Source organism: Shewanella sp. 38A_GOM-205m, assembly GCF_000518445.1.
Taxonomy (GTDB): domain Bacteria; phylum Pseudomonadota; class Gammaproteobacteria; order Enterobacterales; family Shewanellaceae; genus Shewanella; species Shewanella algae.
The window spans coordinates 1-57671 of sequence record NZ_JADP01000025.1 but is presented as its reverse complement, the minus strand read 5'-3'; the positions used below and the strand labels follow the sequence as shown (position 1 = coordinate 57671).

Genomic DNA, 57671 nt, shown 5'->3' with positions numbered 1-57671 from the left:
GGCGGTGGTTTCATGCTGGTACACCTGGCGAAGGAAAACAAGACCATAGCCATAGACTATCGGGAGATGGCGCCTTCCAAGGCCCACAGGGATATCTTCCTCGATGACAAGGGCAATGCGGTCAATAAACTCAGCCGCGAGCACGGCCTGGCGGTGGGTGTTCCCGGCACTGTGATGGGCATGGAGCTGGCCCTGTCCAAGTATGGCACCATGAAACGGGAACAAGTGATAGCCCCGGCGATCAAACTGGCGCGGGAAGGGATCAGCGTTACTTCAGATCTGGCCAACTCCCTCGATGGGGTTAAGCGCCGCATCTCCCAATGGCCAAGCTCTGCCGCCATCTTCTACAAGGCAGATGGCAGCAGCTTTGTACCGGGCGAAATCATCAAGCAGCCTGAGTTGGCTCACTCACTGGAGCTGATTGCCAAACAGGGCAGCAAAGGATTTTACCAAGGGGAAACCGCCGAGAAACTGGTGAGTGCCATTCAGGCCGCCGGCGGCATCATGACCCTTGAGGATCTCAACAACTATCAGGCCATAGAGCGCCAGCCGGTGCGCGGACACTATCGAGGCTATGAGGTGGTTTCCATGCCGCCGCCATCATCAGGTGGCATTCATATCATAGAGATCCTCAACATTCTCGAGCAGTACCCCATCCATGATCTGGGCCACAACACCGCCGCCACTTTGCATCTTATGGCCGAGGCCATGAGACGGGCCTATGCCGATCGCAGCGAGTATCTCGGCGATCCGGATTTCTATCCTGTGCCGGTCAAAGCCCTGTTGAGCCCGGATTATGCCAAGACATTGGCCAAGAGTATCGACACCAAGCACGCCACTCCTTCGAGCCAGGTCAAACCCGGCAAGCTGGCACCCTATGAAAGTGACCAGACAACTCACTACTCGGTCGTGGATAAATGGGGCAATGCGGTATCCAACACCTATACCCTCAACTTCAGTTATGGCTCTGGGCTGGTGGCCGATGGTACAGGGATTTTGCTGAACAATGAGATGGATGATTTCTCAGCCAAACCCGGCACCCCCAACGGTTATGGCCTGGTGGGCGGTGAAGCCAACTCGGTACAGGGCAACAAGCGGCCACTGAGCTCCATGAGCCCGACCATGATAATGAAAGACGGTCAGCCGTTTCTGGTTACCGGCAGCCCGGGTGGCGCCAGGATCATTACCACAGTGCTGCAGATCATCATGAATGTAATTGACCACGACCTTAATATCGCCGAAGCCAGCTTTGCGCCGCGGATGCATCACCAGTGGCTGCCGGATGAAATTCGGGTTGAGCGCAGCCTCAATGGTGACACCATATCACTGCTGGAAGCCATGGGCCACCAGGTCAAGGTCAAAAGTTCCATGGGCAGCACCCAGAGCATTATGGTGACCGAAGAAGGTAAATTTGGTGCATCTGACCCGCGCCGTGCCGGCAGTGAGGCGGCAGGCTACTGAGCCCAGTTACCAAAACCTAAGCTACTGAAAAAACTCCTTAGACAGGTTTCCTAAACAAAGTGGTGAGCGACGGGCATTAAATTCGGCTTAGCTCTCATTTAAAACAGTTCCATTTAGAACAGCTCCATTTAGAACAGCTCCATTGAAAACAGCTCCGCAGATGCCACTCTTGCGGAGCTGTTTTTTTACACTGAACCAAGGTTCACTTTTAACAAAACGGCGGCTTAACCTCCGCGCATTGGCGTGGGCTAAATACGCGCTAATTCAATCCAGAGCTTTCATTTCTGCTACCCGAGACGCAATTAACAAGCCATCAATAACTCTCTTATTTATAAGCATTTATCAATCCATTCAGGCGGCACATATCCTTGCTTCTGACAAGTAAAAACTCAGATAGCGGCACTTTTGGCGATTATGACGCCAGTATGTGTTCAAAATTAAACCACAGCTCAAAATTCAACCTATCACACTGTTTTTAATCAGGAATTTTATGTGAAGCCAATCAATTTATCTTTTATTTATCAAAGTTATCATCTGCACCCCTTTAAATGGAACTTTTGTATCTAAAAAGGTGAATGGGCGTCATCAAGGCGCTCAAATTATTTTGGGATAAAGAATGAAGAATACGACTTTGCTTGCAGCGTCAATAGCACTGGCACTGGCCGGTTGCGGCGGCAGCGACAACAATGACACCCCCACAGCCAAATCATTTTCGGTCACAGCCATTGATGGTTATCTGGTGAATGCCGACGTTTATGCCGGCGAAAACTGCCAAACCAAAGTGGCGACAACCGGCAAAGGCGGTATTGCCCGGATCGATGGCCAATATCAGGGACAAACACTGTGTGTTAAGGCCATTGCCGACAAGACCATGGATGAAAGCCGCGGCTTGGTGAAAAAAACCTTTGAGCTCAAGGCCCCGGCAAGCAAAGATGCCAACAGCCAGGTGATCAGCCCGCTGACAGACTTGGTTGTCAAGCATATGGACGCCAACCAAGGTGTATCCAAGGCGGATGCCGAAAAAGCTGTGTCGGCTCAATTTGCAGAACTTAAAGCCGAACCAGAGCTGCTGTTTGGTGACTATCTGGCCAAGAGTAGTGCCAACAAGGTCGCTCAAGCGCTGAACATTGTCGGCGAGACGCTGGTTAGCCATCAGGGCCTGGCTGAAGCGCATCTGCAACGCTTGGTTGAAGATGTGGCTGCCAAGGTAGAAGCCGGTGACAAACTCGACGACTACGAGCCGGTGATCACCCCAGAAGGCGGTGTAGAGTCCAACCACAGGCCTCATATTGCCTTGAGCCAGACTGAGCTGGACAAGCTGACCCAAATTGAAGTGGAACTGGGTCAGCCGATGACTGCCGTAGATTTGTCAGCCGCTTTTGCCGACAAGGACAACGACAGCTTCACTCTGAGCCTGATGGAGGAAGATGGCAACATAGCACTGGAAACCCTGGGCCTGGCATTCGATGCCAAAACAGGCGTACTCAGCGGCACACCTAAGGTAGCCGGTGAAATTGAGCTGCACGCTTACGCCACCGACAGCAAGGGCGCCCGCTCTTACCCACTGGAAATTGAGATTGAAGTCAGCAGTATCAACCATGCTCCTGTCATCAACCCGGCTGAAAAAGCCGAACTGGAAGCTGAACTGGCACGCATGTCGCTGACAGTAGGCAATCAAATCGATCAGGTGATTGACCTGGATGAGCTGTTTGGCGATCAGGATAAAGATCAACTGACCTTCAGCGCCATGACGGATATGCAAGGTATCGCCCTGAAAATTGAGCAAGGTGACTCATTGCGTTTGTCCGGCAAGCCTCTGGTTGCCGGCGACTTTGTGATCACTGTGACAGTCAATGACGGCAAACATGCAGCTGTGAAGACCGACCTCAAAGTCAAGGTTGCCGATAACGGTGTCGAACCAGAGCCCAAACATCCGCTGGAAGGCAAAACCTGGTTCACTACAGAATGGGGTTCTGCCGACGAGAACGACGACGGTGTGATGCAAGTATGGTGCGACACACTGGAGTTCAAAAACGGCTCTGTGCTGCGTAATGTCCGTACTCAAGACAACCTCAGCGAATGTTCCGCCACTGCAACCGTGGAAGTCTCCACTTATATCATTAATGAACTAGGCCAAATGGTGCTGGAGTACGGCGATGATGAAGGTGTTGAACATCAGGAAACCATCAAGCTGAACGACGCCATTGCCGGTGTCGGTGACAATGCCAAAGTGCTGCAACTATGGGACGGTCGCTATACCCTGTTCAGCAAAGCCGATGATGTAGAAAAACGTCTGGATATTGAGTCTGATGACGATGCCCAAGGTCGTATGTTTACAGCGGAGCTGCCGGCGGCCACGGAAGCAAGCTATCAGCTCGGTCACCTGACCATGCAGATGACAGCTGCGGATAATGGCGGCGCCAAGGTGGGGCTCTACTTCGATGTGCCCAACACCGACTTCAGCTGTGATGAGGTAAGGGAGTTTTACGACCTCAACCTCAGCTACGAAGGTATGGAATATCGCATTCCTGCCTATCTATTCCCCGGTGAAGAAAATGGTATCGAATACTGCCAGGCGCAATTCGATATCGAGCAACCTGTTGTCGGCAAGATCTACAGTGTTATAGGTCATGTTACCGAAGAGGATGCCGGTCTGGTGGAAGAGATTAAAGCCAATATCCAATGGACAGGGACAGGCAATAACGAGTGATACCGCTAAATAGAATCGGCGCCTTGACTGAATAGGGCTCTGATGCCGTGAACTCTACCAAGCCGGCGGGCAAGATGCTGACCGGCTTTTTTATCTCAAGTAAACCCGCTCTACCTTTCTTTAGTGGCTCGTAGCATGTAACGCCGCATATTTATTCCCCTTGGCAAAAACACAACTCCCGCCTGGCTTTGGCACTCACTTGGCATCACCCACAAACGTTGGGAAAGTCACAATCTTCAAACGGAATAGCAAACTGTTTATAACAGGTGGGAGTCCCCCGGAATCAGGCTATAGTTATTGTACATTTGTCTAATAGCCAATCCTTGATGGGGAAGTAAATGAATATTAGAGACTTAAGTGTCGTTAAAAAAATATGGGCGAGTTACCTGGTCGTCTTTGTGGTATTTGCTGCTGTAGCCATATTATTGGTACTGAGCCTGTCGGCATTGAACCAAAATATCAAGGTGCTGACCGACAAGAGCCTGCCTTCGGTGGCCATATTGAAAGGTATCCAGGTCGATATCACCAAGGTTCGAAAAGATGAGTTTTCACTGCTTCCCAATATAGATAACCCGCAAATAGGTGAATGGCTGCAAGGGCTGGATAAACTGAGAGCCGACGTTCAGGCGGGCATAGTCGCCTACGAAGCTTTGGATCTGAGCAGGCAAGAGCAGAACGCTTTTAAAGCCTTTAAAGACACCTGGAATCAATACATTCAGGAAACCCGTTCCTATAATGAGCTATTGAAAAAAGGTGATGCGACAACCGCCAATCAGGTGATCCTCTCCAGCTTTGATACCTATTCCCGCGCCTTGACGAGTCTCGACAATACCTTGGGGCTCAATGATGAATTAATCAATAAGATCAGTGATGACGTTCAGCATGAAGCCTCATTGACCCAGTACGGTGCTGCCATAGGTGCGCTCATCATCATAATGGTGATAGCCCTCTCCTCTACCTTGCTCTCGCGGGCAATTTGCCGCCCCATAGACAGGGCCCTGAAATTCGCCGCCAAGATAGCCAAGGGACAACTGAATAACGCCATAGATGAGCAGGCCCTGACCAAGGATGAGCTGGGAACACTACTGAAAGAGTTGGTCACCATGCAGGCTAACCTCCACTCTCTGGTGTCTGAGATCAGCGACTCCACCATCCAACTGACCGCAGCAGTGGAGGAAGTGAGTGCCATTTCGGCGCAAAATGCCTCGAGTATGCAAAACCAGCAATCAGAGCTCAGCTCTGTCGCATCGGCCATGACCCAAATGCAGGCAGCAGTCGCCGAAGTGGCCCAAAACACCGAAGCCGGGGCAACGTCGGCCTATTCGGCAACCGAAGTCGCCAAACAAGGCACTGCTACCCTGCAACGCACAGTGGCGGTTATCGAGCAAGTGTCCAAGAGCATTCAGCAATCCGATCTATTGGCAAGGGAGCTGGAATCAAGCTCAAACAACATCAATATGGTGGTCGACGTTATTCGCGGCATCGCGGAACAAACCAACCTCCTGGCACTGAATGCCGCCATAGAAGCGGCCAGAGCCGGTGAGCAAGGACGTGGATTTGCCGTGGTCGCGGACGAAGTGCGCTCTTTGGCGCAGCGCACTCAGGATTCAACCTCGCAAATTGTCGACATCGTCAATCAACTGCAGGAAAACAGCAGCAAAATCGGTCTTTCCAGCCAAGAATGTCAGACGGGTATCACCCAATGCGTAGAGCAGGTTAACGAAGCCGGAAACCAAATAACCGAAATAGAGCACTCGGTGGAAAACATCGCCCAAATGAGTACTCAAATTGCTACCGCCTGCAGTGAGCAAAATGCGGTATCGGAAGAGTTGAACCGCAGTGTCGACCATATCAATAACGTGTCGACCGAAATGGCCGAAGGGGCATCGCAAACGGCCATAGCGTGCCAGGAGATCAGCAACTTAACCCATAGCCTCAAAGCCAGGATGGAAGTATTCAAGCTCTGAGTCAACATTAACCCAGCTTCTGTGGCTTACGGCGAATCCCGCCAAGCCACAGAAGCTGGCTCACCATGGAAACAACCGATAAGCTGACTGGATAAAGAGTGTGGTCAGTTTGCCTTTATCAAGGCTAGAAAACCTCTGCCAAGGCTGACTTATCCAGTGGACAGGCTTTCAGATCATTAAACGCGGCATCGCCCTGTATCTGATGCCAGATTGACATCAGCATTCTGCTCATTGATAAGCATAGCGACCGACTGATATTGGATTGGCTCCTTGCTCTTCCCTGAGCTCTGCCACCTTGGTTGCCAAGAGCGGGACGTCCCAAGCTTCTATAAAAAAACGCCCCGGTGATTTACTGCCTTACCGGGGCGTTTGGTTGGAGGGTTGCGGCCTGAGGCCGCTTTTACAGTAAAGCAGCGCTGTTATTCGAAGCACTGTAACTCAAAGCACTGTTATTCAAAGTGCTGTTACTCAAAGGCTATTCGAAGAACAGCCATTCCAATCACTGTCAGTCGAAGAAGCGTCGTCCTTCTGCGGCCATGGTCTTGAGCAATTCACTCGGGGCGAATCTGTCGCCGAAGCGGCTCTGGAAGCGTTCCAGCTTGGCCAGCAACTGATCGGCGCCCATGGTGTCTATATAGTGGAAAGGCCCACCGAGGAAAGGCGGGAAGCCAATGCCGAAGATGGCGCCAATATCACCATCGCGGGCAGAGGCTATGATGCCCTCTTCCAGACACCGCACCGCTTCATTGAGCATCTGCACCACACAGCGCTCTGCCAGGTTGGCATTTTCGGCGCCAACACCCGGCGCTATCCCCAGCACCTGATAAACGCTCTTGTCCACTTCCTTCTTCTTGCCGGCTTTGGGACCGTAGAGATAGAAGCCCTTGGCGTTCTTGCGCCCCTTGCGGTCATCGGCGAGCAGCTTATCGAAGGCAGAGGGGGCAGCGAAACGCTCACCCAACTCTTTTTCGAGTATCGGCGAAATCTTGGCGCCCACATCAATACCCACTTCATCGAGCAGAGTGATAGGGCCGACCGGGAAACCAAACTTCACCAGCGCCTTATCCAGGCTCTCGACACTGTTGCCCTCGAGCAGCAGCTGCGCCGCTTCATTCATATAGAGCGCCAGAATACGGTTAACATAAAAACCGGCGCCATCTTTCACCACTATCGGCGTCTTGCCCTGTTTGCGGGCAAAGGCCACTGTGGTGGCTATCGTCTGGGGCGAGGTCTTGTCGTGAGCAATCACTTCCACCAGCGGCATCTTCTCTACCGGCGAGAAGTAATGCAAGCCGATGACGTTTTCCGGCCTGGCGGCGGCTTCGGCAATCTGACCTATGGGCAGAGACGAGGTGTTGGAAGCAAAAATAGTGTGTTCACCGCATTCGCGCTCGATATCCCGCACCATTTGATGCTTGAGGCTGAGATCCTCAAATACCGCCTCGACCACTATGTCGGCATCCTTTACCCCAACATAGTCTGTAGTCGTCGTCATCAAAGCCATCTGCTTATCGCGCACCGCCGGGGTCATATGCCGACGCTTGACGCCCTTATCCAGTAACTTATAGGCATAGCCCAGCGCATTGCTGAGTCCCTGCTCACTGATATCCTTGACCCGCACCGGAATTTTGGCCTTGGTGGTGGTCACTGAGGCGATACCGCCGCCCATCAGGCCTCCGCCGAGCACTACGGCCTTGTGAACCGGACTCGGCTCAGCACCTTCGGCGCCGGTTTCCTTTTTCATTTCTGTGGTGGCGAAGAAGATGGAGCGCAGCGCCGCCGACTCGGGTGTCATCACCAGCTCGCCGAAATGGCGCGCCTCTGTGGCCAAACCGGCCTCTATCCCCTGGCTCATCCCCACTCGCACACAGTCGATGATCTTGTCCGGCGCCGGATAGTTACCCTGGGTTTTTCTGGCAACCTGTTTACGGGCCTGATCAAAGATGATTTTCTGCCCAAAGCCGTTGCTTTCGAGCAGCTTGTTCATCATAGGTTTATTATTTTTGCCTTTACCGCGCTTGGCTTTGCCGGCCAATGCCAGTTCAACCGCCGCCTCCAGCAGAATCGACTTGGGCACCACATCGTCCACCAGCCCCATCTTCAGCGCCTGCTTGGGGCGAACCTGTTTACCGGTAAGCATCATATCCAGCGCTGTGGTGATCCCCACCAGGCGTGGCAGACGCTGGGTACCACCACCGCCCGGCAGCAGACCGAGCTGAACCTCCGGCACCCCCAACATGGTTTTCTTGTCGTCACTGCACACCCGCAGATGGCAAGCCAGTGCCAGCTCGAGGCCGCCACCGAGACAAGCGCCGTGAATGGCTGCAACCACGGGGATCTTCAGCCCTTCCAGTTCGGCAAACACCTTATGCCCTGAGCTCGACAGCTCGCGGGCATCGGCGGCGCTTTGACAGGCATCGAGCATGGAGATATCGGCGCCGGCCACGAAGGAGTCGGGCTTGCCTGAAATGATCACCAAGCCCTTGATACTGCTGTCCGCTTTGATTTCGCTCAGCAAGGCGCTAATCTCAGGGCCGAATTCGGCCTTGAGGGTATTCATGCTTTCGCCGGGTACATCCATGGAAAGAATGGCAATGCCATCGTCGCGGCGGCTGAGGCTAAAACTCTTGTTGCTGTTTTCCATCTGCAATTACTCCACTTCCACTATCATTGCCACACCCAGACCACCGGCCGCACAGGCAGTTGTCAGACCCGTACCGCCACCGCGGCGCTTCAGTTCATTACACACTTGGGTGATCAAGCGAGTACCCGTGGCCGCAAACGGATGGCCATAGGCCAGCGAGCCGCCGAGCACGTTGAACTTGCTCATATCGATTTCACCAATGGCGCGGTTCTGACCGAGTTTTTCCTCGGCAAACTTCTTCGAGGCAAACATCTTCATATTGGCCAAAGTCTGGGCGGCAAAGGCTTCGTGCATCTCTATCAGGGTCAGATCTTCGAGCTGCATACCGGCGCGTTTCAGCGCCAGTGGCGTAGCGTAGGATGGCCCCATCAGCATGTCTTGCCAAACATCTATGGCGCTGAAGGCATAGCTCTTGATATAGCCAATGGGGGTGTAACCCAGGGCCTTGGCTCGACCTTCACTCATCAGGATCACCGCCGAGGCGCCATCGGTCAACGGGGTACTGTTGGCGGCGGTGACACTGCCGTGCTTGCGGTCGAATACGGGTCTGAGTTTGGCATAAGACTCAAGCGAGGAGTTGTCGCGGATATTGTTGTCACGCTCGATAAAACTCTTGTAGGGCGGCACATGAGCCACCATGACTTCATCCTTGAGCTTGCCTTCATTCCAGCTCTGGCTCGCCAGGGTATGAGAGCGGTGGGCCAGCGCGTCCTGATCGGCACGGCTGATGCCGTGGCTCTTGGCCATCTGCTCGGCGGTTTGCCCCATGGACAGGCCGGTGGAATATTCGGCCACAGCTGGCGGCACAGGCAAGAGATCTTTAAACCCCAGACGGCGAACTATGTTCCACTTCTGTCCCAGGGTACGGGCTTTGTTGAGATCGACCAAGGCATGGGCCAACTTGCGGGATACCCCGATAGGCAGCACAGAGGAGGAATCCGAGCCCCCGGCTATGCCTATTTCGATATTGCCCGTCATGATCGACTCGGCAATATTGACAGTGGACTGAAAACTGGTGGCACAGGCACGGGTAACACTGTAGGCATCTGTGTGCAAATTCATGCCGGTACCCAGGACAATTTCACGGGCAATATTGGGCGCTGCCGGCATCTGTACGACCTGGCCGTAGACAAGCTGCTCAATCAGCTTGGGGTCCAATTCACTGCGACTGAGCAGCTCATTGACCACCATCTTGCCCATATCCAGCGCCGATACGCCGTGAAACGCCGTCGCCTGTTTGGCGAACGGGGTACGCAGACCGGCCACTATGGCAATCCGCTCGCCCCTGGCATTGGTTACCTGTTGTCTGTCACTCATTTGTCACCCTCTTTACAGTGGCGCACGCCGAAAACTGGCCCTGACGCTGCGCTTTATTGTTTTTCCATAAGAGACCCGTACTGCCCTAAACAGGTCTGACCATTAAAAATGTGATCTGATTCTAACTTCTTGTTGGCCGGTTTTAAACACCTGTTTGTTTTTTTAACACTAGCCAAGGGCGCAGGGAATTCTTTACCATAACCGCTGTCTATAGTTGGGCCTTAAAATAAAACGAGTAGCATCATGCCTTTGAGTCGATTTCATGCACTGCGGACCTATCTGGATCAAGTGATCATAGGTCAGCCAATTTTGACCGAAAACCTGCTTATCGCTCTGATAGCCGATGGCCACCTGTTAGTAGAAGGACCACCGGGGCTAGCCAAGACCCGAGCCGTTAAAGCTCTGTGTGATGGCATTGAGGGCGACTTTCATCGCATTCAGTTTACCCCGGACCTGCTGCCGGCCGATTTGACCGGCACCGACATCTATCGCGCCCAAACCGCGACCTTTGAGTTTGAGGCGGGGCCGATATTTCACAACCTTATTCTGGCGGATGAAATCAACCGCGCCCCGGCCAAGGTGCAGTCGGCCCTTTTGGAAGCCATGGCCGAAGGCCAGGTAACAGTGGGCAAACACTCCTACAAGTTACCGCCGCTGTTTTTAGTGATGGCGACCCAAAACCCGCTGGAAAACGAGGGCACCTACCCGTTGCCGGAAGCCCAGCTTGACCGCTTCCTGATGCACCTGAACCTGGATTACCCGGAGGCAGACACTGAACTTGAGATCCTGCGTTTGTCCCGCAGCGAAGCCAAGACCCACGGCATGGAGAAAGTCACTCCCATAGGCCAGCAGGAAGTGTTCCTCGCCCGGGAGCAAGCGCTGGAGCTGTATCTGGCCGAACCGCTGGAGCGTTATATTGTCGACTTGGTGATGGCGACCCGTCAGCCTCAGCGCTACAGCGACCAGCTTGCCAAGTGGCTGGAATACGGTGTCAGCCCGCGGGCGACCCAATCCATCGAGCGCTGTGCCCGCGCCCGCGCCTGGTTATATGAACGTGACTTTGTCTCCCCTGAAGATATTCAAGCCGTGGTGCCCAATGTACTGCGCCACCGTTTGCTGCTGAGTTATCAGGCGCAGGCCGAAGGGGTCAGCCGCGATCAGGTGATTGACCATGTGCTCAATCAGGTGGCCGTTCCCTGATGAAAGCCGCAACAACAGACTCTTCACTGCCACTGTTTGCCGACGGCCTCCACCTGTGTGAGGCCGAGCTGCTTGCCTGCCAGAATATCGCCCGCGCTCTGGGTGACAGGCAGGGGAAAGCCCGTGCGGCCATGGCCGGTCACAGAGCCAGCCTGGTCAAAGGCCGCGGCATGGAATTTGCCGAAGTGCGTCACTATCAACAGGGCGATGATGTCCGCACCATAGATTGGCGGGTCACAGCCCGCACCGGCAAGGCGCATACCAAGCTGTTTGTCGAGGAGCGTGAGCGCCCTATTCTGCTGTTGGTGGATATGAAACACAGCCTCTATTTCGGCTCCCAGCTGTTATTGCAGTCGGTACAGGTGGCGCATCTGGCGGCAACCTTGGGCTGGAATGCCATCATGCAGGGCGACCGTCTCGGCGCACTGGTGGTGGGCGATAGCGCCCACAGAGAACTTAAGCCAAGAGCTCGCAATCAGGGGATCCTGGCACTGATATCGGCGCTGGTGACGGTACACAAGTCGCAGCTCGAAGCGCTGGATAGCCCCCATGAAGATGGTCAGGCGTTAATGCTCCAGGCCTGTCAGCGTCTGGCACGACTGGCCAAACCCGGCTCCCTTATCTGGATAATCACAGACGGCAACGGTTTTGGCAGCGAATGTCAGCAGGCGCTGTCGGAACTCAAACGCCACTGCGAGCTGGCGGCCTTTGTGGTAACGGATCCCATGCGCCAAGGCACACTCGAGCTGCCGCGGCAGTTTGCCCTGCCCGTACGGGAGTCGGGCCGCAGCCTGATCTTGGATCGCAGCGGTTATGATGCCTGGCTCGGTCGTCAGCGCGCCAACCTGGCGCAGTTTGATACCCTGATGCAACAACTCAAGGTCCCGGTTCGCACTCTGGATGCAGGCCGGCGCCTCAATCAACAATTGACACTGTTAAGATGAATCCCAATCAAGCCAATCCGGCGCTGAGTGCGCTCAAGGATATTCAACTGCCGGCCGAGGTGCCCTTTTGGCCTCCGGCTCCCGGTATTTGGCTGCTGATGCTGCTGGCCTTGTTACTGCTTGGCGCCGCGGCATTCTTTGGCTATCGGCGCCTGAAGGCAGCCAAGGCTCACAAGGCGGTGGCTCAAGCCGCCATGACTGAACTGACACAGCTGCAGGACCAGGACCCGGAGCTGCTATCCAAGATGAGCGCATTGTTGAAACGCACCGCCATCAGCTATGGTGAGCGCGCCCAGGTGGCCGGACTCAGCGGCAAATCCTGGGCCGAGTACCTGGATAACGCACTGCCAGCCGAGCAGCGTGGTCGCTTCGCCTCTTTGCTCGAAAATCAATACCGCGGCCAACCGAGCACAGCCCCCACCGAGTTGCGGGCGCTCTGTGTTTGCTGGCTCAAGCGTGCCCCCAAACACTTTGCCAAGGGAGGCAAGCCAAGATGCTGACTCTCCATTGGCCCTGGTTACTGCTGCTTATTCCATTGCCGCTGCTGCTAGCCTATCGCCCCGCCGTCAACAGCGGCGGGCAACTGCAACTGCCCGGCGTCGATGCCCATGCCCACGAGCAGCAACAAAGCAAACGCAGAGCGCCCTTGAGTCTCTGGCTGCTGTGGTGCCTGTTGCTGCTGGCCATCGCCCGGCCACAGTGGCTCGGCGATCCCATAGAGCTGCCCACCGAGGGGCGGGATCTGATGCTGGCGGTGGATCTCTCCGGCAGTATGCAGATTGAAGACATGGTGCTCGATGGCAAGGCGGTAGACAGATTCACCCTGATCCAGAAAGTGGTCAGCGACTTTATCGAGCGCCGCGCCGGCGATCGTATCGGCCTGATATTGTTTGCCGATGCCGCCTACCTGCAGGCGCCACTGACTCAGGACAGACGCTCTGTGGCTCAGTATCTCAAGGAAGCCCAAATCGGCCTGGTGGGCAAACAGACCGCCATTGGCGATGCCATTGCCCTGGCGGTAAAACGCTTCGATAAGGTGAAAGACAGCAACCGGGTGTTGGTGCTCTTGACCGACGGCTCCAACAATGCCGGCAGCATAGTGCCGGATCAGGCCGCCGCGATTGCCGCCAAGCGCGGCATCACCATCTACACCATAGGTGTGGGCGCCGATGTGATGGAGCGTCGCACCCTGTTTGGCCGTGAGCGGGTCAACCCCTCGATGGATCTGGATGAAGCCCAGCTGCAACGGATAAGCGATGCCACCAAGGGGCGCTATTTCCGTGCCCGGAATACCGAAGAGCTGGAGCAGATCTATCAGGAAATCGACAAGCTGGAGCCCGTCAGCCGTGACGCCCTCAGTTACCGGCCGCAATCCGAGCTGTTTTACTGGCCGCTGGGGCTGGCGCTGGCACTGAGCGTACTGCTGCAGCTGCAGAGCCTGTTGCTCAGCGTCTGGCCAGGGCGTTGGGGGAGGAAATCATGAGTTTGCACTTTATCCGTCCCGAATGGCTGTGGGCCTTAGTACCGCTGGCATTGCTGTTAGTGCTGCAAAGTCGCCGTCAAGCGGGCCAATCTGACTGGGATCGTTATATTGCGCCTCATCTGGCGCCACTGCTGTTGACCCAAGGCAGCAAAAGCCGCCGAAACCGCCTGCCCTGGCTTGGTCTGGTCTGGTTAGTGGCAGTACTGGCCTTAAGCGGCCCGGCGCTTTACAAGAAACCCCTGCCGGTATTTGCCAGCAGCACAGGACGGGTGCTGGTGATGGATATGTCTTTGTCCATGTATGCCACAGACGCCGCCCCCAACCGTTTGACCCAGGCCAGGTTCCGCGCCACGGATCTGCTGGAGCAACTCAATGAAGGGGAAACCGCCCTGCTGGCCTACGCGGGTGACGCCTTTGTCATCAGCCCCTTGACCAGGGATCGCAACACCCTGCTCAATCTGTTGCCAACCCTGAGCCCGGCCATCATGCCAGTGCGCGGCTCCAATTTGGCCGCGGCGCTGGATAAAGCCAAGGAACTGCTCAGCCAGGGCGGCCACCTGCAGGGCGATATCATCTTGATGACAGATGGCGTCGGCAGCCGTCAGCTCAATGCCGCCAAACAGGCGATTGAGGGCAGTCACTACCGCTTGGGCATTCTGGCTATAGGTTCATCCCAGGGTGCACCGATAAGGCTGCCGGATGGGCAACTGCTCAAGGACAGCCGAAATGAAGTGGTAGTACCGGCCACCGACTTTGGTCTGCTCAGCGAGCTGGCAAGTGCCGGGAACGGCATTTTGGTGCCCTACAGCAACGACGGCAAGGATCTGCAAACGCTGCAGCAGTGGCTCGCCACCAGCTCGGATGCCACAGAAACAGATCTTGCCGGCGATACCTGGGTCGACCTTGGCCCCTATCTGGCATTCTTGCTGTTGTTGCCGCTGCTCTTAAGCTTTCGCAGCGGCCTGCCGGTGCTGTTGCTGCCATTGAGTCTTGGCCTGCTTGTCAGCCCACCGAGCCAGGCGAGCGGCTGGGATGACCTCTGGCAAACCCGGGATCAGCAGGGAATGCAGGCTTTCAAGCAAGAGGATTTTGCCACTGCCGCCGACAAGTTTGTTGACCCCGCCTGGCAAGGCAGCGCCCGCTACCGCGGCGGTGACTATCAAGGCGCGCTGCAAGCTTTCGAACAAGATGACAGTGCCACAGGCTTATACAACCAAGGCAATGCCCTGATGCAGCTTGGCCAATATGAAGAAGCCATCAAGCGCTACAGTAACGCCCTGACACAAGTGCCCGATATGCAGGATGCCATTGACAATAAGGCGTTGGCGGAATCCTTGCTAAAGCAGCGAGAGCAGCAACAAGATCAACAGAGCCAGGATAAGCAAGAGGATCAAAGCCAGCAGGATCAACAACAGAATTCTCAGTCCGGCAAGGATCAGAGTCAGGGCAGTCAGGACAGCGCCCAGGGTGACAACAGCCAGGGCCAAAACCAGGACAAAGAGCAAGGTCAAGACAGCCAAGCCGACCAGGGCTCAGATAAAGACGCTAACAAAGAGAATAGCGAGCCTTCCACTGCCGACTCGCAGCAAAATGATGCTGACAATCCCGCCGAGAAGGACGCCGAAAAGGACGCCAAAGGCGATCAGAACCCGCAAAATGCCGAGGATAACACTGGCGCAGGCTCTGAGCCTGAGATGCAGGCTTCTTTGCCGCAAGAGCAAGAGCCGCAAAATGAGTCAAGCACAGCTGCAAGTCAAAACGGTGCAGCTAAGCAGGATGGCTCTGAGTCTGATGCAGACAAGGCCAACTCGGCGAGCCTTGCCGAGCAACAAGAAGGGCCAAACGATGAGCAAAGTGATGAACAGATTAAGGCACAAGTTGCCGCCTCGTCACTCGAGGACACCGAGCCCCTGCCCCCTGAAATGGAGCGGGCGCTGAAGGCATTGGTGGATGACCCGGCCACTTTGCTGCGCAACAAGATGCAACTCGAGTATCAAAAACGCCGCCAGCGCGGCGAGACGCCCAAGGACAATGAACAGTGGTAACTAGACTTATTCCTCTATTGCTTCTGTGCCTGCTGCCGCTCAAGGCACTGGCACTGACACAGCTTCAGGCCTCGGTCGATCGCAATCCCGTGACCGAGAGCGAGTACTTTATGCTGTCCGTGGTGGCAGATGATGAACTCGAAGCCCAGGCACTGGACACCTCGGCCCTGTTGAAAGACTTTATCGTCGGCCGCACCAGCGTCAGTCGCAGTACCCAGATCATCAATTTTGATGCCCGCAAGGAAACCCGCTGGCAAGTGATGCTGGCCCCCAAAACCACCGGCCAGGTTACTATTCCGGCTCTGAGCATCGATGGCGTCAGCAGCGATGCCATCGAATTGAAGGTGATGCCGGCCGGTAGTCGCCCGGAGGCGCAAAAAAACCTGTTCCTGCGTACCAGTATCTCGGCCAAGGAGGCCTATGTCGGCCAACTACTCACCTACAAAGTAAAACTCTTTTTGGCCGTCGAGCTGCAGCGTGGGGTGTTGTCGGCCCCCTCCATCAGCGGCGCCCAGATAAAACAGCTCGGCGAGGATAAAGAAAGCAGTGAAATCGTCAACGGCCGCCGTTTTCGGGTGATAGAGCGCAGCTACGGCATCATAGCCGATGAGCCGGGCGAGCTGGCGATTTCCGGTGCCAACTTCTCTGGCGATGTGCTGGTCGATACCCCAAGACGGGGCATGTTCGCCTTTCAGGAAAGTCGCCCCATGCAGGCCCAGAGTGACAGCATGCTGGTCAGCATCAAGCCCATCCCGGCCGAATATCACGGCGACTGGCTGGTATCGGATCTGGTGATGCTCAAAGAGGAATGGGACGACAAGCAGACTTTTGAAGTGGGTCGCCCTATTACCCGCAACCTGACACTGCTGGCATCCAATGCCGATGAAACCAGCCTACCGGAGCTTAAACTGAGCTTGCCGGACAATCTCAAGAGCTATCCGGAAAAGGCGCAGCGCAAGACCTTTGTTCGCGACAATCAACTGGTATCGCAACTGACCCAGACCATTGCCATAGTGCCCTCGAAGCCGGGGAGCTATACCCTGCCGGAGATCAAGGTGCCTTGGTGGAATCCGCATTTGAAACAGCAGGAGTTCGCCCTACTGCCGGCGCGCACTATCCAGGTGGCCCCCGCCGCCGATATGCCGCAACCAACCATCAACCAACCTGCGCAGGAGCCCGGCAGCAGCGCAGGTTTCTGGCCTTGGTTGACGGCCCTGTTTGCGTCGCTGTGGCTGGCCACCTGTGTGTTGTGGCTAAAGGCGCGCAGGCAGCAAGCTCCGACCGCTCCGGCAACAGTGTTGCAAGCTCAAACAAGCCAAACCCAGCCGGGATTGAGCCAGGCTTGTCAGCAAGGGGACTTGAGCCAGGTGTTCAAGGCGTTGCAGCAGGAACTCAGTGATATCACAGGCCATAGCGTCACACTCGATGAACTGCCGAAACTGGCCCCTGAGTTGGCCGCCGTTGTCGCCAAGATTCAGGCCAGCCGCTATGGCAGACAAAGCGGCGATCCCGGTCAGCATTTCCCGGCGCTGCTGCAGGCCTTTGAGCGCTTCAAGAGTCAGTACTCCAACGCCGCCGGTACGGCCTCAGTGCTGGCGCCGCTAAACCCTTAATCGACTGCTTCAGCCATAGCGTCTATTCGCTATGGCTGAGTGCCCGTCTGGGTATAGCCTGCAGTTACCATTTCCCCTCTCAAGGCCTTTAACAGCAGACTTTTTCAACCAACTGTTTCCCTCCCTTTTCAACAGTGTGTTTACCCTTATCCCGATATTTCGGCCATCACTTTTACCGCCAAGCGTGCTGAAATCCAGGCTAAATCAGGCTTGCAACCGATTTTACACTCATGGTATTTGCCAGAATGCCCCCAAGGCCATTAAGCTTAGCGGCAACAAAAATAAAACAAGCATGGAAAATGTTCGATAGCTGGCGAAAGAAAAAGTCTGATGACGCGGTCATTTCTGACATGCTGAATAAACAAAGACGTTACGATAGCCTGGTCAGGGCGCTGCATACCGATATTTACCGCTACGCCTTCTGGCTTTGCGGCGACCGTCATGTGGCCGAAGATATCACCCAGGAAACTTTTCTCCGGGCTTGGCGCTCGCTGGATTCTTTGAAAGATGACAAGGCGGCCAAGGCTTGGTTAATCACGATTTTACGGCGGGAAAATGCCCGCCGCTTTGAGCGTAAACAGTTTGATTATGCCGATATCGGCGAAGAGCATTGGCAGGATCCCGGGTCCCAGAGCCAGGAAGATCATGCCGAGCACTATCTGCTCAGGCGTCAAATCGCCCAATTGGAACCCGAGTACCGGGAGCCTTTGTTATTACAGCTGATAGCCGGATTCAGTGGCGATGAAATTGCCCAATTGCTGGATCTAAACCGAAATACTGTCATGACCCGCTTGTTTCGGGCCAGGAATCAGTTAAAAGAAGCACTGGAACACTCCAAGGTCAGAGGTCAATCCAATGGATGAGCTGAAGTTTCGCCGCCAGGCCTATGGCGACCCCAATAATCAGGATCCCGAGTTTCTCGAGGCCCTCAGCCAGAGCGAGGACAATCAGGCGTTTATCGCCGAACTCAAGGCACTCGATGGCAAAATAAGTCAGGCGCTCAGAATTCCTGTGGCCGAAGATCTGAGCGAAAAACTGCTACTGAAACAGCAGCTGGCCGTGCATCACGCCCAACGCAAACGCACCGGCTGGATGCTGGCGATGGCGGCCTCCGTCGCTTTTGTTGCCGGAGTCAGTTTCAGTCTCTGGCGCCAGGGGCCGGTGGATTTAGGACAACACGCCCTCGCCCATGTCCGCCATGAAACCATTGCCATGACCAGTGATGCCGATATCTCTTATCAGGCGGTCAATGCCAAGCTCGCATCGCTCAAGGGGTTGGGCAGTGCCAGATTCAACAGCCAACCTGGACGGGTGTTTTACAGCACCTTCTGCGATTTTCAGGGAATTGAGAGTATTCACCTGGTATTGGCCGGTGAACAAGGCAAGGTAACAGTGTTTATTGTGCCCCCTGAGCACAGGGTGATGCTGGCCGAGGCCTTTGCCGACAGCGAATACCGGGGAGAGGCGATAAAAACCGACTCAGCTTACCTGGTGTTGGTAGCCGAATATCCTCAGGACCTGGACGCTGTTAAAGAAGAAATAAAACAGAGCTTTATCTAAGGTATCGAGGTTCTTTGCTTGCCAAAGCTCCCGGCGAACACTCGCCGGGACTGGTCAGATCTGCTTCACATAATCTGTCAACATTGGGCGCTTTGGCAAACTTTTGCTAGTATCCGCGCCAAACAACAACACAAAAGTGTAAACCAGCATGCATATTGAAACCCCGGTAATGATAACTTTTCTGGGCTATTTGGCTCTGATGATGGGGATAGGTCTTTGGGCCTACAAGGCGACCGATTCGGTCGATGACTATATTCTCGGCGGTCGCAAGATGGGCCCGGCCGTGACCGCTCTCAGTGTCGGCGCCTCCGACATGTCCGGTTGGCTGCTGCTGGGTTTGCCCGGCGCCGTCTATCTCGGCGGTCTGGGCGAAGCCTGGATGGGAATAGGCCTGTTACTGGGCGCCTGGCTTAACTGGCTTTTAGTGGCCAAACGCCTGCGGATCTATACCCAGATGGCTGACAATGCTCTGACGCTGCCGGACTTTTTTGAGAAGCGTTTCAACGACGAGGGTGGCCTCCTGAAACTGGTTTCCGCCGTCACCATATTACTGTTTTTCACCTTCTACGCCTCCTCCGGCATGGTGGGCGGCGCGGTGCTGTTCAGCAATGTCTTTGGACTCGAGTACCTGACGGCGCTGCTGATAGGTTCCGCGGTGATAGTGGCCTATACCTTTGTCGGCGGTTTTTTTGCCGTCAGCTGGACAGACTTCTTCCAGGGTTGCTTGATGTTGATAGCCCTGTTGATAGTCCCGGTCAGCATGTTTACCCATCCAGAGAGTCACAAGAGCCTGGATGCCCTGGACCCGGCTATGCTGTCGTTATGGAGCGATAAGCTGACCTTGATAGGTCTGCTGTCGGCTCTGGCCTGGGGGCTGGGTTACTTTGGACAGCCCCATATTCTGTCGCGCTTTATGGCGATTAACAGTGTCAAGGATCTGCCGGTTTCGCGCCGCATCGCCATGAGCTGGATGTTTATCTCCCTGATCGGCGCCCTGGCGACCGGCATTGCCGGCGCGCTCTATTTTGCCGACGAGCCGCTCAAGAATCCGGAAACTGTGTTTATCCATCTGACTCAGATCGCCTTTAACCCCTGGATTGGTGGTCTGCTTATCGCCGCTATCTTGTCGGCCATCATGAGCACCATAGACTCGCAATTGCTGGTGTGTTCCAGCGTGATCACCGAAGATTTCTACCGTAAGTGGCTCAGGCCCGAGGCTTCAAGCAAGGAGCTGATGTTGGTCGGTCGTACCGGCGTGTTGGCCATTGCCATTATCTCAGTGGTTGTTGCCCTGGATCGGGAAGCCAGCGTACTGGGTCTGGTGAGCTATGCCTGGGCCGGTTTCGGTGCCGCCTTCGGCCCTGTGGTGATCCTGTCGCTGTTTTGGCGTGGCTACAGCCGCAACGGCGCCATTGCCACCATCCTAGTTGGCGGCTTGACAGTAATCATCTGGAAACAATTGGAAAGCGGTATCTTCGCCCTCTATGAAATATTGCCTGGATTCATTCTGGCCACCCTGGCCGGGGTTGTAGTGAGCCGTTTGTCGCCGCCATCCGAGGCTACAAAGACACAATTCAGTCGCTTCGAACAGAGCCTCTAAGCTCGTAAATTCAGCTTTCAATTGCCCGCCCTGGCGTTTGGCGTACACTTGCACGCCAAACGCACCGCCAGTTTGTAATTTATTGTTTCACCCGATTTTACAGCTTAGCAACACACAGACTTGTCACCTTCAACCAGCCACTATTCAGCTATTGCAGCTTTTCCGGCTCGACCTGCATTTTGAAGTTCATCGCACGTTCGCAGCACATTCGCAGAAATTAACCAAAATATTACAAAATTTCACATCTGGTCGGAGTTGTTGGCGCTATAGGGCGTCCATAAGATGCACTGGACTAATAAGCGGGTGTCTGTGGGGTATTAGAGACTGACAGCCAACCTGCAAACATAAAAGAGAAGATAATAATGAAGTATTTCAACAAGACTCTTATCGCGGTTTCAGTAGCGCTGGTCAGTGGCCAGACCCTGGCAGCCGGTTTCCAGCTCAACAGCCAATCAGCCACAGGTATCGGCCGCGCCTTTGCCGGTGATGCCGTGATTGCAGATAACGCATCCGTGTTATCCCGTAACCCGGCCGCCATGGCACTGTTTGACAAAGCCGCTATATCGGTTGGTGTCACCACTGTTGACGTCCAGGTAGATATCAAAGACGTTAACTTCATGGGCGGCCAGGTGGATCTGGGTGGGATTGATGATGCCGGCAGTGTCAAATGGATCCCCAACATCTATTACATCCAGCCTTTGAATGATAAATGGGCTGTGGGCTTTGCTGCCTTTTCCAACTTCGGTACCGGCACAGACAGCGCCTCATTGGTCAATAGCAAAACAGTTGCGGCTCCCTATGATCTAATAGGTAATACCGAAGTAACCACCATCAACTTCAACACCAGTGTGTCTTACCGCATCAATGACATGCTGAGTTTGGGTGTCGGACTGGATTTGGTTTATGGCGAAGGCAACCTGGATCGCTATTACAATCAAATGCCATTGGTCGATGTGGATGCCGATGGTTGGGGTATTGGCGGTATTGTTGGTGCCACACTTGAGCTGAATGAGAACAACCGTTTTGGTCTGAGTTACCGTTACAGCCCCAATGTCGATGTGAGTGGCCATATTGCGACACTGACACCTTTGCCTGGCCAAACAAACAGTTTTGCTTCAACCCTGTTTGACGAGTTGGAAGTGCCTTTGGCAGACATATTCCAGTTGGCCGGTTTCCACCAGTTAACCGAAAACTTTGCTGTCCATTACACGGCTCAATACACCCGTTGGGGCAACTTCGATCAAATTACAGCCAAAGATGGTGTCAGCAGCATTTATGGTACAGGTACTGTGATTGCCAACAATGTCAATGTCCCTCTGAAGCAGTATCAGTGGAAAAACTCCTGGCTGATGAGTGTGGGCGGAACCTACGACATCAATGAGCAATTCACTGTTCGCGCCGGTTACATGTTCGACAATGGTGTTGTTGATGAAATCAGTTCAATCTCCATTCCTGATTCTGACCGTCAATGGTTCACTGCAGGCTTGAGCTACCACATCAACCAGCATCAAACCATCGACTTCGGTATGGCCTTTGTTAAAGGTGAAGAAGTGGAACTGGTAGAAAACAGTGCAGTAGTTGGTCCGGTTAACGCCATTACCAAATCAGAAGCTATGTACTACTCAGTGCAGTACAGCTATCAATTCTGAGCCAAGGCTCCAACGAGTTTAAGCTGACAAGGCCGCCCTTCTGGGCGGCTTTTTTGTTGATTAACAGCAAGTTGTTCAGGCAGCATTCAAGCTTACAGATGCATTCTCGGCAAGGCTTGGTTATCTTATGGATGGTGTAGATTGCGCTGCATCGGCTGGCTTATACAGGGCCGGATATAAGGCGTACTTCGTACCTCTCCTATGTCACAAAAGGATTTCGAAATGAGTAAAAATTATTCTCTGGCGGCCCTGTTGCTTGGGGGTTTTATTTGCGCCGGTTTACTGCTGCTTGGCACCAGTATTGGAAACAGCCTGCTGGCAATGAAAGGTATGGAGCGAACCGTGGCGGTCAAAGGTCTGGCTGAACGCGAGGTCAAGGCCAACGTCGCCATCTGGCCGATTCGCTTCAATGAGGTCGATAACGATCTCAACACCTTGTATCAGACGGTGCAGCAAAAAACAGATAAAGTGACGGCCTTTCTTGAACAGCAAGGTTTCAACAAGGATGAAATCTCTGTCTCTCTGCCTTCCATAGAAGACAGGCAAGCCCAGGGTTATGTCGATCCCAATGTTAAGTATCGCTACGCCGCCCGAGTGACAGTGTCGCTTTATACTCACCAGGTGGATCTGCTGCTTGAGAGCCGTAACAAGCTGCTGGCCCTGGCCAAAGAAGGCATAGCCATCGCCAGTCAGGACTATGACAGTCGCACCGAATTCCTGTTTACCGAACTCAACAGTATCAAGCCGGCCATGGTGCAGGAGGCTACCCAAAATGCCCGTGAAGTGGCCGAGAAGTTTGCCAAAGATTCAGACTCGGTACTTGGGAAGATCAAACAAGCCAGCCAGGGCACCTTCACCATTTCCGATCGCGACAGTAATACGCCTTACATCAAGAAGGTGCGAATCGTCTCTACCCTCACCTACTATCTCAACGACTGAACTTTTGAAGCGCAAACCTGAAACGGATTTTTCAATATAAACAGGTGGCCAAGGCCGCCTGTTTTCGTATCTGTATTTTGGCTGTGTATATTCTGGCCTGGGTATTCAAGGTCTAGTCAGTTACTCAAGCCACCTCTTATTTAATCATATTTTTCTAATAATAGTTGCAGGCGACCACCTTATTCATTAGAATTTTCTCATAAATGCTTTTTTGAGAACAGTTCCATGCCCAGAATAACGCCAGTATTGACCCTGTTACTGCCCGCGCTGCTGCTCATTCAACCCGTTAAGGCAGCCGAACCGGCCACAGTGACTGTCCGCCAGACAGAGCACTCCCAATTGCTGACCCTGGATGGCAGGCTCGAGGCGGTCAAGGCCGCAACCGTGTCGGCCCAAACCTCGGGACGGATCCTCAAGCTTTACTTTGATGTCAACGACCGAGTCCCCACCGGGGCGGCGCTGCTTGAGATCACCAGTGAAGAGCAAGGCGCGTCCCTGGCGGCGGCCGAGGCGGAATACGCCAGAGCCAGAGCCTTGGATACCGAAGCGCAGCTGACGCTTAAGCGCTATCAGGAACTGTTTCCCAAGGGCGCGATTTCCCGCGGCCAAATGGATCAGGCCATAGCCAATGCCAAGTCAGCCTCCCAAGCGGCCAGCGCGGCCAAGGCGAGGATCATTCAGGCAAAAGAATCACTGAAATACACAGTCGTCAGCGCGCCATATGCAGGCATAGTCACGGCCAGGCATGTGGAAGAGGGAGAAACAGTCGCTCCCGGTCAGCCGCTCCTGTCCGGTTTTGCCGACGATGAGATGCGGGTGGTGATGCAGCTGCCGCAGCGTTTTCTTCAGGCTGCTAAAGCCACAGACATGATGACGGTTATCCTAGCCGATGGCCGCAGTTTTGATGTCACTACCCCCAAGGTCTTTGGTTTCAGTGATGAGCAGAGCCGCGCCTTTCAGGTGAGACTGCCACTGCCGGCCAACACAGGCGATCTATTGCCCGGCAGTTTCGTTAAGGTGCGCTTTGCCATAGAAAAGCGCCAGGAGATAGTGCTGCCAAAAGAAGCACTTTACAGCGTCAATGAGCTGTCGGCCGTCTACCTCAAGCGCGGCGACAACTTTGTCCTGCAACAGGTACGCCTGGGTGATGTGCGTGACGATGGCGTGACCATACTGGCAGGACTCGAAGCCGGAGACATAGTCGCCGCCAACGCCTATCAGTTGCTGCTCGAGCAGCGCAAGGCCAAGTAAGGGGAACTCATGGCTAATCACAGCGAAAATAACACCGGCATCTCCGGTCGCATTGCTGCCAGTTTCCAGCTCAGTGCCATTACGCCACTTCTGGCCCTGCTGGGCTTGTTGCTGGGGATGTTTGCCATTCTGGTCACTCCCAAGGAGGAAGAACCTCAGATAGATGTGACCTTTGCCGATGTGTTTATCCCCTTCCCCGGCGCCACACCGACCGAAGTCGAGCAGTTGGTTACCCTACCGGCCGAAGAGGTGATCTCGCAGATAAAAGGCATAGATACCCTCTACTCCTTCTCGCAGCCCGATGGCGCGATGATCATCGTCATCTTTGAGGTGGGTGTGCCCCGCAACGAGGCAATAGTCAAACTCTACAATCAAATCTATTCCAACCTGGACAAGCTGCCCAGAGCCGCGGGTGTGGGCGATCCCTTGATAAAACCCATGGGCATAGACGATGTGCCCATTGTCAGCCTGACTCTCTGGTCAGAGGATCCCGGTGTCTCTGCTCAGCAACTGACTCATGTGGCCCATGGGCTCGAAACCGAGCTCAAGCGCATTCCCGGCACCCGAGATGTCGAGTCCATGGGGTCCCATGAGTTGGTGCTCAATGTACGCATCAATCCGGCCCAAATGAGTTTTTATGGTGTCAGCTTCGATGCCATCAACCAGGCGCTCGGCGCCAATAATGCGGTCTCCATGCCCGTGTCTCTGGTGCAAGATAACCAGGAGATCAAGGTGCAGACCGGCCAGTTCCTGCGTTCGCTGGAGGATGTGCAGCAACTGGTGGTCGCGGTGCACAATGACAGCCAGGGCAAGGCCGCCCCAGTGTTCCTCAGTGATATTGCCGATATCAGCCTCAAGGCCGATGTGCCCCTCTATGGCGCCTGGCATCAAAACGGTCACAGCGCCGAAGCAGAAGCTAAAGGCGTCTTCCCGGCAGTGACCATAGCCATAGGCAAACAACCGGGTGAAAACGCCGTGGATGTGGCCGATGCTATCCTTGCCAAGGTGGAAAAGAGCCGTAACCTGCTTATTCCGGACAATGTCAATGTCACTGTGTCGCGCAACTATGGCGTAACGGCGGCAGATAAGTCCAACACTCTGATCTTCAAGTTGATCTTTGCTACCGCCGCTGTGGTTATCCTGGTGGTGTTCACCATGGGAATGCGCGAGGCACTGGTGGTGGGTGTGGCGATTGTCATTACCCTGGCGATTACCCTTTTCGCCTCCTGGGCCTGGGGCTTTACCCTCAACCGAGTATCCCTGTTTGCACTGATCTTCTCCATAGGTATTTTGGTGGACGATGCCATAGTCGTGGTGGAGAACATCCACCGTCATATGGCCATGGGCAAACGCAGCCTGAGTGAGCTCATTCCCGCCGCCGTGGATGAAGTGGGTGGCCCCACCATTCTGGCGACCTTTACCGTTATTGCGGCATTGCTGCCGATGGCCTTTGTCTCTGGGCTGATGGGCCCCTATATGAGCCCTATTCCCATCAACGCCAGCATGGGCATGTTGATCTCCCTGGCGGTGGCCTTTGTGGTCACTCCCTGGCTCAGCCACAAACTGCTCAGACACAAGGGTGGCGAGGGGCACAGCGACAATGCCAGCCCTGTGATGCTCAGGCTGTTTACCCGGCTTATCAAGCCATTCCTCGAGAGCCGCAAGGCCCGAGTTGGCATGGCGGCTGGCGTGTTTGTGCTGATAGGCATGGCTGTTGCCCTGCCTGCCGGCCAGTTGGTGGTGCTCAAGATGTTGCCCTTCGACAACAAGAGCGAATTCCAGGTGATGGTGGATATGCCGGAAGGCACGCCGGTGGAGCAGACGGAAAAAGTCCTCAAGGCCTTGTCCGATTATCTGGTGACTGTACCCGAAGTGCAGCATCTGCAGCTCTATGCCGGCACCCATGCCCCGATCAACTTCAACGGCCTGGTCAGGCATTACTTTGTCCGCAACAGTCAGGAGCTTGGCGATATTCAGGTCAATCTCAGTGACAAGAAACACAGGGACAGAGACAGCCACAGCATAGCCCTGGCGGTGCGCGGCCCGCTGCAGCAAATCGCCCAAGGCTTCAACGCCAATGTCAAAGTGGTGGAAGTGCCCCCCGGCCCACCTGTGTGGTCGCCGATTGTGGCCGAGGTCTATGGCCCCAGCCAGGATATTCGCCAGCAGGCGGCCAGAGAGCTGCAGTCCCTGTTCCAGGCGACCGAGGATGTGGTGGATATCGATATCTTCCTGCCGGCGGCACAACAGAAATGGCAGGTGCTTATCGATCGCAGCAAGGCCAGTCTGCTGGGCGTGCCCTACGCCAACATAGTGGATCTGGTGGCCACCGCTGTCGGCGGCAAGGATATCAATGTACTGCACAAACCGATGCAGAAACGCCCTGTGCCGATCCGACTGGAACTGCCGGAGGCCGACAAACTGGATCTGACCTCAGTGCTCAACCTGCGCCTCGACAGCCTCCATGGCGGCACTGTGCCCGTGGCCGAATTGGTGACAATCCGCAAGGGGCAGATAGACGCGCCCATCATTCACAAGAACATGATCCCGATGATCATGGTGATTGCCGACATGGCCGGGCCGCTCGACAGCCCACTGTACGGTATGTTTGAAATGGCGGCGGATATTGACTCAGAAGGTGGCCTTGGCTTCAACCAGCATTATTTCAGCCAACCCGATGGTCTGGATGCCATCAGCGTACTCTGGGATGGCGAGTGGAAGATCACCTATGAAACCTTCCGTGATATGGGCCTGGCCTATGGGGTCGGCATGATTGCCATCTATCTCCTGGTGGTGGCCCACTTCCGTTCCTATCTGGTACCGCTGATCATTATGGCGCCTATCCCCTTGACCATTATCGGGGTCATGCCGGGACACGCCTTACTCGGCGCCCAGTTCACCGCCACCTCCATGATAGGCATGATAGCGCTGGCGGGGATCATAGTACGTAACTCCATACTCCTGGTGGACTTTATCAACCAGGAAACCGCTGCCGGAGTGCCATTTGAACAGGCGGTCATTCACTCAGGCGCCGTGCGGGCCAAACCTATTATGCTCACCGCCCTGGCGGCCATGATAGGCGCCATGTTTATTCTGGATGACCCGATCTTCAACGGTCTGGCCATCAGTCTTATCTTCGGGATCCTGATCTCCACCCTGCTGACGCTGGTGGTGATCCCGGTACTTTACTATGCCCTGATGCGCAAGCGCATCGACTCAGTGATCAACCAGGCCCAGGCGGCCAAAGGAGCTTAAAATGTCTGTAGAACGTGCCACTATGGCCTTTGCCGGATTTATGGTGATGTTGTCATTACTGTTAACCGCCACTGTCCATCACAATTTTGTATGGCTAACTCTGTTTGTTGGCGCTAACCTGTTTCAGAGTGCTTTTACCGGCTTTTGTCCTGCCAGCATGCTGATGCGTAAATTCGGTATGAAAACGGAGGCTGAACAGGCCAAGGCCCACTGAATAAGGAATGCAAGTGAAGATAATAACCCGTACCCAGCGCCAATTCCTGTGGCTGACCACTCTGCTGTTTGCTGTACTGCTGAGCCTCAGCGCTCGCGCCGAGCAGATGGTTCCCGAGGTGGCACTGACCAAGGTCGCCCAAGGTGCCATGCTGGTGGATGTCAGAACCCCGGAGGAATACGCAGAGGGACATCTGCCAGAGGCGGTTAATATCCCCTTTGAACAGATAGCCGAAGCCTTTGCCAAACAGGGCATTGCCAAGGACACCCCTGTGGTTGTCTACTGCCGTAGCGGTCGCCGCTCAGGTATTGCCAAAGAGTCGCTGGAAAAAGCCGGTTATCAGGAAGTCTACAATGGTGGCGGCTATGATAGCCTCAAGGCCAGCGCCGGCAACTAGCTGACCAGATAACCATTAAGTACTGCGCCACTCATGCAACCGGGCCCACTCAAGTGGGCCTTTTTACGAAATAAGCAGCACAAATAATTAACAAAAAACCAAAAACCAAGATGACGTGCAAGTGTCAAATTTGCACACTCAGTCAAAAAGTCGCCTTTACCCCATACTAAAGTCTCCTTTTCGCAACGATTATTCTTCAGAATAATTACTTATGCCAAATTAGAATAAGAAACATCATTAAAGTTATAAATCAATCAATTATATCTTTCACGTATCTCAGGGTTCAATCAAACTTCACATCGAGTGTTATTCAAACCCGGCAAAATTTCATGCACCCACCACTGATACATTTAGTAACAGCAAACGCTTAAGGTGAATTTTTATTCACAAAAAGTGAAATACAACCAAACTGAAATAGAACGCCATGCTGTTAACATTTGTTTTACATGACTTTTTCATAGCGGTAGATTGCAAATGGGTCATTTCAGTGAATGCTGAAGTGCCCGAGGACAATAAACCAAGATCTGTTACACGGAAGACAAGTATGAAAAAAATAACAAATAAACAGCTGGCCCTGAGTCTGTCCATGCTGGCCCTGGCAGTCTCTGCCGGTGTTCATGGCGCACCTTTCAAGCCTCAAGCCAATGATCTGTCACAGCAGTCGCCCCTGCCCAAGCGCTATATCGTTAAGTTCAAGGACAACAACGGCCTGCAAACCATGAGTGGCCAAAGCGAACTGAATCAGGTATTCGGCCAGCACAGAGCGCTTAACGGCGTTAAGGCTCGCGAAATGAAGCGCATTGGTCGCAGCCACAGCTACAGCGTCAAGTTGGATAACCCCGGACTCAAGGCGCTGCGTGCCCGCACCGATGTGGAGTATGTCGAAGAAGATATGCCCCGCCGCTTGTTGAGTGAAACCACGCCCTGGGGTCAAACCTATGTCGGCGCGACTCAGTTGGCCGATAACCTCAGTGGTAATCGCACCATATGTATCATAGACTCCGGCTATGATCGTGCTCACCAGGATCTCAGTGGCAACAATGTCACAGGTACCAACAACTCGGGCACCGGAAACTGGTTCGAGCCGGGCAATAACAATGCCCACGGAACCCACGTTGCCGGCACCATAGCCGCCATCGCCAACAATGAAGGCGTGGTTGGGGTGATGCCGAATCAGAACGCCAATATCCATGTGATTAAGGTATTCAACGAGTCAGGTTGGGGTTACTCCTCTTCACTGGTATCCGCCGTAGATACCTGTGTCGACAATGGCGCCAATGTGGTCACCATGAGCCTGGGTGGCTCAGGATCCAGCACCACTGAGCGCAATGCCATGACCAACCACTTTAACAATGGCGTGCTCTTGATTGCTGCGGCCGGTAACGATGGCAACAACACTCATAGTTACCCGGCTTCCTATGATGCGGTAATGTCGGTGGCCTCGGTCGACAGCAACAAAGACCATTCGGCCTTCTCCCAGTACACCAATCAGGTCGAAATCTCCGGCCCGGGTGAAGCAATCCTCTCAACCGTGACTCGCGGCGAAGGACGTCTGGCTGATATTGTCATTGCCGGTCAGTCGTTGTTTGCCGAAGGGGTGGTGCCTCACAACCGCTTTGTACCATCGGGAAGCAACTATGTGCCCTCGCCCATCAGCGCCAGTGCCAGCGGCGAACTGGCCGAGTGTGACACCAGCGGCGGCAACTACAACTGCGGCAACATGACAGGCAAAGTCTGTTTGGTGCAGCGTCTGGAAAACCAAGGTGCCGGTTATCCCGAGATCAATGCGGTTCGCGCCTGTAACAACGCCGGTGCGGCAGCGACTATTGTCTACTCCAACAGCGATCTGCCCGGACTGCAAAACCCCTTCCTGGTGGACTCAAACACTGAATTGACCAAGGCATCTGTGTCTGTAGACCGTGAAACCGGTCTGGCGCTGCGTAACCAAATCGGTCAGCAGGCCAGTGTATCCAACACCACCGGCGAAGATTATGAGTACTACAACGGTACTTCCATGGCGACGCCACACGTATCCGGCGTCGCAACTCTGGTATGGAGCTATCACACTGAGTGTAGTGCCGCCCAGGTGCGTCAGGCACTGAAAGCCACCGCCGAAGATCTGGATGTCCCCGGTCGTGACGATCGCACCGGCTATGGTCTGGTCAATGCCGTGGCTGCCAAGGAATATCTGGATGCCTCCTGTAATGGCCCGAGCGATCCCGGCACACCAAGCGATGGTCAGTTGGAAAACGGTGTGGCAGTCAACAACCTTAGTGGTGCCAAAGACGATGAACTGCACTTCTTCCTCGATGTGCCTGCCGGCGCTTCCAACCTCAGCTTCAACCTGAGTGGCGGCACAGGTGATGCCGACCTTTACATGCAGTACGGCGCGGCTCCAACCACCAGCAGCTTTGATTGTCGCCCCTGGAAAGGCGGCAACACTGAAAGCTGTTCGGTCAACAGCCCTCAAGCCGGTACTTACTATGTGATGGTTCGCGGTTACAGCAGCTTCAGCGGTGCCAGCCTGGTGGCTAGCTACACAGGCTCAAGCAGCACCAATCCAGGTGGCGGCGCAGCGAGCTACACCAATGGTGATAATGCCAATATTCCCGACAACAACAGCACAGGCATTACCAGCCCCATCAGTGTCAGCCGCAGCGGTGATTCGGGTGTGGTCACTGTAGATGTCAGCATAGTGCACCCTTACATTGGCGATCTGCAGGTTGAACTGCACAGCCCCAATGGCCAGATTGCCGTGCTGCACGACAACACAGGCAAAGGCACCGACAATATCAACCAGAGCTATTCGGTCGATATGACAGGTGTCGAGTCCAGTGGTACCTGGCTGCTCAAGGCCGTTGACTCCGGTCGCCGTGACGTAGGCTACATCGACAGCTGGTCACTGCACTTTAAATAATCTCTCTTTCAAGGGGCCGCTACGGCCCCTTTTTCCTCTCTCGATGGTTTCCCCTTGGCTGAAGAGCTGCCGGACAGTTTGACGCGACTTTTTCAACCTTTTTGCAAGGCATTTGAAAAGCTTCTCGGTTATACTGGCGCCGCTTTTATAACACCAGCTACCAAGGCCCATTCATGACAGCTTCCAATTCCCCTCAAGCCAACAAAGATCCCCTGCACGGCTTGACCCTCAAGGCGATACTCACAGAGATGGTGGAGCAGTACGGCTTTGATGGCCTGGCACAAAGGATAAAAGTGCGCTGCTTCAGCCATGATCCCAGCATTAAATCGAGCCTGACCTTTTTGCGAAAGACCCAATGGGCCAGGGAAAAACTGGAACGCCTCTATCTGACCAGCAAGGGCTTGCCCATTCCGCCTCACCTGCTGGGCAGTTCAACCCCGGCCACAAGGCAAAAGCCAGCCAAACAAACCTGTGCCGACAAGCCTCAAACCAATGCCCATATCTGGGGTAAAAAGAGCGACTAGGCAGATACTGATACAGCACGCAACCCGCTATATTTTTAACCAATTTTGCCTTAAAGCTGCTAAAGTTCTTCCCCTTGCAGCCGATAAGTCGTTATCGACTATCAGCACGAACAGATGCCGCCAGGGAGTTTAATGATGAACATTGCAGGCTTAGGTCAAATCGCCACTCAGGGAACCGGTCCCCGCAACCTGAGTGAAGTCACAGTGGCCGACAAAGACGCAGCCAAGGAAAGCGCTGCCACAAGTTCGGACAGCCAGGATAAAGTGAATATCTCTTCTGCCGGTCGCAAAGCGCTGGCGGATGATATAGGTGGTCAGCTGTATAGGAACAATTCGGAGCAAACCTCAGAAGCGCAGAAAGCCGCCGAGGAAGATACCTCGGATATGTCTGAAATTGACAAGAAGATTAAAGAGCTGCAGGACAAGCTCAAGGAGTTGCAGCAGCAGCTACAGCAACTGAATGGTGATGATTCTGAAGCGGCCGAGATAGAGCGTAAGTTGCTGCAGGATCAGATTGCCGCCGTCAGTGGTCAGTTGGTCGCCCTGCTCAACGAGAAAGCCCGCCAGGACAAGAACGCCGCCACTGAGGGCTGATGCGGCTCAGATGGGCATGCTGAACACCAGGCGCCAGATCTCCAGCCCATCACCACTACGGTAACTGATCCCCAATCTGTCTATGCCAAGCACTGGCTTGGCAAGGGCCAGGGTGGCGCCCAGCTCAACACTGCCGGACACCAAAGTATCCTGGTTGAGATCGCCGGCAAACTGTAACTGGTCAAAATACCAATAACCCAAAGCAAACACCCTGGGCTGCATCTGTAACCCCTGCCAGGACCAGTGATAAGGCAAGCCGATATCCACTCCGGTTTGCAATACGGAAAAGCTCTGGCTGATGCTGAACGCCCGTTCACTGTAGGCGGCAAATTTCAGTCGGGTCACCCACAGAGAATCTGCCTGCCACAGCTCAAAATGACGCAAGCCACTGATGCCGGCTGCCATGATGGCGACATTACCGCCTTGGTCAAAATTACTGCCAAAACCGAGATCGCCATAGGCCTCCATGCGCCAGTTTTCATCCAGACGCCAACGCTTTTCAAAGCCTGGGGTCACGGTCAAGGTACCAACACTGGAAGGCAATTCGAACTCACCGGCATCTTCAAGGCTGTAGTTGAAAAAGCCTACAGATATGGGCAGGCGCAGCAAGAACTCCGAGTCCTCACTCTGCTCCAGCGTAAAGTCCAGCGGTAAGCTGATGACGGTAGCATCCTGTTCGGACGCGCGATAAACTCCGCTGCCCAGATAGCTGCCAAAGGCATAGTGGGAGTTGTCCGGCGGCCGGGCGTGGCCGGGGGACTCTTGGGCAAAGATTGGGGCTGCAAGCAGCAAAAGCCCCAGGGAAGACACACTCAATAAACCAACTTGGGTTGCTGCTTTCCCCGGTGACTTCATCTTTGCCGACTCAGTCCTGATGACCTTCGGTGAAATGATACTCAGACATCATATGGCCAAGCTCAGTAGACTTGGTTTTGAGGTAGGCTTCGTTGTAACGGTTTTTGCCCACCTGCAGCGGCACCCGCTCGACAACTTCCATGCCGACATCTTTCATCGCCTGCACCTTGCGCGGATTATTGGTCATCAACCTAACCTTGTGAACGCCAATTTTTTCCAGCATGGGCGCAATCATATCGTACTTGCGCATATCGGCCGGAAAGCCCAGACGCTCGTTGGCTTCCACTGTATTGGCGCCATCGTCCTGCAACTCGTAGGCTCGAATTTTGTTCAACAGCCCTATGCCACGACCTTCCTGACGCAGGTAGAGAATAAAGCCCTGACCGGCTTCGGCGACATTTTGCATCGCGGTCTGCAGTTGAAAGCCGCAGTCGCAGCGCAGGCTGAACAGGGCATCTCCGGTGAGACATTCCGAATGGATCCGTCCCAGCATGGGTTTATCGGCTTGGAGCTCACCAAAAGTCAGCGCCACGTGCTCTTTACCGGTTTCGGTATCCTCGAAACCATGCATGGCAAACACCCCCCAAGGGGTTGGCAATTTGGCGGTGGCGATAAATTTAATAGACATGAATTAACCTTAACGACTGCTCTCATTCCCTGAGACGGTTAACATCCCTCAAAATCAAGATAATAGTGAAGCGTGCTCAGTACTCAGGCCGGTCATTTTATGCGTTTTTACCACCGACCGGAATACCCAAGTAAATTCATTGGTTATTATCTGCTGTCACGGCGGCAGTTAAAATGCCTTGGGTGCAAACCCGGTAACGGCAGTAATACCCATTTCTCTGCCCAGCGCTGTCATGGGATGCACAACGACCAAACCCCGGACAGACTTCTTGAGTTTGCCCATGTCGGCCTGTTCGGCTTTGGTGAGTTCGCGGCTAAAAGGCAGATCGCGAATAGACTGTCCCTGCTTGCCAAGCTGCCGACTCTGCTGGCCCTTGATGGCTGCAATCCGCTTGTTGACGGCGGCGATTTCCCGCTGAAACTGGGCAATGATAGGACCATCGCCACGTTGCTCTGCGGCGGCCAATTTACGGCGATACTGATCCAGCTTATCGTTGAGCTGTTGCAGCTCCTGCTTCAAATTCATTCTGTTACCTTACAAAATCCCGGCACCCTGAGAATGGACGGCCTGGTTGCCGTAAATGTGCCGGACAGAAGTATAACAGCAACTCAAGCCCAGGTGACGGGGTTTTTTAGCAGGGAAAAGCAATTGTGTTAACCAGTTTTCACTTTTGTACTTACTGAGGGTCGTTGAGCAGATGTATCACCTGGTTGGCCGAGCCACGAAACTTCAGCGACGGATCCGCTTGCTCCTGCACGAATTTGCCATCCACCAACACATGAATAAGCCCGAGCAATTCCCGCTGCGCCGGACTGAGTTCATCGAGACGATAACCAGTCCAGAGCCAGACATCCTTTCCAGGGCATTCGTCCCGCACCCGCAGCAACAAGGCCTTGATGGCGTCAAGATTGCCCGGAAACAGTGGGTCGCCACCTGAAAGTGACAGGCCCCTTCTCGGGATCCGGCTGTCATTGAGATCGGCAATGATCCTGTCAGACATCGCCTGGTCGAAAGGATGCCCGGAGCGGGGATCCCAGGTTGACTGGTTATAACAACCCCGGCACTGATGTTCACAACCGGAGACAAACAGGGTTACCCGGGTGCCCGGTCCATTGACCACATCCACGGGGTAATACTGATGATAGTTCATAGCGATATCCACAAGGCGCCCCGAGAGGCGCCTATAAAACAGTTTGTCGTTAAAGGTGCTTAACCCGACGTTTGACCTCTTCCTGCTTGCCATGGTTGAAGGGTCTGGCATCCGGGCTACCGAGATAACCGCAAACCCTGCGGGTCACAGACACCCGACTGGGCTCATGGTTGCCACACTTGGGGCAGGTAAAGCCCTTGCTGGTACAGATAAACTCACCGGTAAAGCCACAGTCGTAACACTCATCTATCGGTGTGTTGGTTCCATAGTAAGGCACCCGGCAGTAGCTGTAGTCCCAGACATTCTCAAGCGCTTCCAGGTTGTGCTGCATATTCGGGTATTCGCCGTAACAGATGAAACCACCATTGGCGAGCTCGGGATATGGCTGTTCGAAGTCGAGTTTGTCGTAAGGGTTCACCTTCTTCTCCACATCCAGGTGGAAGCTGTTGGTGTAATAGCCCTTGTCGGTAACACCATCAACCAGGCCAAAGCTCTTGGCATCCAGCTTGGCAAAACGGCTGCACAGGCTCTCGCTCGGTGTACTGTAGAGGCTGAAACCATAACCGGTTTCCTCTTTCCAGCGCACTGTAGCCGCCTTGAGGTGAGCCACTATGGCAACCGCTTTCTGCCTCAATGTTTCATCGTCAAACACATGGGTGTCTGTACCATAAAGCGCATTGATTGTCTCATGCAGGCCTATATAGCCCAGAGAGATGGAAGCTCGGCCGTTTTTGAAGATTTCGGCAATGTTGTCATCACCGCGCAAGCGCACTCCGCAAGCCCCTTCCATATAGAGAATGGGCGCCACTCTGGCCTTGACGTTGGCCAGACGTTCGATGCGGGTATCCAGCGCCTTGCGGGCCATCTCCAGCCTTTGATCCAAAATGCGATAAAACTCGGCTTCATCACCCTTGGCTTCCAGCGCCACCCTCGGCAAGTTCAGGCTGACTACGCCTAAGTTGTTGCGACCTTCATGCAGCAGCTCGCCGTTTTCCTCATAGGTGCCAAGGAAACTGCGACAACCCATAGGAGTCTTGAATGAGCCAGTAACCTTGACCACCTGCTCATAGTTGAGAATATCCGGATACATGCGGATGCTGGCACACTCGAGCGCCAACTGCTTGATGTCGTAGTTGCAGTCGCCGGCCTTATGGTTGATACCATCACGAATGGCAAACACCAACTTGGGGAAAACCGCTGTCTTGCGGTTCTTGCCAAGGCCTTCCATGCGGATCCGCAAAATAGACTCTTGGATCAGCCTCGACTCCCAGCTGGTACCCAAACCGAAACCGAAGGTAACAAAAGGCGTCTGACCATTGGCGGTATGCAGGGTATTGACCTCATATTCCAGCGACTGGAAGGCGTCGTGACACTCTTTCTTGGTCTGCTCTGTGGCAAACGCCTTGGCATCGGTAATCCCCCACTTGAGCGCAGTTTGATAATGCTTGTCGTAGCTCTTGGCCACAAAAGGGGCCAACACTTCATCTATGCGGTTGATTGTGGTGCCGCCATAAATATGGCTGGCGACCTGGGCGATGATCTGCGCGGTAACTGCGGTCGCAGTCGAGATGGATTTTGGTGTCTCAATCTCGGCATTGCCCATCTTAAACCCTTGGGTCAACATGCCACCGAGATCGATCAGCATACAGTTGAACATAGGGAAGAAAGGCGAATAGTCGAGATCGTGATAGTGGATCTCACCGGCCTCATGGGCGGCAACCACATCCTTGGGCAGGATATGATGTTTGGCATAATGTTTGGCGACAATACCGGCTAGGAGATCCCTCTGGGTGGGGATCACCTTGGAGTCTTTATTGGCATTTTCGTTGAGCAGGGTCGCGTTGCTCTGCTCGACCAGGCCGCGGATCTCCAGATTCAGTCGGCTGCTGGATTCACGGCAGATATCTCTGTCGTGACGATATTCAATGTAGCTACGGGCCACTTGTTTGTACGGCCCTTCCATCAACAGGTTTTCGACCCTGTCCTGCAACTCCTGGATATTGACCTCAGCCTTGTCGGTTACCGCCTGGGTGACCAGCGCTGCGACTGTGGCCGCATAGTCCACATCTTCTATACCGCAGTGGCTAGAGGCTGCCAGCACCGCATCCCTTATCCTTGTTTCATCGAACTGAGTACGGCACCCGTCCCGCTTAATCACTACCGGCATTTCTCTAATCTCCATGTTGTTTATTTAACACCATATATAGTGGTGTTTTATTAACCAAGCACAATATGTAGAGAATTAAGCGACAAATCGCTCTTCAATACCATGATCTGGATCATGGTATTGAAGAGGATGAACAACACTATGGGATTAGTGCCGACGAGCACAACTTGTGGAGATTTTTCCCTTGACCGAGACCCAAACGGCCGCTAGTCAGTACCTCTTTGCCAAGGCCAGATAACTATTGATTTGCCCACTGCCCTGCTGCTGGCTGCCTATGGCTGCTGCGGTGCGCATCAGAGCGCTGACACCACTGAGCCGGGATAACAGTTGAGGATCTTGCAGTGCGGAATAGGCCTTACCCGCTAGCTTGTTGCTGTTGTTCTCTGCGCTCTCGGCAGTTTGGTTTTCTCCCTTGAGCACGGCGTCCAACTGAGCTGCTACCTTGTTGGCCGCCAAAGAGCTCGATGGGGTATACATCATCCCCATATTGCCCATCAGGCTGTCCGCCCCCTTGAGTGCGTTGAGCAAAGGGCTTTGACTGGCCTGTTGTCTGAGCATACCAATCTGGCCTTGAATAAACTCCTTGAGGCTGGCGTTATCTTTGGTATCAACTCCCATCAGGCCGCTGCCCTGCAATCTGGCCATCTGGCTTTCAGACAACAGCCCTTCGTCGCCTAGGCGCGCCAGAAGCTTGGGTAAATCGGCACTGCTGAACTGACCTGAGCCGAAAAACTCCTTGGCCAACTCCTGCACCCGCGCGGCTCTTTTACCATCGTTGGAAAGGGATATGCTGTCCTGCCCTATGTTTGCCGAGGCAGAGCCCTGGCTCTTGTTGTCATTGACAGTTTCAGTGTCGACAACCGAGAGGCCGCTGCCGCTGGTAAGACGATTGTTGACGCCATAGGCATCGACCCCGGACAATCTGGGATCCACAGAGGAATGGATAGGCTGCATGTCAGTTTTCCGTCATATCGACGCCCAAGCGGTTGTTTTTAAGACAAGATTGTCATAAAAATTGTCAAAAAATCGCCCTTGAAGCGCCTTGATGCTGATGATGTGCTGACTATGCAGGAAGTGTGCCCATACCAAGCACTAACAAAAAAGCGCCTGTTTCAGAGACGCCCCAACGCCGCATCAATCAGATGCGAGGCCTGCTGCACCGCCTTCTCACCGGCGGCAATGGCTTCACTGGCACGGTGAAACTCCATAGTGCCTATGTCAGACACCTTTGGCACGATACAGATATCCGGTGGATCCCCCATCAAGCGCGCGCGCTTGTGGCGCTGCTCCAGAATATCCATCGACTGTGACATCACAGCCAACATGCCGGGTTCGGCCTTATTGCCGAGGGAGAACTTGTCGGTCAGGCCGGAAATATAATCCTTGCCCTTGGCCAACAGATCCATAAAACCGTTCTCGGAGGAATGCTCCACCACTTTGTTCTGTAATGAGTGCTCTTCACTATTGAGTGCCACCGGCAGTACCTGCAACTGTTCGCGCCTGTGACCATGCAGATCGACACCTATCACCAAACTGGCCCCCATGGCTCTGGCCACAGACACGGGAATGGGATTCACCACTGCGCCATCCACCAACCAACGATGGCCCTGACGCACCGGCGACATGATCCCTGGCATGGAGCAGGAAGCCCTGACGGCCTGGCGCAAGTCGCCCTGACGGAACCAGATCTCCTGCCCTGAGTAGAGGTCGGTCGACACCGCTGTAAAGGGATATTTGAGCTCCTCAATCAAGAGATCACCGATGCGATCTTGAATGGCACTGAATACCTTATCACCACTGATGAGTCCACCCTTACCCCAACTAATATCCATCAACCCCAACACATCCCAGCTGGAAAAACTGCGCACCCAGTCTTCCAGCTCTTCGAGGCGTTCATTGGCATAGGCAGCACCGACCAGGGCACCTATGGATGAACCTGCCACCTTGGCCGGATGCACCCCCATGGCTGCCAGACCTTTGAGCACTCCTATGTGGGCCCATCCTTTGGCGGCGCCACTTCCGAGGGCGATACCGATACAAGGGTTATGACTCTGCGCCATCCTTTCTCCTTAAAAAACTCCAAGCTATGCCATTCAGCCAAAGCAGCATACACCCGAAGCCTGAGCGGCTCCAGATTTTATCCGGCAGGCTTTCAGCCATGAGCTTGCGACCTTTTTAAGCAAAAGTCGCCGCTGTTTCGACACTCCTTTGACTAAATACATGCCCAGCGCCACAAAAGCCGTTATAATATGCGGTCGTTTTTATTGAGGAGTTTACCTTTGCATTTTTCCGATTTTTCGCTGGATCAGCGTCTGCTGCAAACCCTTAAGCATATGGGTATCGACGAGCCTACCGAAATTCAGCGTGAAGCGATTCCCGTAGCACTGGCCGGGAAAGACCTGATGGCCTCATCCAAGACGGGCTCGGGAAAGACCTTGGCCTTTTTGCTGCCGGCAATGCAAAGGGTGATCTCCACCAAGGCGCTCAGCAAGCGCGATCCCAGGGTACTGATACTCCTGCCGACCCGTGAGCTGGCCAACCAGGTCTACGCCCAGCTGCGTCTGTTGGTTGCCAATACCCAATATAGAGCCATCAGTGTGCTTGGCGGGGAAAACTTCAACGATCAGGCCAAGGCGCTGGCGCGGGATCCACACTTTATCGTCGCCACCCCGGGACGGATTGCTGACCACCTGTCACAACGCCATCTGTATCTGGAAGGGCTGGAACTGCTTATTCTTGACGAAGCCGACCGCATGCTGGATCTCGGCTTTGCCCCGCAACTCAAGGCAATCAACGACGCTGCCAACCATAGACGGCGTCAAACACTGATGTTCTCGGCCACTCTGGAACATGAAGAGGTCAATGACATCGCCGCCACCTTGCTCAATGATCCACTGCACGTAGCCATTGGCGCCGCCAATGCCGAGCATCAGGACATACACCAGCGTATTTTCCTCTGTGACCATCTGGATCATAAAGAGGCGCTGCTGACTGAGCTGCTAAAGCGCGAGCAACAGCGCCAGGTGATCATCTTCACCGCCACCCGCCAGGATACCGACAGATTAGCCGAGAAGCTCAAGCAAGAAGGCTACAGCGCCGTGGCGCTCAGTGGTGAACTGCGCCAAAGCGCCCGCAACCAGATAATGGATCAGTTCAGCCGTGGCCAGCAGCAAATTCTGGTGACAACCGACGTCGCCTCCCGCGGTCTGGATCTGGTGAATGTGTCCTTGGTGGTCAACTTCGACATGCCCAAATTCGCCGAAGAATATGTCCACCGTATCGGCCGTACCGGCCGCGCCGGTGCCAAGGGCGACGCCCTGTCTCTGGTGGGTCCCAAGGACTGGTTCAACTTCAAGAAGCTGCAGAGCTTTCTCGGTCGCCGCTTCGAGCTCAGTACCCTTGAGGGGCTAGAACCCAAATTCAGTGGCCTGGCCGATCCCAAGCGCCAGAGCAGCAAACCCAAGAACGCCAAGGCCGGCAAGCCCAAGGGCCGCAGCAAGACAGCGGCTAAACCGGGCAAGACCAAGTCCGGCAGAGACAAGCGCTTTATTACCGGGGTGGATGTGGGCGATGCCCCCATGAGGCGTAAACCCGCTCCAGTAGATAACGGCGATGAAAGCGGCTCAGAGTCATAAGATTAACATTAGCCGCCGGTGCGGCATGCTGAACCAAAAGGAATACCATGAAAGTTTGTGCTGTTGAATTAAAAGGCGGCGAAGCCGTCATCTGTTTGCTGAGCGCCCAGGGTGACGTATTCAACGTCCCCGATTGCCGCCGTCACTCATTTACCTTGAGCAATCCTGCCAGCCAGGAAGCGATTAGGGAGTTCCAATTCGCCTTCAATAAGTTAATGGAAGACTATCAGGTCGAACACATAGTGATTATCGAACGCGAATACAAGGGTAAGTTGGCCGGCAGCTCTGCCAGTTTCAAGTTCGAGGCAGCCATTCAACTGGGTAAGTTGCCGGTAACAATGCTGACACCTCAAAGCATTAAAGAGCAGCTGAAACGCAATCCACCGCAAGTGGACTTCAGCGGCCTGGAGCTGAAAAAGTTCCAGCAAAACGCCTTTGACGCCGCGTACGCCTTCCAGCAGATGCGGATCTACAAGAAGGTCTGAGCCCTTGAGCGGTTTTGATTATCTGGCCCACTACAGCGACGAGATAAAGCAGCAGGTTCAGCAGCTCAGCCAAGCGGGCAAGCTGGGAGAATACCTGCGAAAACGCCATCCCGAGCTACACCAGATCCGCAGTGATAAAGCGCTTTGGGACTATACCCAGGCGCTGAAGCAAACTTATCTGCGTCAATCAAACCCGCTTGCCAAAGTGTGTTTCGACGACAAGATCAGCCTCAGCCATCAGGCGCTGGGGCTGCATACCTACGCCGCCCGTAAGCAAGGGCACAAACTCAAGACCAAGAACGAAATCCGTATCTCCTCCCGCCTGAAACGGGCACCCGAAGCCTTTTTGCGAATGTTGGTGGTGCATGAGTTGGCACATTTGAGGGAGAAAGAGCACAACAAGGCCTTCTACAAACTGTGCACCTATATGGAGCCTGACTACCATCAGTTGGAGTTTGAGCTCAGGATCTACCTCAGCTTGCTGGACGCCAACCAAGACCCCTACCCAATGTAAATGTTAGAGCTGCATTCAAAAGCCACCTCGTTATAAAAGTGCGGCTCCTGGTCTTCCTGTAATATATCCACTTACTATCCAGCCGTTATTCGAAGCGGTTCCCGCCAAGGCCTACCCTCAAAAGACCCAAGCGTTATAAACTCAACCGCATATTGACTGATAATGGTTTTCACTTAAAATCAGCTTTAGTTTTTGGTATCTGCTTTTCAAACAGCCTTTCCAAAAGTTATCGTCAGTGCCCTTCTGACAGCTTCTTTTGACCGGCCTTGGCACAGATGAAGATACCGGCAAGAAGTGGAGTGGTTTATGCCCAAGATAAGCAAGCATGTTTCCAAGATATGCCATAAACAGGCCAATAAAGCGCTGAAAAAGACGCTGCCAGCACTTGGCAAGTCGAGCCGCAAACGCCTTGGCAAAGACTTGGTTAGCGCATTAGAGCAGCAACTGCCCACAGAACTCTCCCGGCAAAAGAAACTCAAGAAGCCACAAAAGAAACTGCTCAAGGCGGAACTAAAAAACCGTGCCGGCAGTTGGATTGCCGCCAATCAACCTTCTCTTGGGCAGCTTCACAGTCTAAAACCCCAGACCGGCAGCATGAGCTTTGCGCTGCGCCCCTTTAAGAAATCCCCCTGTGGCGGCTGCCCGGCACTCAAGGGCAAACTGTGCCGCTGCGCCCTTAAGTATCAGCAGCGGCTACAGCAGGCAGGCTAACACCCGCCTTCAGCCTCAAGAACAGTCCCGGCCTGCAGGGTTCACTGTCAGTCGTCACTGATCAGATCGTCAAAACGTTTGTAGCCATGGAGGGAATCAAAGTCTTTCTCCTCCTTGGCCGCCTCACTGAGTGAGGCACTGAAGCCCACAGCCAATTCCAGATCGGAAATCGCTTGCTCTTCCGAGCCCATGCGGGTAAAGGCGCAGGCCCGCTGATAAAGTGCATTGGCGTTCTTGGGATCCACTTCCAACACCCGGTTACAGATGCTCAAGGCCCAGTGATACTCGCCCATTTCCATGGCGGCATCTGCCTTGTAGGTTAAAGCCTCGAGATCGCCCGGACGTATTTTGAGGATATCGTTGTAGATCTCGATTCGCTGCTCCGGTGTCTGCGAATGTTGAGCACGGATCCACAGGTTGTGGATCTCGTTGATCCGTTCAATTTCCTTGTTGTTTTCAGTAATGATCCGGCTCTTGCGTTTCAGCTCACGTTCCATTTCCTGAAACTTTTTCTCATACTGGGCAGCAATCGCCTCCAGCTTCTCGTTGGCCATCTCCTGGGTTTTGTCTCGAATATCCTTGAGTGACTGCCAACCTACCAGAGCAATCAGTGACACCGCGGCAGCGATAAGATAGAAGAAGTAGGTCACAGTCACATTGGCATAGTTCATCGACTTGTCGGCCACCGCCAACTCTCGGTCGGTAATATCGACCGTGACCCGCTTTTCCAGCGACTGCATGTCTTGCCGTATCGACTTGAGCTCATCGAGCACATAGCGCTCCATCAAGGGCTTGTCGTAAATACTCTGCTCAGAATAGGGTTTTGGGGGCTCTTCGGCCGCCGTAACCGGCAACGCCAGGCTCATTAACATTAATACCAGTGCATGCCATAACTTCATTTTTCCTCCTGTTGCACTCAGGTTTTCTCCACACCCTAACAAATGGGCCTGGATGGGTAAAATTTGCTTATAAAAAAGCCAGCACCGTTGAGCGCTGGCTACTGCAAAACCAATAAGCGGATTTAACCGAGATCCATCATCATCTTGCGGGTACTGACCAATTGGCTGAACTCACGCATCTGCTCTTTGGAGAGTTGGCTGGCCATGGGGATATCCGCCTTCATTGGGTTGACCGGCCGACCATTAACATGAAATTCATAATGCAGATGCGGCCCGGTCGAGCGCCCGGTATTACCGGAAAGCGCAATAACCTGGCCACGGCTGACTCTCTGCCCCTTGTGCACCAAAGGTTTGGACAAGTGCAGATACCGGGTACGGTATTTGTTGCCGTGCTCTATCACTATATATTTACCGGCGAATCTGTGATTGGTTACCAGTGTCACCACACCGTCGCCCGGCGCCACTACCCTGGTGCCTATAGGCACGGCAAAGTCGGTACCGTTATGGGGTGAAACCCGCCCTGTGACCGGGTGACGGCGATTGGGGTTGAATGATGAGCTGATACGGTAACGTTTCTCCAGCGGGATCCGCTGAAATGCCCGCGCCAGGCTCTGACCTTTCTCATCATAGAAGTTGCCATCCGTGCTCTGAAAGGCGGTGATTTCATTGCGGCCGTTTTGGATCCGTAATCCCAGCACCTGACTGACACCGGTCGACTCCCCTTCTATGTACTGATCATTCATCAGTACTGAAAAGTGGTCACCGGCACGCAGATCCCGGGCAAAATTGAGCTTTTCCTTCAGCAGGCTCTCAATTTTTTGAATTTCGGCGGCGCTCAGGCCGACCCGCTGCGCCGAACGATAGAAAGACCCCTGGATTTCACCGCTGACAATCCGGTTTTGCCAGAAACCTTCGATGTTGATCTCTTCCACCCCATAACCGCCATCGTCGAAGCGCTTGAACAGCACCTGATGTGCGGCGTTGAAGTAGAGTTCCAGCTGGGTAAGATTGCCCTGCTCATCGAGCCAGAAACGGATCCTGTTACCCGGTTGCAGGGTATCGAGTGCCAAGATATCCAAATCGGCTTCCAACACCTTGTACATGGTTTGCTGGCCGACACCTGCCTTTTGGAACAATACGCTGAGGGTGTCACCACTTTGGATAACACGCTCAAAATCCGGGCCGGCGACTTCAACAACCGAAGGCTCAGTGCCGACTTGAGGCAGCAGAGCTTCAATATCAAGATGCAAGGGAATACGTTGTGGGGTGACTTCGTGAGCTCCGGGCCAAAGCAGTGCCGCACCCACCAACAAACCTGAGCTGAGCAGCAGCTTCTTGTGAAAAGCGGGTAAGGCCTGCAAACGCATAGGGATCATACTCAACCAGGATATTCTATCTGTCTGCAACTGTTGCCTCACCGAGTTCAAACTGAAAAACCAATAGCTGGATCCCCTGTTTTCAAGGGGCCAGCTGCAAACTTATATCAAAAAAAGTCCCTGAGACAAGTATTATTCGCCAAAACCCCATGATTACTGGGTGAATTTCGGAATTGACCGACAAAATTGCCCCATTTGCATCAAACTGTAACCAGGCGAATACTGCTGCCCAGTGCATGCTTGTTGATATCAATACGGCAGCTTATCTGCTCTTTCATCTCGGATACATGGGAGATAACCCCTATCATGCGGCCACTGGATTGCAGATCCATCAGGGTGCGAACCGCCAGCTCCAATGAGTCCTGATCCAGGCTGCCAAAGCCTTCATCGATAAACAGGGTATCAAGCTTGATACCACCGGCATAAGCCTGCACCACATCAGAGAGCCCCAGCGCCAGCGACAAGGCCGCCATAAAGCTCTCACCACCACTGAGTGTGGCCACCGGACGCACCTTGGAGCTGTAAGCATCCTCCACCTCAAGCTCCAGACCGGAGGCCTTATTGCCCTTGGCCCTGTCCTCTTTACGCAGCAAGCGGTAGCGGCCTTTGCTCATCAGCGCCAAACGGCGACTGGCCTCGAGCAGCACATCATCGAGCAAGACACTGAGCACAAAGCGCTGCAGACTCACCTTGCTATGACTGTTGCCATTGGCCACATCACTCAGAGTGCCGATAAGGGCGTATTCCTGCTCCAGCGCCTGAGCGGCTAGCGCTTCTTTATTGAGCTGGGCTTCTGTACCTTTAAGGCTCTGCATTCGGTTGTTGAGCGTCTGCCAGGCATCCTCCGCCTCGGAGAGTTGCTGCTGCTGTTGCTGCCAGAGGTTTTCAAGCTGCCCAAGCTCAGGCAGGCTTTGTCCGGCGAGCCGCTCATCCATGGCTTTGAGCAGCGCCTGCTGCTCCGAGCGCTGAGTGCGCCAGGCCTCTATCTTCTCAGCCAATGCCTGCATCTGTGCTTCATCCAGCTGCGCCTGTTCCAACGCCTGACGGCCGGCAAATCCAGATTGTTTCAGGGCATCATCAAGCGTTTGTTGTGCTTTGATGGCAAACTGCTCGGCCCGGGCGTTGTCTTCACGGCTCGATGCCAATGCCTGCATCAGTGCCTTATGCTGGCTGACGGCCTCGGTATACTGTTGATTGATATCTTGTTGCTGCTGTTTGAGCTGTTGCCACTCACTCTGCTTTTGCTCAAGTTGCCGCGCCATCAGTTCAAGCGCCGCCTCCGCTGCCAAAGAATGATATTCATTGGGCAGAGCAGCAAGCGCCGCGTCTTTACGGGCTCCCGCAAGACTCAACTGCGCTCTTAGCTGCTGCAACTGCTGTAATTGAGTCTCGCTGTGTTTGAGTCGCTGCTCCACTTGCTGCTTGGCCTGCTGCAATTGTTGCCTGCAGTTATTGAGGCGGGTTTGAGCCGCTTCGGCTTGTTGCAATTCATTGAGCAGCTGCCTGCGCCGGGACTCAAGCCTGTCTATTTCCGTAGTGAGATCGGCTTTGACATAGGAGTCGGCATCCATAGCAGCGTCAGCCTTAACCTCTGTCGTAACATCAGTCTTAACATCAGTCTTAACATCAGCCGTAACATCAACCATAACATCCGCTGCAGCACAGGCCTGTAGCTCAGCGCTCAAGCGCTGCAGTTCGAGCTGCAACTCCTCGGTTTGCCGCTTGATATGACGATAATCGCTGCGGGCCGCCTCATGCCTTGCCGAGGCTTGCTGCTCGGCGTCTCTCGCCCGGTTGAGCTCGGCTTCACCCGGAATATCCTGCGCCATCTCGGCCGGTGCCGGATGATCCAAACCGCCGCATACGGGGCAAGGCTGCCCCGGCTGCAACTTAGCCGCCAGAATAGCCGCCTGCCCTGTATGCCAGGCCAGTTGCAACCTTTGATGTTCCATTTCGGCGCTCTGTCTTTCGGCCTTGCATTGATGACCATGGGCCTCGGCCTGCTGCAGGCTGACTCGGGCTTGCTGCCATTTTTGCTTAATGTGCCCGAGCTGCTCCGTCTTCTCCAGGCGAACATTCAGCGCCGCCAGAGCCTGATACAGCAGCCCTTGGCGCTCGGCGCTTGAGAATAGTTCGTTCTCCTCTGAATTGAGTCTTTGCTGTTTCTGCTGCCATTGTTCCAGTTCAGTGCGACTCTGCTGCTCTGCCCGCACAAGGCGCCCAAGCTCCACTAGGCCAAGCTCATGCTCCTCGGTCAGTTGCTTAAGCTCGTTAATAGCCGGCTGCAGCTTGTCGAGTTGTTCAAGCTCCCGTCGCAGCTTATTAGCGTGCTCATCCAACTCGGCGAGTGTAGCCTTATCATCTGTGGCCTGTTTCAGACGCTGCTCAGCGCTCTGCAACTGCTTGGCATAGTCAGCCTCCTTGGCTTTAGCCTGCTGCCACTCCTGCTGGCGAAACTGCAACTCTTTAAGGCTTGGCAGCAACTTTTCAGCCTTGCGGGCATTCTCCAACGTCTGCTGATGCAGCTCGATTTCAGCGCGCCGCTGCTCAAGCGCATCAAGCTGGGTTTGCAGCAGCTTGCGGCGCTCAAACTCGGCGGTTAACGCCTTGGCGTTATCGAGCGTCTTGGCACTCTGGGTCAAGGCATCGCTGGCTTTTTGTTTGTTACTTGTCGCTTCGGTCAAAGAGGGGGTCAGAGCGGCAATTTCTGCACTCAACTGCTCGAGACTCTCGACACCGGCAGTTTCCAAAATCCCGGCGCGGCGTGATTGCAAGTCTCTGGCCTTTGCCTTGATTTCCAGCGCCTGCTGTTTGAGGCGCTCTTCAATGCGGCGGTAGATATGGGTTTGAAACAGCTGGCTGAAGATCTTTTCCCGCTCTTTGGAGTCCGCCAGCAAAAGCTCGCGGAACTTACCCTGGGGCAGCACCATCACCTGGCGAAACTGATCCACATCCAGGCCAGTCAACTCTTCGATACAGGCGTTGGCATCCGTGACCTTACTGGCCACCAGCAACTCTTCGGTGCCATCGGGCAACAGCCGCTTGAGTTCCGCCTCGCTCTTTTGCAGGGTAAAACCCTCGCCGCGGCTTTTAGCTCTTTGCTGCTCGGGGCAGCGGCGAATGCTGTAGCGTTTTTGCCCCAATTCAAAACTGAAATACACTTCGGTGAGCAGGCCGTCATCGGCATTATCGCAGCGCATCTGGCTGCCTTCCCGCTCGTTACCTGTGGTTTTGCCGTACAGGGCAAAACAGATAGCATCCAGAATCGTGGTCTTGCCCGCCCCTGTGGGGCCATTGATCAGAAACAGCGGCTTGTCGCCCAGCTCGGTAAAGTCGATGCGCTGACAATCGGCGAAGGGGCCGAAGGCGCGCATTTCCAAAATCAGCGGTCTCATTGTTCCTGCTCCCTGTGCAACTCTTCAATCAAACGGCTCATGGTCTGCTGCTGCGCCTCTGTCATGGCCTCACCCTGTACCTGACTGAAAAAATCGCTGAACATGTCGAGCTCGCCTTTTTTGATTCTGTCGCGGCCAATCTCCTGCCCCTGTTGCCGGGACATCAGGCCCGTGCGCTCCAGATGCAGCACATTGGGATAGACGCCGCGCAGCTTGCCCATGGGATCCAGCAGCGCCTGGGTATCGAGCAAGCGCACCATCAGGTAGTCCTCTCGCCCGGGATCTTTTTCGCGCTGTTGCAGCAGTTCATCGAGCAGGCCTTCAATCACCCTCACATCCCGCCTGGGTTTTAGCGGTAGCAGAGTGATTTTTGGGGTATGTCCTGCGTTCAGCTCCACCAGAGTCACGGATTTTTTCTGTTTGTGTTCACTGAAGGAATATTTCAACGGCGAGCCCGAATAGCGCACGTGCTCGGCGCCCTTGTATTGTGGGCCATGCAGATGCCCGAGCGCCGCGTAGTCAAAGCCGCAAAAGAGTGCAGGGTCGATTTTATCGGCGCCGCCGATACTCAAGGGCCGCTCGGATTCAGACTCACTGCCGCCATCGAGGAAACAGTGGGCCACCACTACCTTGGGCAGGCCTTGGCTATCGTGCGCCTGAACCTGCTCCAGCAAGCAGGCCATCGCCTGCTGGTGGCTGCTGGCATCCACCTCCAGCACATGCCTTACCTGCGCCGGCTCGGCATAGGGAATGGGATAGAAACAGGCATCGCCGTCACGGCCTTTGAGGATAAGCGGCTTAACTTGCGCTTGCAGCGGGCCGCTAATATAAAGGCCACTGGCGGCCATTTGTCGCGCCGCAAATCCGAGCCGCTCCTGACCGTCGTGATTGCCGGCTATCATGAGCACAGGAATTTGATGCTCATTGAGCAGGATATTGAGGAACTTATCCAGCAGGGCAACCGCGCTGGCAGGCGGGATCGAGCGGTCGTATATGTCACCGGCAACCACCAGGGCATCAACCTGATGCTCAGCGGCAAGCGCCACTATCTGTTCAAGCATATGAGCTTGCTCATCCAGCAGCGACTCGTTGTGCAGTTGCCGACCGATATGCCAGTCCGAGGTATGGATAAATTTCATTGGGCGCTAAGATTACAGGCGGATACGTGAGCCTTATGGTATGCAAAATCAATGCAATAGTATATGCGCCGGCCGAGGTTCTACGGCCGAGTGCTTACCACTCAGCCGACTGCCTTATTTGGGTTTAAAAACTCCACTGATATTGATCGGCCAGCAGCTTGAGGCTCATGACCAGCGACATGACCACCACCAGCGGCTTGATGATCTTGCTGCCCTTGGTGATCACCAGACGTGAGCCCAGAGTCGCCCCGGCTGCCTGCCCTGCCAGCATCACCAATCCCAGCAGCCACACCACCTTGCCGCCGAGGGCAAAAAAGATGAGCGAAGCAATATTGGTGGAAAAATTCAGTACCTTGGCATGAGCCGTCGCCTTGGCCAGGCCGAAGCCCGCCAAAGACACAAACGCCAGGGCAAAGAAGCTGCCGGTGCCCGGGCCGAAAAAGCCATCATACAGACCCACCCCGAGTGCGGCGGTAAAGGCAAATACCCCTGGGGTCAGAACCCTGGCGCGGTCATCTTCAGTGATTTTCTTTGAAAACAAGAAGTAACAACCAATAGCCAGGATAAGAAACGGCAGCACCAACTCCAGCACACTGGCATCTATCAGTTGAACCAGAACCGTACCGACTGAGGCGCCGACAAAGGCGCAGCCAATTGCCAGTTTCATCTCCCCCAGCTTCACCATCCCCTTACGCACAAAGTAGAGACTGGCGAAGAAACTGCCGCCACAGGCCTGTAGCTTGTTGGTGCCGAGCGCCGCCGCCGGAGGCAGACCGGCCCACATAAGCGCCGGAATAGTCAACAGACCACCGCCACCGGCGATAGAGTCAATAAAGCCCGCTAACAGGGCGACAAAAAACAGAACCGTAGCCAATTGCAGAGTGAGTTCAAATGCCATTTTTTATGTTGTCGAATACAGAGTTGAAGGATTGCTATTAGACGCAGTTTGCCCCCAAAAGGCAAAGGAGTTATTCTCGCCCATGTGTGAGATTTTCTCACATAAAAAACAGCGGAGAAAACATGCTTCAGGAATTACCTCCTCTCAATGCCCTGCGTTCATTCGAGGCAGCGGCAAGGCTGCAAAGCATCACTCTGGCGGCGCAGGAGTTGTATGTGACCCACGGTGCCATCAGCAAACAGGTGCGCCTACTCGAGAACTTCCTGGGATTCAGCCTGTTTGTGCGTCAACACAGGCAACTGGCGCTCACAGATGAGGGGAGACAATACCTGCCGCAGGTGCAGGCAGCACTGCAGACCCTGGCCAATGCCACCGCCGAGCTGAAACGTCAAAGTCTCAAGGCGCAGACCCTGGCCATCAATGTGTTACCCAGCCTGACCATCAACTGGTTGATCCCGAGAATGGAGGAGTTCAAGTCACGCTTTCCACAGCTGTATGTGGATCTCACTATAGGTGACTTCGCTGTCGACTTTGCCAATGGTCGCTACGACATTGCCATTCGCTCCGCCACCAGTGAGCCTCAGGGGATGAATGTGATCAAACTGATGGATGAAGAGCTGTGTCTGGTATGCTCGCCGCTGCTGGCCCCTGAATTGAAACGGCCCGAGGACATCAACCAGGTGACGCTGCTGAAGCACACCACCCGTCCTGAGCTTTGGCCTTACTGGGCCAGGCAACTGGGGATAACATTGACCACAGAGCAGAAGTTTGGCGTCGAGCATTTCTATATGCTGAGTCAGGCCGCCGCCAGCGGCATGGGGGCGGCGCTGATCCCGCGTTTCTTTATCGAAGATCAGCTCAAGGCCGGCACTCTGGTGATCCCCTTTGAAGCGCCCTTTGTCAGCCCCTACAGCTATTATCTGTTAACCCCCAAGTCCAGCAGCCTGCCACGTAAATCGGCGCTGTTTATCGATTGGCTGCTGTCTGAGTTTGCGCCCTACCGCTTGAAGCCAAACAGTGGCAAGTAGTCGGCATTATCCGCCAGACTGACCTCAAAGCACAGCACCTTGTGGCACATGGCAAACAAAGACTCTCCCAACCAACGGGGATCGAAGGCATCAAGAGCCCTGAGCATACCCGCAGGGCCTGCATCGCCCTTGAGCTCTATAGGGGTCAACACATCAATAAAACTGGCCACCAAACCATAGAGATCCCGTTCGGCATCCCCTTCAAGGGCCCAGAGATCCGGGTCAGCATATTGAGCAGCATAGTGTCTGGCCGCTATGTCCTGACCCAGGCCAAAGTTTAAAAGCACGGCGCTGTCGCCATTGCAAACAATATTCTTCGGGCAGATGGCACGATGGAAGATATCCAATCTGTGGAGATACTGCAGCGCCGTCAGCAACTGCCGAAACCAGCCTATCACCTGTTGCGGCGATTGGATCTCGGCGCAATCCAAAGCAACTCCCCGCTCCCAGGCCCTGGCAATGAAGACCCTGTCGCTGCCGCCAAGTTCGCCAAAGGCCAATACCCGCTCCACATTGGGGTGATAAATGCGGCTCAGGCTGCGGTATTGATGATTTAGACCGGGCCAGTCCTGCTGCAAAAAGCGATAGACAGACAGCCCGACATCGAACTGTCCCTGAAGGTGAGTGGCGCGCCAGAGTTCACTATGAGCTGCCTGATAGATAACTTCTTCGAGGCGGAAGTGATGGTCGATAACGCTGCCCTCGGCTATCTCTGTATCACTATCCAGGCTGTCACAGACTCCGGTTTCGATAAGCGCGCTGAGGTCGGCTCTAAGCTCATCAAGATCCGCGCCCCGGCCTGCCGCAACTCGCTGGAACCAGAGATAGATACGTGGCTGATGAGTGGCCAGCGCCAGGGGTAAGAATCGCTCGGCATAGCGCCTGAGATCCTCATCGATACTGATGTCATCACGGATATCGATAAACTCGACTTCGCCATCATCACCGATAAACAGGCAGTGCTCATCCCAGCCGCCGACACAGATATTACGCCGATGAATTTGCGACAGACTGGTGGCACCGCGGCGCAGTATCTCCAGCAGTTGATAGATGCTGAGCCGCTCGATTTCCAGCAGATGAATAGGCACACCTCTTGGCATGCGAATAGGCAACACCAACTGCTCGCCATCCTGAATAAGGGGCGCAGAGTAAGGCACGCCGCTGCAGCCGGACAGTTTCTGTAACCGCTGAAACTCCCCCCGCAGCCGCTCTTCATGCTGTCTTGCTTCAGAAAGCTGCTCGAAATGAGTAGGGATCAGAATTTTCAGCAGCCAGGGCGCGGTCCAGCCGCCGGGATTGTACTCGGCTTGCCAGACTTCGAGGCCACTTTGCAGGAACAGGCATTTGAGCTTGATAAAATCCTGTATTTTATTGTTGCGCTGTTCCACCAGAGCCACCTGCCCCAGAGTGTCCAACACCGCCTCTTTCTGACGCTGATTGATCTGGTGCTTATGGGGAGCTGTCAGGCCCCACTCTTTGGTGAGCGCAGCGATGATCTGCCTTGGGGTATAGATGCTCAGGGCACCGTCCTGCTTCTCCAGCTCTATGGCTTCGCCCTTGTGACCTGTTACAAATACCATGCCTTGGCACCAGGGAGCATAAACACCGACCGGGATCTTATTCTTCAGCTTACCGGCCAGCACTCTGGCAACATAATTGGCCTTGGACAGGCTGTTGTCCACCTCGCGACCATCCAGCGACCAAGCGTGCAGACCGGCATTGAGTCGGCCGATATAGCCTTTGACATCGATGACATACACGCCCCACTCGCCGACCACCAGAGCATCCACCTCCATCGCTTGCCCGGACTGAGTCGGGATCTCAATATTGGTCAGCAGCAGATAATCTTTGGGTAACTCATCACCCAGCAGTTCAAAGGCCCAGCGCTCGGCGTCGTTGACCGGGGTTCCAAAACTGATGTGTTTGGCCATATCACTCTCCCTGAGATTGGCAATCCGTGAGTGCAGAATAAAAAGCCACCCAAATTTGGGTGGCTCAGGAAAAATTCACTTATCTTCAGTGGTGGCAGTGCTCATCACACTCATGGTCATCATCGGCAAACTCGTCATCGCCGTCCTGATGCTGCATCACGCCCCAACCATCTGTCATACCATCAAACTCGGCGGCAAAGCTGTTCAGCTCGGTTTCGCGCGCCACCAAAGCCTGATACTCGGGCACCATATTGATGCAGACAATCAGCTCCCACTTTTCAATCTCTTCGTTGAACTGCAGCTCAACTTCGCCGGCCTGCTCGGATTGACTCAGGTCTTCCAATGCCGATTCAGCGTCGCGCTGATCATCAAACACCAGGAAAAAGTCCACATCCAAAGGCTTGCTCAAGTCGATACCCGACTCCTGCATTGCCTGCAGCATCTTGCCGTTGTCATCATCTGGAAATTGCATTCTGTTCCCCTTGCGCCTATTGCGCCGCCACTATTTTAACCGTTTCGCCGTTGAAGCTGACCAGATCGCCCGGCAGCAGTTTCTTGCGCTTGCGGGTTTCAACCTCGTTATTGACCAGCACCAGCCCTTCGGCAATCACATGCTTGGCCTCGGCGCCGGCACTGGTCATGCCTTCTGCCTTCAGCACTTTATAAAGCTCAATATACTCATCGCCGCTATTGAGGGTGAATTCGCTCATTTTCTGTGTCACTGTGACCTTGCCTTGCTGGAATTAACTCGATTTGGGGCGGATTATAGCAGCAAGCATCCGCTTGGGGGAGAGAAGTCAACGACGCTCATCGCTGAGCAGGCCATAGGCCCTGTCATCCACCCAAAGATCGCCGATACGGAAGTTGTGCCGCAATATTCCCTCAAGCTCGAAGCCACATTTCTCCATGACCTTGGCCGAAGCCAGATTGTCATTGGCGCAGTGACCGATGAACTTGTGAATATTGAAGCTCAAACAACCCCAATCTATTACCCCGCGTAGCGACTCTGTGGCGTAGCCCTTCCCCTGCATATCCGGATGCAACAGATAACCTACCTCGGCCTGCGCCAGCTCAGGATCGACACAGTAAAAGCCGGTCAAGCCGACAAAGCAGTCGCTGCCCAGTTCTTCAATTACCAGCGTCAGCCAATCCCCGGACTCGTAACGCCAAGGCTGGCTTCGCTGCTCAAACTTGGCTTCAATCTGCTCCTGCGGCTCCGGTTCACGTACAAAGCGGCCCACCTCAGGATCGCAATGCAGCGCCAGAAACGCCGGCCAATCTTGCGCCGTCAGAGTCCTGAGCCTGAGTCTATCGGTATAGATTTCTATCACTTGTTTAACCCGGGCTCAATCGCGACTGGTAACTTCAAGCAGGTGAAAACCAAAAGCGGTTTTCACCGGCCCCTGTACTTCATTAAGCGGCGCGCTGAACACCACTTCATCAAACTCACGCACCATCATACCCGGGCCGAAAGAGCCCAGCTCACCGCCTTGGGCTCCTGAAGGGCAGGCGGAATGTTTACGGGCCAACTCGGCAAAATCGGCACCATCGATAATCTGTTGTTTCAAGCTGGCACATTCCTCTTCGGTCTTTACCAGTAGATGTCTTGCTGTTGCCTGCACCATAATTTGCTCCTCAGTAATCTTGGCCAAGTGGCCTTTTTCGGTGGTTCACCGAACAAACCCAGCCAGTATAATATCATTCTGTGTCAGAAGTTAACTGACACAACAATAATGGCAAGCCTTGAATTGAAAATGAAAAACGCCGTCTGATGGCGGCGTTTTTAGTTTGCTTATCAAAGACTCGACTTAAGTCTGGTCTCAGGCTGATGCTTTCTGCTTCAGCTGTTTTTCTATCCAGAGATCTATCTTGGCTTCCATCACCGCCATGGGTAAGGAACCCGTGGTGAGAATTTGATCGTGGAAGGCCTTGAGATCGAAGTCGTTCCCCAGGGCTTTCTCGGCCCGGGATCTAAGCTCCAGGATCTTCAGCTGACCGACTTTATAAGACAGTGCCTGACCAGGAATTGCCATATAGCGCTCCACCTCGGCGATAATGTCGCTTTCTGCCAGCGGAGAGTTGTCTTTCATATACTGAATCGCCTGTTCGCGGCTCCAGCCCTTGGCATGCAGGCCGGTATCCACCACCAGACGCATCGCCCGCAGCATTTCATCCGAGAGCTTGCCGAAATACTGGTACGGGTCTTCAAACAAACCCATCTCTATTCCAAGATATTCGGCATAGAGGGCCCAGCCCTCTTCAAAGGCGGTGTAACCGCTGAAACGCTGGAACTCAGGCACGCCCTGCAGCTCTTGCTTGATGGCTATTTGGAAGTGGTGACCCGGCGCCGCTTCATGCAATGACAAAGTGGTCATGCCCCACTTGGGCTGAGCTTTCAGGTTATAGGTGTTGATGTAAAACACCCCTGGACGACTGCCATCGACGGCCGGTGCTTCATAGGAGGCTCCGGCGGCTGATTTTTCACGGAAGCTTTCAACCGGCTTCACTACATAATCGGCCTTGGGCATCACATTGAAGTAACCGGGCAGTACGGCATTGATCTTGTCCTTGAGCACCATATAGCCGTCAATTAAGCCCTGCTTGTCACTGAAGAAGTACTCTGGCTCGGATGACAGTGAAGCAAAGAAGGCCTTGAGATCACCTTCAAAACCCACTTGTTGGCGCACCTTGTCCATCTCATCGAGGATCCGCGCCACTTCCTTGAGGCCGATTTGATGAATATCGTCCACCGCCATAGTGGTTGTGGTATGGGCATTGGCCAGATGTTGATACCAGACTTTACCGTTAGGCAGCGCCCACCAACCGTCAGTGGCCCGTGAGGCCGGCAGATAGGTTTGCTCAAAATATTGCTTGAGTGAGGCGATAGCCGGCAGCAACTCTTGGCTGATCATCTGTTGATATTCCTGCTCAATCAAGGCGCGCTCGGCGGCATTGAAGCTCTCGGGCATCTTGGTCACAGGGGCGTAGAAAATGCTATCTTGAGGCGTGTCCACCAACTGCGCCTGCAACTGAGGGATAAGCCGCTCGACCAATACCCGTGGCAGCACAACCTTGCTGGCAATGCCCTCATCCATACGCTGTTTCGCCAGCTCAGTCCATTTGACAAAACCTTTCACCCTTTGCTGCCAGTTGGCGTAATCCTGCGGGGTATTGAAAGGCTGGGCACTCTCACCGCTGCCAAGCTGCACCATGGTAATCACTGTGCTGTAGAACTGGCTTATCGGCATAAAACGGCTGGGGAAGGTTTCATCCACCAACGCCATGTCTCTGTCATAGACAAACATGTCGTAACTGAGTTGCAACTGTTCGGGCAAGGCTTGTCTATCTATGGTCTTGGCCTGGGCGGCGTAGCGGCTATTGAGTTCATGGCGCTGTTTGAGGTAAGCCTCGGAGAGGTCGCCACCGAAGGTATCGTTATAATCATTGACCCCAACAAAGGTGGCATAGATGGGCTCAAGCTTGAGGTAGTCCTTGAAGAACTGATCCACCATGGCGAGATAAGCCTGCTCTGCCGTTTGTGCCATTGCCGCAGCGGGCTGTTGCTCCGCCTGTGGCTGAGTCACTAAAGTGCTCTCCTCTTTGGAGCAAGCGCTCAACGCCAAAATAATAGAGCACAGCAAAAACCCTTTTTTCATTGTCGTTATTCTCCTGTCACAACTCAGTAGATGGATTGGTTAACTATACTTGTAGCAGTCACTAGCTCGGAGCCAACCCATGATTTATTCCTTCAGTAACTCGGGTTTCAGGGATCCGGAAACCGGGGTCTATAACCGGACCTATTTTATGGAAGTCTTTCACCGTGAATGGTATCGCCATCTGCGAGATCACCAGAGTCTGGCGCTATTGTATCTTTGCCCTCACATACATGAAACAGTTAACCAACCTCACCTGCTGGAATTCTTTGCCAAACAGGTGCAGGAAGCCTTGCTGCGCAATACAGATCTACTAGGGCGCATGAACCACCATCTGTTCGCCCTTGGTCTGTTCAACGTCGATAAAATGGGGACAGAGAAAGTGATTGAGCGAATTAATGAAAAGCTCAAGGCCTTCAGCGAAGAGTACAGCAAATTTCATCATCTTCGGCTGGATTATCGCCTGGCGGCCTGTATTTGCTTACCCAACAAAGAATTGAAACCCGAAACCCTGTTTATTGACGTCGAAACCTTGAGCCATCAGTTGGAAGAGCAGGACAGCGCCCTTTCAAGGGTCAAGGAAGTTCATTGACACTCAGACAATAAAAAAGGTTCATCGCGGATCTCCGGGGAACGCCTCTCTGACTTTCAGAAAGAAGTATTCGGTATCCCGGTAGCCATAGCCCATTCGCTTCAGCAGTTTGATTTTGTTGTTCATCCCCTCTAGTCGGCAGGTGTGCAACGGATGAACCGCTGAAGCAACTATGCCATGAAGATAGTTTTTAAGACGCTGGCCAAATTGGAGTAGTGGCCTGATACCGCTCTCTCTGACTTGTTGCCACCAGAGGTTCCATTGAGCCGTGGCTTCGGCTTCATCTGTGCAGTACCACATCTCCTTGAGTTGCTCCCTGAGCAGGTAAACC

General features: G+C 54.2%; 48 protein-coding genes (1 of these 48 running past the window's edge). 27 read left to right on the top strand and 21 right to left on the bottom strand.

All coding sequences use genetic code 11. The features are described 5' to 3' along the window. The 3 genes from ggt to N512_RS0114495 form a co-directional block, all read left to right on the top strand. Positions 1-1461, top strand: the 3' portion of a protein-coding gene (ggt, locus tag N512_RS0114505) for a gamma-glutamyltransferase (RefSeq protein ID WP_028780800.1). It extends 282 nt beyond the left edge of the window; the window shows 1461 of its 1743 coding nt (coding positions 283-1743); its start codon lies beyond the left edge, outside the window; it ends in the stop codon at positions 1459-1461. Positions 1462-2077: 616 nt separating this feature from the next. After that, positions 2078-4171: a putative Ig domain-containing protein gene (locus N512_RS0114500; RefSeq protein ID WP_028780799.1), complete on the top strand. Its 2094-nt coding sequence runs from the start codon at positions 2078-2080 to the stop codon at positions 4169-4171. A gap of 338 nt (positions 4172-4509) precedes the next feature. Next, entirely contained in the window at positions 4510-6138 is a 1629-nt protein-coding gene (locus tag N512_RS0114495; RefSeq protein ID WP_028780798.1) for a methyl-accepting chemotaxis protein, read from the top strand. Between the two features lie 505 nt (positions 6139-6643). Here N512_RS0114495 and fadJ read toward each other — a convergent pair. Beyond that, positions 6644-8782: a fatty acid oxidation complex subunit alpha FadJ gene (fadJ, locus tag N512_RS0114485; RefSeq protein WP_037475169.1), complete on the bottom strand. Its 2139-nt coding sequence runs from the start codon at positions 8780-8782 to the stop codon at positions 6644-6646. A 6-nt stretch (positions 8783-8788) separates the two neighbouring features. Next, a complete protein-coding gene (gene fadI, locus N512_RS0114480; protein ID WP_028780796.1) occupies positions 8789-10099 on the bottom strand; it encodes an acetyl-CoA C-acyltransferase FadI in 1311 nt (436 codons plus the stop codon). A 243-nt stretch (positions 10100-10342) separates the two neighbouring features. On the opposite strand from fadI, the gene N512_RS0114475 reads away from it, so the two are divergent. The 18 genes from N512_RS0114475 (at position 10343) to N512_RS0114385 (ending at position 32284) form a co-directional block, all read left to right on the top strand. Continuing rightward, positions 10343-11299, top strand: coding sequence for an AAA family ATPase (locus N512_RS0114475; RefSeq protein ID WP_028780795.1), 957 nt, complete (start codon positions 10343-10345; stop codon positions 11297-11299). Beyond that, positions 11299-12243: a DUF58 domain-containing protein gene (locus N512_RS0114470; RefSeq protein WP_037475166.1), complete on the top strand. Its 945-nt coding sequence runs from the start codon at positions 11299-11301 to the stop codon at positions 12241-12243. The genes N512_RS0114475 and N512_RS0114470 overlap by 1 nt, the downstream gene beginning before the upstream one ends. After that, positions 12240-12743, top strand: coding sequence for a DUF4381 domain-containing protein (locus N512_RS23135; RefSeq protein WP_051472819.1), 504 nt, complete (start codon positions 12240-12242; stop codon positions 12741-12743). The genes N512_RS0114470 and N512_RS23135 overlap by 4 nt, the downstream gene beginning before the upstream one ends. Beyond that, the gene (locus N512_RS0114460) at positions 12737-13726 is read left to right on the top strand and encodes a vWA domain-containing protein (RefSeq protein WP_028780793.1); all 990 of its coding nucleotides are present in this window, start codon (positions 12737-12739) and stop codon (positions 13724-13726) included. The genes N512_RS23135 and N512_RS0114460 overlap by 7 nt, the downstream gene beginning before the upstream one ends. Then, the gene (locus N512_RS0114455) at positions 13723-15771 is read left to right on the top strand and encodes a vWA domain-containing protein (protein ID WP_028780792.1); all 2049 of its coding nucleotides are present in this window, start codon (positions 13723-13725) and stop codon (positions 15769-15771) included. The genes N512_RS0114460 and N512_RS0114455 overlap by 4 nt, the downstream gene beginning before the upstream one ends. Continuing rightward, a complete protein-coding gene (locus N512_RS0114450) occupies positions 15765-17384 on the top strand; it encodes a BatD family protein (RefSeq protein ID WP_028780791.1) in 1620 nt (539 codons plus the stop codon). The genes N512_RS0114455 and N512_RS0114450 overlap by 7 nt, the downstream gene beginning before the upstream one ends. Positions 17385-17683: 299 nt before the next feature. Further along, on the top strand, positions 17684-18247 hold the full coding sequence (locus N512_RS0114445) for a sigma-70 family RNA polymerase sigma factor (protein WP_025011133.1): 564 nt from the start codon (positions 17684-17686) through the stop codon (positions 18245-18247). Continuing rightward, positions 18240-18944, top strand: a complete 705-nt coding sequence (locus N512_RS0114440) for a DUF3379 domain-containing protein (protein WP_028780790.1) — start codon at positions 18240-18242, stop codon at positions 18942-18944. Before N512_RS0114445 ends, N512_RS0114440 begins: the two co-directional genes overlap by 8 nt. A 148-nt stretch (positions 18945-19092) precedes the next feature. Next, the gene (putP, locus tag N512_RS0114430) at positions 19093-20544 is read left to right on the top strand and encodes a sodium/proline symporter PutP (protein WP_028780789.1); all 1452 of its coding nucleotides are present in this window, start codon (positions 19093-19095) and stop codon (positions 20542-20544) included. Positions 20545-20906: 362 nt separating this feature from the next. Beyond that, complete coding sequence (locus N512_RS0114425) at positions 20907-22193, top strand: OmpP1/FadL family transporter (RefSeq protein ID WP_028780788.1); 1287 nt, start codon at positions 20907-20909, stop codon at positions 22191-22193. A 222-nt stretch (positions 22194-22415) separates the two neighbouring features. Further along, a complete protein-coding gene (locus N512_RS0114420; RefSeq protein WP_028780787.1) occupies positions 22416-23132 on the top strand; it encodes an SIMPL domain-containing protein in 717 nt (238 codons plus the stop codon). A 225-nt stretch (positions 23133-23357) separates the two neighbouring features. Further along, positions 23358-24383, top strand: a complete 1026-nt coding sequence (locus N512_RS0114415) for an efflux RND transporter periplasmic adaptor subunit (protein ID WP_028780786.1) — start codon at positions 23358-23360, stop codon at positions 24381-24383. A 9-nt stretch (positions 24384-24392) separates the two neighbouring features. Beyond that, entirely contained in the window at positions 24393-27638 is a 3246-nt protein-coding gene (locus N512_RS0114410; RefSeq protein ID WP_028780785.1) for an efflux RND transporter permease subunit, read from the top strand. 1 nt (position 27639) lies between these two features. Further along, entirely contained in the window at positions 27640-27852 is a 213-nt protein-coding gene (locus N512_RS0114405; protein WP_025011137.1) for a YgaP family membrane protein, read from the top strand. 76 nt (positions 27853-27928) lie between these two features. Further along, positions 27929-28249 carry a rhodanese-like domain-containing protein gene (locus N512_RS0114400; protein WP_231473597.1) on the top strand — a complete coding sequence of 107 codons (321 nt, stop codon included), beginning with the start codon at positions 27929-27931 and terminating at the stop codon, positions 28247-28249. A gap of 544 nt (positions 28250-28793) precedes the next feature. After that, the gene (locus N512_RS0114395) at positions 28794-31166 is read left to right on the top strand and encodes a S8 family serine peptidase (protein WP_028780784.1); all 2373 of its coding nucleotides are present in this window, start codon (positions 28794-28796) and stop codon (positions 31164-31166) included. 173 nt (positions 31167-31339) lie between these two features. Continuing rightward, positions 31340-31690: a VF530 family DNA-binding protein gene (locus N512_RS0114390; protein ID WP_025887170.1), complete on the top strand. Its 351-nt coding sequence runs from the start codon at positions 31340-31342 to the stop codon at positions 31688-31690. A gap of 132 nt (positions 31691-31822) precedes the next feature. Then, positions 31823-32284, top strand: coding sequence for a hypothetical protein (locus N512_RS0114385; RefSeq protein WP_025887169.1), 462 nt, complete (start codon positions 31823-31825; stop codon positions 32282-32284). A 6-nt stretch (positions 32285-32290) separates the two neighbouring features. Here the strand turns inward: N512_RS0114385 and N512_RS0114380 are convergent, their stop codons facing one another. The 7 genes from N512_RS0114380 to rssA form a co-directional block, all read right to left on the bottom strand. Continuing rightward, on the bottom strand, positions 32291-33139 hold the full coding sequence (locus N512_RS0114380) for a hypothetical protein (RefSeq protein WP_028780782.1): 849 nt from the start codon (positions 33137-33139) through the stop codon (positions 32291-32293). 10 nt (positions 33140-33149) lie between these two features. Next, entirely contained in the window at positions 33150-33767 is a 618-nt protein-coding gene (gene ribA, locus N512_RS0114375) for a GTP cyclohydrolase II (protein WP_025011143.1), read from the bottom strand. Positions 33768-33935: 168 nt separating this feature from the next. Beyond that, on the bottom strand, positions 33936-34292 hold the full coding sequence (locus N512_RS0114370; RefSeq protein WP_025011144.1) for a YibL family ribosome-associated protein: 357 nt from the start codon (positions 34290-34292) through the stop codon (positions 33936-33938). Between the two features lie 151 nt (positions 34293-34443). Then, on the bottom strand, positions 34444-34917 hold the full coding sequence (gene nrdG, locus N512_RS0114365) for an anaerobic ribonucleoside-triphosphate reductase-activating protein (RefSeq protein WP_025011145.1): 474 nt from the start codon (positions 34915-34917) through the stop codon (positions 34444-34446). 49 nt (positions 34918-34966) lie between these two features. After that, positions 34967-37084 (bottom strand): anaerobic ribonucleoside-triphosphate reductase, encoded by a 2118-nt coding sequence (gene nrdD, locus N512_RS0114360; protein WP_028780781.1) that lies wholly within the window; start codon positions 37082-37084, stop codon positions 34967-34969. A 210-nt stretch (positions 37085-37294) separates the two neighbouring features. Next, positions 37295-38038: a hypothetical protein gene (locus tag N512_RS0114355; RefSeq protein ID WP_028780780.1), complete on the bottom strand. Its 744-nt coding sequence runs from the start codon at positions 38036-38038 to the stop codon at positions 37295-37297. Between the two features lie 158 nt (positions 38039-38196). Then, positions 38197-39144: a patatin-like phospholipase RssA gene (gene rssA / locus N512_RS0114350; RefSeq protein ID WP_028780779.1), complete on the bottom strand. Its 948-nt coding sequence runs from the start codon at positions 39142-39144 to the stop codon at positions 38197-38199. A gap of 219 nt (positions 39145-39363) precedes the next feature. Between rssA and N512_RS0114345 the strand changes: the two genes are divergently transcribed. The 4 genes from N512_RS0114345 (at position 39364) to N512_RS0114330 (ending at position 42429) form a co-directional block, all read left to right on the top strand. Further along, positions 39364-40719: a DEAD/DEAH box helicase gene (locus N512_RS0114345; RefSeq protein ID WP_028780778.1), complete on the top strand. Its 1356-nt coding sequence runs from the start codon at positions 39364-39366 to the stop codon at positions 40717-40719. 47 nt (positions 40720-40766) lie between these two features. Then, entirely contained in the window at positions 40767-41204 is a 438-nt protein-coding gene (locus N512_RS0114340) for a DUF3010 family protein (RefSeq protein WP_025887164.1), read from the top strand. A gap of 4 nt (positions 41205-41208) precedes the next feature. Then, the gene (locus tag N512_RS0114335) at positions 41209-41718 is read left to right on the top strand and encodes a M48 metallopeptidase family protein (RefSeq protein WP_028780777.1); all 510 of its coding nucleotides are present in this window, start codon (positions 41209-41211) and stop codon (positions 41716-41718) included. A gap of 306 nt (positions 41719-42024) precedes the next feature. Beyond that, entirely contained in the window at positions 42025-42429 is a 405-nt protein-coding gene (locus N512_RS0114330) for a hypothetical protein (RefSeq protein ID WP_028780776.1), read from the top strand. Positions 42430-42476: 47 nt separating this feature from the next. Here the strand turns inward: N512_RS0114330 and N512_RS0114325 are convergent, their stop codons facing one another. The 5 genes from N512_RS0114325 to N512_RS0114305 form a co-directional block, all read right to left on the bottom strand. Next, positions 42477-43328, bottom strand: a complete 852-nt coding sequence (locus N512_RS0114325; RefSeq protein ID WP_025887162.1) for a TPR end-of-group domain-containing protein — start codon at positions 43326-43328, stop codon at positions 42477-42479. A 122-nt stretch (positions 43329-43450) separates the two neighbouring features. Beyond that, positions 43451-44734 carry a peptidoglycan DD-metalloendopeptidase family protein gene (locus tag N512_RS0114320; RefSeq protein ID WP_025887161.1) on the bottom strand — a complete coding sequence of 428 codons (1284 nt, stop codon included), beginning with the start codon at positions 44732-44734 and terminating at the stop codon, positions 43451-43453. A 170-nt stretch (positions 44735-44904) separates the two neighbouring features. After that, positions 44905-48099 (bottom strand): AAA family ATPase, encoded by a 3195-nt coding sequence (locus tag N512_RS0114315; protein WP_028780775.1) that lies wholly within the window; start codon positions 48097-48099, stop codon positions 44905-44907. After that, positions 48096-49238, bottom strand: coding sequence for an exonuclease SbcCD subunit D (locus tag N512_RS0114310; RefSeq protein WP_028780774.1), 1143 nt, complete (start codon positions 49236-49238; stop codon positions 48096-48098). Before N512_RS0114310 ends, N512_RS0114315 begins: the two co-directional genes overlap by 4 nt. 124 nt (positions 49239-49362) lie before the next feature. Then, positions 49363-50136 (bottom strand): TSUP family transporter, encoded by a 774-nt coding sequence (locus tag N512_RS0114305; protein ID WP_028780773.1) that lies wholly within the window; start codon positions 50134-50136, stop codon positions 49363-49365. 122 nt (positions 50137-50258) lie between these two features. Between N512_RS0114305 and gcvA the strand changes: the two genes are divergently transcribed. Continuing rightward, positions 50259-51164 carry a transcriptional regulator GcvA gene (gene gcvA, locus N512_RS0114300; protein ID WP_028780772.1) on the top strand — a complete coding sequence of 302 codons (906 nt, stop codon included), beginning with the start codon at positions 50259-50261 and terminating at the stop codon, positions 51162-51164. Here gcvA and N512_RS0114295 read toward each other — a convergent pair. From N512_RS0114295 to N512_RS0114270, 6 genes are all read right to left on the bottom strand, one after another. Beyond that, positions 51134-53095, bottom strand: a complete 1962-nt coding sequence (locus N512_RS0114295; protein ID WP_028780771.1) for an NERD domain-containing protein kinase family protein — start codon at positions 53093-53095, stop codon at positions 51134-51136. The two genes, gcvA and N512_RS0114295, sit on opposite strands and share 31 nt — an antisense overlap. Before the next feature lie 85 nt (positions 53096-53180). Then, complete coding sequence (locus tag N512_RS0114290) at positions 53181-53567, bottom strand: ribonuclease E inhibitor RraB (RefSeq protein ID WP_025011246.1); 387 nt, start codon at positions 53565-53567, stop codon at positions 53181-53183. A gap of 16 nt (positions 53568-53583) precedes the next feature. Next, positions 53584-53805: an RNA-binding S4 domain-containing protein gene (locus N512_RS0114285; protein ID WP_037475159.1), complete on the bottom strand. Its 222-nt coding sequence runs from the start codon at positions 53803-53805 to the stop codon at positions 53584-53586. A gap of 87 nt (positions 53806-53892) precedes the next feature. Beyond that, entirely contained in the window at positions 53893-54426 is a 534-nt protein-coding gene (locus tag N512_RS0114280; protein ID WP_028780769.1) for a GNAT family N-acetyltransferase, read from the bottom strand. 15 nt (positions 54427-54441) lie between these two features. Further along, on the bottom strand, positions 54442-54720 hold the full coding sequence (locus N512_RS0114275; protein ID WP_025011243.1) for a peptidylprolyl isomerase: 279 nt from the start codon (positions 54718-54720) through the stop codon (positions 54442-54444). Positions 54721-54915: 195 nt separating this feature from the next. Continuing rightward, positions 54916-56751 (bottom strand): DUF885 domain-containing protein, encoded by a 1836-nt coding sequence (locus N512_RS0114270; protein ID WP_028780768.1) that lies wholly within the window; start codon positions 56749-56751, stop codon positions 54916-54918. A gap of 79 nt (positions 56752-56830) precedes the next feature. On the opposite strand from N512_RS0114270, the gene N512_RS0114265 reads away from it, so the two are divergent. Next, the gene (locus N512_RS0114265; protein ID WP_025011241.1) at positions 56831-57340 is read left to right on the top strand and encodes a diguanylate cyclase domain-containing protein; all 510 of its coding nucleotides are present in this window, start codon (positions 56831-56833) and stop codon (positions 57338-57340) included. Between the two features lie 21 nt (positions 57341-57361). On the opposite strand, the gene N512_RS23125 is transcribed toward N512_RS0114265, so the two are convergent. Further along, the coding region (locus N512_RS23125) for a transposase (RefSeq protein ID WP_037475157.1) at positions 57362-57671 on the bottom strand (310 nt) is incomplete at its 5' end.

Bases quoted from the DNA above. Each gene is read 5' to 3' on its own strand.
- N512_RS0114500 (WP_028780799.1), top strand. From the start codon at position 2,078: ATGAAGAATACGACTTTGCTTGCAGCGTCAATAGCACTGGCACTGGCC.
- N512_RS0114495 (WP_028780798.1), top strand. From the start codon at position 4,510: ATGAATATTAGAGACTTAAGTGTCGTTAAAAAAATATGGGCGAGTTAC.
- fadJ (WP_037475169.1), bottom strand. From the start codon at position 8,782: ATGGAAAACAGCAACAAGAGTTTTAGCCTCAGCCGCCGCGACGATGGC.
- fadI (WP_028780796.1), bottom strand. From the start codon at position 10,099: ATGAGTGACAGACAACAGGTAACCAATGCCAGGGGCGAGCGGATTGCC.
- N512_RS0114475 (WP_028780795.1), top strand. From the start codon at position 10,343: ATGCCTTTGAGTCGATTTCATGCACTGCGGACCTATCTGGATCAAGTG.
- N512_RS0114470 (WP_037475166.1), top strand. From the start codon at position 11,299: ATGAAAGCCGCAACAACAGACTCTTCACTGCCACTGTTTGCCGACGGC.
- N512_RS23135 (WP_051472819.1), top strand. From the start codon at position 12,240: ATGAATCCCAATCAAGCCAATCCGGCGCTGAGTGCGCTCAAGGATATT.
- N512_RS0114460 (WP_028780793.1), top strand. From the start codon at position 12,737: ATGCTGACTCTCCATTGGCCCTGGTTACTGCTGCTTATTCCATTGCCG.
- N512_RS0114455 (WP_028780792.1), top strand. From the start codon at position 13,723: ATGAGTTTGCACTTTATCCGTCCCGAATGGCTGTGGGCCTTAGTACCG.
- N512_RS0114445 (WP_025011133.1), top strand. From the start codon at position 17,684: ATGTTCGATAGCTGGCGAAAGAAAAAGTCTGATGACGCGGTCATTTCT.
- N512_RS0114440 (WP_028780790.1), top strand. From the start codon at position 18,240: ATGGATGAGCTGAAGTTTCGCCGCCAGGCCTATGGCGACCCCAATAAT.
- putP (WP_028780789.1), top strand. From the start codon at position 19,093: ATGCATATTGAAACCCCGGTAATGATAACTTTTCTGGGCTATTTGGCT.
- N512_RS0114425 (WP_028780788.1), top strand. From the start codon at position 20,907: ATGAAGTATTTCAACAAGACTCTTATCGCGGTTTCAGTAGCGCTGGTC.
- N512_RS0114420 (WP_028780787.1), top strand. From the start codon at position 22,416: ATGAGTAAAAATTATTCTCTGGCGGCCCTGTTGCTTGGGGGTTTTATT.
- N512_RS0114415 (WP_028780786.1), top strand. From the start codon at position 23,358: ATGCCCAGAATAACGCCAGTATTGACCCTGTTACTGCCCGCGCTGCTG.
- N512_RS0114410 (WP_028780785.1), top strand. From the start codon at position 24,393: ATGGCTAATCACAGCGAAAATAACACCGGCATCTCCGGTCGCATTGCT.
- N512_RS0114405 (WP_025011137.1), top strand. From the start codon at position 27,640: ATGTCTGTAGAACGTGCCACTATGGCCTTTGCCGGATTTATGGTGATG.
- N512_RS0114395 (WP_028780784.1), top strand. From the start codon at position 28,794: ATGAAAAAAATAACAAATAAACAGCTGGCCCTGAGTCTGTCCATGCTG.
- N512_RS0114390 (WP_025887170.1), top strand. From the start codon at position 31,340: ATGACAGCTTCCAATTCCCCTCAAGCCAACAAAGATCCCCTGCACGGC.
- N512_RS0114385 (WP_025887169.1), top strand. From the start codon at position 31,823: ATGATGAACATTGCAGGCTTAGGTCAAATCGCCACTCAGGGAACCGGT.
- N512_RS0114380 (WP_028780782.1), bottom strand. From the start codon at position 33,139: ATGAAGTCACCGGGGAAAGCAGCAACCCAAGTTGGTTTATTGAGTGTG.
- ribA (WP_025011143.1), bottom strand. From the start codon at position 33,767: ATGTCTATTAAATTTATCGCCACCGCCAAATTGCCAACCCCTTGGGGG.
- N512_RS0114370 (WP_025011144.1), bottom strand. From the start codon at position 34,292: ATGAATTTGAAGCAGGAGCTGCAACAGCTCAACGATAAGCTGGATCAG.
- nrdG (WP_025011145.1), bottom strand. From the start codon at position 34,917: ATGAACTATCATCAGTATTACCCCGTGGATGTGGTCAATGGACCGGGC.
- nrdD (WP_028780781.1), bottom strand. From the start codon at position 37,084: ATGCCGGTAGTGATTAAGCGGGACGGGTGCCGTACTCAGTTCGATGAA.
- N512_RS0114355 (WP_028780780.1), bottom strand. From the start codon at position 38,038: ATGCAGCCTATCCATTCCTCTGTGGATCCCAGATTGTCCGGGGTCGAT.
- rssA (WP_028780779.1), bottom strand. From the start codon at position 39,144: ATGGCGCAGAGTCATAACCCTTGTATCGGTATCGCCCTCGGAAGTGGC.
- N512_RS0114340 (WP_025887164.1), top strand. From the start codon at position 40,767: ATGAAAGTTTGTGCTGTTGAATTAAAAGGCGGCGAAGCCGTCATCTGT.
- N512_RS0114330 (WP_028780776.1), top strand. From the start codon at position 42,025: ATGCCCAAGATAAGCAAGCATGTTTCCAAGATATGCCATAAACAGGCC.
- N512_RS0114325 (WP_025887162.1), bottom strand. From the start codon at position 43,328: ATGAAGTTATGGCATGCACTGGTATTAATGTTAATGAGCCTGGCGTTG.
- N512_RS0114315 (WP_028780775.1), bottom strand. From the start codon at position 48,099: ATGAGACCGCTGATTTTGGAAATGCGCGCCTTCGGCCCCTTCGCCGAT.
- N512_RS0114310 (WP_028780774.1), bottom strand. From the start codon at position 49,238: ATGAAATTTATCCATACCTCGGACTGGCATATCGGTCGGCAACTGCAC.
- N512_RS0114305 (WP_028780773.1), bottom strand. From the start codon at position 50,136: ATGGCATTTGAACTCACTCTGCAATTGGCTACGGTTCTGTTTTTTGTC.
- gcvA (WP_028780772.1), top strand. From the start codon at position 50,259: ATGCTTCAGGAATTACCTCCTCTCAATGCCCTGCGTTCATTCGAGGCA.
- N512_RS0114295 (WP_028780771.1), bottom strand. From the start codon at position 53,095: ATGGCCAAACACATCAGTTTTGGAACCCCGGTCAACGACGCCGAGCGC.
- N512_RS0114290 (WP_025011246.1), bottom strand. From the start codon at position 53,567: ATGCAATTTCCAGATGATGACAACGGCAAGATGCTGCAGGCAATGCAG.
- N512_RS0114285 (WP_037475159.1), bottom strand. From the start codon at position 53,805: ATGAGCGAATTCACCCTCAATAGCGGCGATGAGTATATTGAGCTTTAT.
- N512_RS0114275 (WP_025011243.1), bottom strand. From the start codon at position 54,720: ATGGTGCAGGCAACAGCAAGACATCTACTGGTAAAGACCGAAGAGGAA.
- N512_RS0114270 (WP_028780768.1), bottom strand. From the start codon at position 56,751: ATGAAAAAAGGGTTTTTGCTGTGCTCTATTATTTTGGCGTTGAGCGCT.
- N512_RS0114265 (WP_025011241.1), top strand. From the start codon at position 56,831: ATGATTTATTCCTTCAGTAACTCGGGTTTCAGGGATCCGGAAACCGGG.